The sequence below is a fragment of the Acinetobacter sp. 1125_18A genome (assembly GCF_052824985.1).
Genome location: NZ_VTDG01000002.1, coordinates 115,344 through 173,014, shown reverse-complemented (window position 1 = coordinate 173,014; position 57,671 = coordinate 115,344). Strand labels below are relative to the sequence as shown.

Below are 57,671 nucleotides of genomic sequence, written 5' to 3'. Positions count from 1 at the left end.
AATAGAATGATGGATCAATTGGGTTAACATGCTTGAAAAGGCTGGATTATTGACAACACGTTTGATCAAAGCTTGGCGATGACCTGATTTGCTTGCGACATATTGTGCGATTTTATCAATCGTGCTGACTGGAATAATATCTTCAATTAACGTTTCATCGTTACTTGGATGAATTAAAGCAAAACGAATATGTTCAGCGATTTGCTCAATGAGAAAGTTGTTTGCAGGTGTAGCTAAAATTTGCTTTGACAATAAATCATGAATTTGTGCAAAAGACCAAATTTGTTTTAAAGGCTGTTTTCTAAACCAATGATAAAATTCAGTAAACTCAATTTTAATCGTATCAGCCTGTGAAAATTCTTGATCTAAAAAGCCAAGTTGAGCTTCGATCAATTGTTCAATAAGTTGATTTTTCATTTTTTGAACTCAATTTGTCCATGTGTTTGATCAGACAATGGGTTTTGCAAAGGCTGTACTTTATTTAAAAAGCTTAAATAGTAATCCGCAACTCGTTCGGGTGCTTCAAGTAATGGCATGTGCCCAACACGTTGTAGGATAATTGGTGTTTCAGGGCGTTTTAATACCGATTTTAATTCATTTGCAACATCCGCATTTACAATCTGATCTTGTTCACCCCAAAGAATCATGGTGGGCGCTTCAATGTTTTTTAACATCGTAGTAAATGTTGAGGGGGTGTAGAGTCGATTGAGTGCGTCAATTTGATTGATGATTTTGGCTGTGTCTTGAGATTTAGCAATGAACAATTTTTCTTGTTCATCTTTAATCACACGCGCAGTAAAAGGGGGATTAAACATCACCTTTTTCATGACAAAATCCAAATCACCTTTTTGTGTGATTAATAATTGTTTGAGATAGATTGGATTTCTTAAATAATTGGTATTTGTTGATTTAAAAATACCCCCAGTACTCATTAAGAATAAGCTTTTCGTATCAAATGGATATTCTGATGCATAAAACATTGCAATGGTTCCCCCCAATGAATGTCCTGCAATATTTAAATTATCCTGGATATGTGCAGCTTCAATAAAGCGTCTAAGTTGCTCAGTTACATTCGGTACAGATAAATCAAAATTGGCTGGAACTTGGGTACTTCCTGCTGAAGGCAAGTCTGGAATAATCACATGGTAATATGGGGTCAATGACTGCGCAATATCATTCCATGTATCACGGCTGCTGGCTAAACCATGAATCAGTAAAACTGTTGGCTTATCTTTAGAACCACCTTCACTATAAGACCAAATAACATCACCCACACGCAATGTTTTAGACGTTAATCCTGCCCAAGCACGTTCTTCTTGTACAATTTTTAAATAATCCACATATTCTGGTGTGCCAGCAGCTGCATTGTTGTGACTACCTAAAAACAATACACCGATCGCAGTCAAACTTAACAATATGCTGTTTAAAAAATGAAGAATTTTTTTATGGGCCAGTTCAGACATGCAGAGGGTTCCGAGTAAAAGACTAGGCATTATATAAAGTAAAAATATTATTCATGATCATAATTTTTTCAACATTTGCCGAGAAAGTCTTATTTGTAAGTTTTTTGCCATAGTTTCAGTGTCCAACTCAACTAATATAGAGATTATTTTGTATTTTAGTTAAATAATTTTAATTAAACTGTGAATTATGTCTATGTATTTTTGAAATTCAGCCCCATATCCCCTACATAACAAAAATTGTAACAGAGTTTATTTTTAGTCAGTGACTTTCACATTTTGCGGCATTAAAATAATCACACTCTCCACACAATGGAACAAAGGACATGCTAACTGCTCAAGAAGCTTTAGAACGATTAAAACAGGGTAATGAACGTTTTGCACATGGTGAAACCAATCTGACTAAATTTTTGACGCATCAGCAACGATCTGAAATGATGGACAGCCAAGAACCATTTGCAATTATTTTAGGTTGTTCAGACTCTCGTGTTCCAGCAGAAATGGTTTTTGACCAAGGTTTCGGTGATTTATTTGTGATTCGTGTTGCAGGTAATATTGTCGCACCATCGCAGGTGGGTAGTGTGGAATTTGCCGCAGATAGTTTTGGCTGTCCATTGGTTGTTGTTTTAGGGCATAGCCATTGTGGTGCGATTCATTCAACAATTGAAGCGCTGAAGAATCCAAATACACCACCTTCTGCAAATCTTATGTCAATTGTAAATCGTGTTCGTCCCTCAGTTGAAATTCTAATGCAAACTGAATTGAAAGATGACTTAGAAAAACTATCAATGCATGCCGTGAAATCAAATGTTTTTGCTTCAGTCAATCAATTACGCCATGGTTCAGCCGTATTAGAAAACTTAATTGCCAAAGGTAAATTAAAAGTCGTTGGTGCTGAATATTCATTGGAAACGGGTGAAGTTTCCTTCTACGATTTTTAATGCTTTAAATTTCCATCATAAAAAAAATCCCACTTTGATGTGGGATTTTTTTATCGGTATAGACTCTTAGAATCTATAACCAATTTTTAAACCATAAGCGATTGCAGTATTGTCTTTAAACTCTGCAACATAACTATCGCCACCTGCTTGAGCACCAGTTTGAGCTTTAGCATCACCTAACCAGAAGTATTTAACACCACCAGCGATGAACGTTGCAGGGGTAGGGCTATATTGAACACCTAAGCCTACATTCCAATAACCTTCAGTTGGACCTAAAGTTGAAACAGGGTTGCCCGCACCAGAGTCCCAGCCTACTGAAACGTTACCTGCCCATAGGTCATTAATTTTACGCCCAACACCTGCAGTTACACTATATTGATCATCAGAATATTCAACAAGGTTAAATCCATTTGGACGGTTAACTAAACCACCAATAGTTTGAGAAACTTTACCAAATTTTAACGGTTGGATTGAAAAGTCTTTCCAATTTACCCAACGAAGGTTTGCAAAAGCAACCGTATTTGCCATGATTCCAGTTTGTAAATCGATGTTAACAGACTGTGGCGTTGTAATTGTCGTTTTACCATTGGCGGCAGCAATTGCTTTTGCTGCAGCTGCGCCAGGCTCACCAAGTAACGTTAATGCACCAAGTGTAGGAATCGATTCATTGATATTCACATCATGATCGATTTCAGAGCGATAAGTTATTGATGCTTTTAATGCGATATCTGGAATCTGATATGCAGCACCTGCTAACCAACCCACACCGCCAGTTTCTTTAATGCTTGCATCATAGCCGTTATATAAACTATATGCTTGACCACGCAGGCTAACATTTCCTTTAATGGTTTGGTAAACACCACCACCGTAGAAGTTTAAGTTTGCAATGGGTTGAAAACCAAAAATCATTGAAATGTTTTGGGTGTCTACTTCAACTTTGGTGTTACCTTTACCTAGTGTGTCGTTAGCGGCTTTAATGCCTTGATCAACTCTACCTGTAACAACATTTTTTACTGCAGCATCAACACCCGCTTTATATGTAGCGTCACTACCATATCTAGCTAATGATTTTCCAAATTGTTCTTGACCCGCTGGCGTGGTTAAGTCAACACCTTGACCTTGTAGGAATCCACCAACACGTTGTTGTGCAGTCAGTGCATTAAATGTGGAGTCGATTGTACTGTTACGAAGAGCAGTTAATCTTTCTGGAGGTAATACCGTATCGTGATCAGTTGAAACAAAAGCATTTTGACCTGAATATGCTGCATCTGCGCCAAATGGTTGGTCATATAAAAGACCAAATGAAACTTGATCTGTTAATTGTAATTTAATCGCAGCAGATGGAAAATAATAATCATCTCCCATATCATTGATTTCACGATATGGTTTAGGCGTATCTCCGGCTTCCCGACCTTCAACAGTTGGGTCTAAAACTGAAATACCCGCTTCAAAATAATTATTAGGTTGAAGGAATGCCGAAATAGATTGGCCTGAGCGATCCATTGCTGCGGCAAAAACACCAGTCATTGGTAAACTTGCAGCAATTATCGCGATTGATAAATGTTTTAATTTCATTTTAATTTTTCCCTAATATAATAAAATGAATACTTTGAAGTACTTAAGTTTTGAATGAGAAATAATTTTGATACTTAAATATACAACTCAAAGTTACTTCTATTTACAAAATAACATATAAAAAATAAGAGTAAATACTCTAGAGGGTGAATTAGTGAAAAAAAAATGAACTATGTAGTTTAGTTTGCAGAGAGAGAATTTAGAAAAAAATATAAAGATGAGATTATTTATAGAGATATTGAAAAAATTCAAACTGAAGATAATAAAATATAGATATTTTAGTGATTGATGGCTTGCATAAAATATAACCAGTTGGTTAAAACAAAGCTGAGTTTATTTGGCCATAATAAGTGGTTCAATATTACATCTTTGTAAAGACAGAAAGTCACTTTTTATTCTTCTTCAATTGTGCGTCCTTATAGGATTCAAGTTTTTGATTTATCTATTCAAAAACGATAAAAATATTTTAAGTAAATTGGCTTTATCACAAAAAACACCTTTAAAAAGGGTATTATTTTTATAATAGGGAATTGATTTGATAGCGAGTATTGCGTCCACCACCTTCCAATTTGATTATACATCCTTTTTCTAACAGGTCGGATAAATGCCGAGTAGCTGTTGCTTTACTGACTTTAGCAACCTTTTGATATTGAGAGGCACTAATACCATGTTCAAAGCCATTTTCTCCACCATCTAATAAGCGATTCAATACCCTGCGTTGTCCTTCATGGAGATCTAAATTTGAATATTTATACCAAAACTGACTTTTAAATACAGTTCGATTAATTTGATTTAACGTCGTTTCGAGGCTGTCATTTAAGGTGTCTAAAAACCAGACAAGCCAATTAGTGATATTGGAATCATTTTTTTGGCTTTGCTCTATGATTTCATAGTAACTTTTACGTTTGTTTAATATAACAGGGGACATCGCATACAAGCGAATACTCTGCTGATCCATTTGTGCTAAGGCCAGGTCTGTCAGTGTACGGGTAATACGCCCGTTACCATCATCAAAAGGATGCAGTGTGATAAACCATAAGTGAGTAATACCCGCACGAAGTAGGGGATCAAGCAACGCATCGGTTAGACTAAGATTAAACCAATTTATAAAGGCTTCTAAACGTTCTTCAAGTCCTTCTCTAGGAGGTGCTTCAAAGTGAACTGTCGGATAATCCAATCGACCAGAAACAACCTGCATCGGTTCTGAACCTCTGAGTTGACCAATGCGTAAGCGCTGCATTGTCCAATCGGGATCATTAAAAAGCCATTGATGCCATTGCATCAGACGTTCAACAGTAAGTGGTTGTTTCACATTGTTCAGCGCATCAAGCATGATATTGGCCAAACCTTCAGATCTGTCCGAACTTGGATAAGGTTGGTCAAGCGTAACGCCTAGACGACGTGCAAGTGAGGAACGTAATGAATACACATTTAAGGTTTCATTTTCAATCGCGGATGATGCAACAAGATTGGCAAGTAGAGTATTTAAGGTGAATTGCTCTTTGGCTAAATCATGCTGACTTTGCCCAAGTAGAATTCCAATTTTTTGATGAATCTGTCTGGTTTTGGGTAAGATGATTTCATCTTCCCATGTGAAGTTTGTCCAGTTGTTGGTTTGCCAAATCCACTCTTGCATCTTAAATCTCCACTTAGAACTTTTCCAAGATGAGCTAAATATAGCATATATTCGGCTCACTATATGAGTTGAATAAGATGCTTAATTAGCTCGCTTATATCGATTTAGTCCATAACTATAATTTTGTATATTTAGGTTTTTTAATATTTGGGCGCAAGTAATCTAATCTTTAGCTTTTATCATCAGCCTTAAACATGATTAAAATTACCGTTCGAAAACTTTTGTAAGGCTTAATTTTATTGTCTTAATTTTGGTAAAGAGAATTTTTTTTATTCTTCTTTAATTGTGTGCCCTGCGGGACTTGAACCCACGTCTGTCGCTTAGGAGGCAACTGCTCTATCCAGTTAAGCTAAGGGCACAATAAGTAAATAATTTACCGTATATGCATATGAAAAAAAAGCTATTATCGAAATAATAGCTTTGGGTTAGATTTATTTTTCTTCAGTCTTTATTTCATTTGGATTTAAAATATCAAACAGGACTAACATCAGGGTAATCCATACAGGAATCATCAACACGGATTCTTTAAATCCTTGATCCCACATGATATATAAAACGATACCAATAAAAATAATTACAACGAAATTACTAACAGGTGCCCAAAGTGCAGGGTACTTGCTGGTTTGATTGGTCAAACGTAGAGCACGCTTAAACTTTAAATGGGTGAGTGTAATCATTAACCAGTTTAAAACTAAAGCGCCAACCACCACATACATCAAATGACTTAAAGCATCTTCTGGTAAATAATAATTTAAAGGTACACAACCTAAAATTAAAAATGCAGAAAGTAATACAGATGGAATTGGTACACCATGCTTATTGGTTTTGGTAAAAATTTTAGGTGCATTGCCTTGTTTTGCTAAACCATAAAGCATACGGCTATTGGCATACATCCCACTGTTATAAACAGATAATGCCGCAGTTAAGATAATAAAGTTAACCAGATGAGCTGCCCATGCAATCCCAATCATACTAAAGACCATCACGAATGGACTTTTATCTAAACCACCAAAATTCAACTGGTTCCAAGGCACCAAAGACAACAGAATGATCATCGAACCTACGTAAAAAATAAGGATACGTGGCACAACTTGATTAATCGCTTTAGGAATGGTTTTTTCTGGGTCTTTGGCTTCAGCCGCAGCCATACCAACTAATTCAATACCGCCAAAACCAAACATAAGGAAAGCCAGCATATAAAATAAGCCGTCAAATCCATTTGGGAAAAAGCCACCATGAGACCATAAGTTTGAAAAAGCAATCCCTGAACTTACATCTGCGGTCAGAACCAAATAAATACCAAATACAATCATTGCAACAATAGCAGTGACTTTAATGATGGATAACCAAAATTCGGATTCACCGTAAAATTTCACATTTCCTAAGTTGACCAGTGTAATCACAACGAAGAAAAACAGTACAGACACCCAGTTTGGAATTTCAGGCCACCAATAATTGATGTATTTGCCGACCGCAGTTAATTCTGTCATTGCAACTAGGATGTACAACATCCAATAGTTCCAACCAGTTAAAAAACCAGGAAATTTACCCCAATATTTATTGGCAAAATGGCTAAAAGAACCAGCTACGGGTTCATGTACTATCATTTCCCCAAGCTGACGCATAATTAAAAAAACGATCAAACCACCAATGGCATAACCCAAAATAATGGATGGCCCAGCTTTTTCGATCACATGTGCTGAACCTAAGAATAATCCTGTACCAATTGCACCGCCCATGGCAATCAATTGGATATGACGATTCTTAAGCCCACGCTGTAATTGTGTAGACTCGTTGCTCAATGTGTACAACTCTATTTATGCGAATTTAATTATTGTAATAGATTGGTTACTTTTAGCCTAGTATGCGATAGATGTATGGAAAGGAACTGTGAAGTCAAAAAATAATATATTTAATTTTTTTATTCATTTTCAATGAAATAAGATTAATTTTAAATTTTCAAAGCAAACTGAATCTGTTTAATATTTAAGCTTTATGACAAGATTTATTTAATACTTAAGTCAATCCGTCAGTATTTTACTCAAAAAAAGGGTAGTATAAAACTGAATGAAGATTCATTATTTGAGACAACAAAGAGAATTGAAAGGAATACGATAAAATGAGCGCTGCACCACAAATCAAAATCCCAGCAACGTATATGCGTGGTGGTACCAGTAAAGGTGTCTTCTTTAAACTCGATGATTTGCCTGAACGTGCACAAATAGCGGGGCAAGCCCGTGATCAGTTATTACTCCGTGTGATTGGTAGTCCAGATCCGTATGGAAAACAGATTGATGGGATGGGCGGGGCGACTTCAAGTACCAGTAAAACAGTTATTTTAGCCAAGAGTTCACAACCAAATCATGATGTTGACTATCTGTTTGGGCAAGTGTCTATCGATAAAGCATTTGTAGATTGGAGCGGCAACTGCGGTAATTTAAGTGCTGCTGTCGGTTCATTTGCAATCAGTAATGGTTTGGTTGCAGCTGATCGGATTCCAGAAAATGGTATTTGTACAGTTCGTATTTGGCAAGCCAATATTCATAAAACAATTATTGCCCATGTGCCTATTACTCAGGGACAAGTTCAAGAAACGGGTGATTTTGAATTGGATGGTGTCACTTTTCCAGCAGCAGAAGTTCAAATTGAATTTTTAGATCCTGCCGATGACGGGGAAGATGGTGGAGCAATGTTCCCAACAGGAAATGTTGTAGACAGCTTAGAGGTTCCTGAAATTGGTACATTTCAAGCAACATTGATCAATGCCGGTATTCCTACAATTTTCTTAAATGCCGAAGAGATTGGATACAACGGAACTGAATTACAAGACGATATCAACAGTGATATAGCTGCATTAGCGCGTTTTGAAAAAATCCGTGCTTATGGTGCGGTAAAAATGGGTTTAATCCAAGACATTAGTGAAGCGGTTAATCGTCAACATACTCCGAAAGTGGCATTTGTATCGCAACCTAAAAGCTATACCGCGTCTAGTGGTAAACAGGTGGGTGAAACCGATACAGATTTATTGGTGCGCGCGTTATCGATGGGTAAATTACATCATGCCATGATGGGAACAGCTGCGGTCGCGATTGGTACAGCGGCAGCAATTCCAAATACTTTGGTGAATTTGGCTGCTGGAGGTGGTGAACGTGAGGCGGTACGCTTTGGTCATCCATCTGGAACACTTCGCGTGGGTGCACAAGCTTTAAATGAAAAAGGACAATGGGTTGTTAAGAAAGCCATCATGAGTCGTAGTGCGCGTGTATTGATGGAGGGCTGGGTTCGAGTGCCAGCAGATAGTTTTTAATCTTTTTGATGTGCTTTCAAATAGCATTTGAGAGATTTGATCGTTGAAATTTTAATAACCTTGCATTCGCAAGGTTTATTTTTTTTGTGATTTATATCAATAAAAGTACTAATTTTGTATTGTGTATGGCAAAATAGTTACAGTATTTTATCATACTTACTTTATGTGATAGCAATTCTGATGATTTGCTGTTGTAAAAAATTAATACATTAAATGCTAATTTCAATAGATTAAAAATTTATTGGCTTCGAGGTGGCGTATGGAACAAGAGTCTAAAAAACTACGAGATAGCCTTGAAGACATCAAAGTTTTTGAATATTTAAAAGATATTGACAAATTGCATCTGGTTTCTTTTATTTCACAAATTCCTTTACCCATCGCTTTATTTGATCAGGAAGCGCGGTTTTTAGGGGTAAATCAAAAATTTGCTGATATTTATGAAAGTGACGCGCTTTACTTGTTTGATAAGTTACTGAATACATTTTCGACTGTTGTTTATGCTCATTTCACTGAAGCAATGCGTTATTTCTCAAAAAATAAAAATTATTTTGAGCAAGAATTTTATGTCAAAGGAAAATTTTATCTTTCATATTTTAAAGCAATACGTAATCAATATGATGAGATTGAAACAGTTGTAGTTGTTTGCTCGGATATAACGCGTTTGAAGCGCCGTGAAAATGTACTTTTGCAAAATAATAAAAAATTGCATGACCATCTCTATTTAGATTTTGTCACAGGTTTACAGAACGCTTTTGCTTTTGAGCATTATTTAAATAAAATCTGGCAAAACAGTTGTGACTCGCATTTGTCATTTCTTAAAATTGATTTAGATAACTTTAAGCGATTTAATCAACTCAATAGCTATACTGCAGGTGATGAGGTCTTAATACAACTCGGTTCTGTATTAAATGAAGCGATTGCGCAAACTGAAGAAGCTGAAATTTTTCGTTTAAATTCAGCAAGTTTTGTTATTGTGATTGAACATCTTACTGAGTGGGCAGTGGTCACACTTGCAGAACGACTTAAATTTGCAGTCACCAATGAAAAGATATTGTTTGGTAGTAATAATGAATATCTTACTGCATCTATAGGAATCTATCATTTAGATCCACACCATAAGCCGACTGAGGTGGATGTCTTACAAAAATTAGAGTTTGCAGTACGTTCTGCCAAAGAAAAGGGGCGAAACTCACTGTTTCTATTAAAAAATGAATTATAAATGCTTTGCACTTATTCAAATGATTGCATTGGAATTAAAGGATGAGAATTATAGTGACTCATAGTAGAATGTTCTGACTCACCAAATTTACCAATTTATCTAAAACTGCTGATTTTAGTTTTAGCGATTCGTACAAACCGAGGCAGATGTGACTTCTATTCCCAATGTAAATGCAGAAATTTTAAAACGAGCGCAAGTGCAAATTCAGCAAGATTTACAAGCTGCTTTAGATGCTTTTTCATTGCCAGAACCATTAAAATCTGCAGTGCATCATACAGTGATGTTAGGTGGAAAACGAGTTAGACCGGCTTTAAGTTATGCAACTGCACATTTAAAACAAAATAATCCGAATTTTGCAGCTGTGCGTAGAGCTGCGGTTGCGATTGAGTTTATTCATTGCTATTCATTGGCACATGATGACTTGCCATGTATGGACAATGACTTGTTACGTCGCGGACAGCCAACTTGTCATGTGGTTTTTGGTGAAGATACAGCGCTATTAGCTGGTGATATTTTGCAATCGATGGCATTTGAGGTATTAGGAAGCCGTCTATTTGATCAAGGTCAAGCTGTTGAACAGGGCATTATTCTTAAACAAATGCAAATCTTAGCCACAGCAAGTTCAAAAATGGTATGTGGTCAGGTTTTGGATTTACAGGCTGAAGGCAAACATGTTGATCAAGCACAGTTAGAAAATATCCATCGCAATAAAACAGGGGCTTTAATCCAAGCTGCAATTATGCTGTCTGCTGTGACAATTTTTTCAGGTACAGATCAAGCCATTCCACAATTGCGTCAATATGGTCAAGCGATTGGTTTAGCATTTCAAGTACAAGATGATATTTTAGATGTGGTGTCTGACACTGAATCTTTGGGCAAAACTGCAGGCAAAGATCAACAAGTAGATAAGTCGACCTATCCTGCCTTAATGGGCTTAGAAAATGCCAAAATTTATGCGCTACAATTACATGACCAGGCATTTAAAGCTTTAGCGTATTTTGGCGAGGATGCACAGGAATTGAATCAAATTTCGCAATTTTTGTTGGCAAGAAAAAGCTAATTTAATTGAGATCAAATATTTTTTCCATGATGGATGTCACTGAGTCAATTTCTGCTTCAGGGATATAAATTTCAACATCACTGGAATTATTCCATCTGAACGAATTAACCAACAGCTTTAGGGTTAATCGTCCGTTCTCAAATGAATATTCGATGTCTCTGGTTTCAAATCCATATATTTGATCAGTATACTCAATGTAAATACTGCTTGGACACGCTAGTTCATCCCGACATAGGGTTATATATCTCGGGGCATCCTCGAACCAAAACGTAATAGAGCAAAGCCCATCATCTTCAAAGTCTTCATCTATCTGTATTTTATGTAATTTCATTTTAATATCGATCTTTAAATCTCGAATGCAGATGCAAAGAGAGGATTTTAAGTAACGCGAAATTTAACTATAGATAACGAAAAAATATGGATCAATTGTTCAACCTTAAAACTTAAGCGACATTTTTCACGATAAAAAATAGGCAACCGATGGGTTGCCTATTTTTTGAATGAATTTTAAGTTGCTAAATTAATTTCTACCCATCACACCACGGATGGTGTTCATAATATCTGCTGGGAGTACAACAGTTTTGGCATTATTCGATTTGGCCATGTCTTGCATTGCTTTGACATATTGCTCACCGAGTAAGTAAGCAACAGGAATTTCTTTATCACCTACAGCAGAAGTCACCATTTCAATAGCACGCTGTGAAGATTCAGCCAATACAACCTGAGCTTCAGCATCACGACGAGAGGCCTCTAAACGTCCATCTGCTTCTAAAATCGCCGCTTGTTTTTCACCATCTGCTTTGGTCACTGTTGCACGACGTTGACGTTCTGCAGCAGCTTGGGCTTCCATCGCTGATTGCATCGTGTGCGATGGTTGAATATCTTGAATTTCCACAGTTTTTAGTGTGATACCCCAGTCTGAGATATCATCAGAGATCGCTGCTTTTAATTTTGCTTTGATATGATCACGTGATGACAATGCATCATCTAGATCCATTTCACCAACGATTGAACGGAGTGAAGTTTGCACCAAGTTTTGAATTGCCCAAGTGTAGTTTTCAATACCATACACGGCTTTTTCTGGTGTGGTTAAATTGATATAAGCCACAGCATTCATTACTAATACCGCGTTATCACGGGTGATGACTTCTTGTGATGGGATATCTAGAACAATATCTTTGGTGGTGACTTTGTAAGCCACTTCATCCACATACGGAATGACGAAGTTTAAACCCGGACTAAGTGTGGTGTGATATTTACCTAAGCGTTGTACGATCCATTTATAACCCTGAGGAACAATACGCACGCCTTTGAAAATGGTCACAGCGACAAATAGAAATAAGACTAAAACAACAATAGAACCAAAACCCATTTAATTTTCCTCTTTATTCTTCATTATTAAGATGATGAATGTAGTTTTACCACTAAATCATTACCTAAAATATCAGTTACTCGTACACGGTCACCTACTTGTACAGGCGATAAAGTACGGCAATTCCATTCATCAGAACCCAAAACAGGCATTGGAAAACGAACACGAATTTGATCATGGCTAAGCCCAGTTTGAATGACCATACCCGTTTGACCAATGGTTGCTTCACGAGAAAGCCCAGCTTTGGTTTTATCTACAGATAGAGGTTTAATGAATTTAAACCAAGCCACAGTGCAAATGATGGATAAGATAATCCAGCATACGACTTGCAGGGTGAAACTCATACTTGGGAATAACCACAACAAAATACTGACCACAACTGCAGCAATACCAAACCATAAAGCAGCAAACGCTGGTAATACAAGTTCGGATAGGATCAGCAATATGCCAAGTACAAACCAATGCCACGGTTCAAAAATAAAGTTCATACATCTACTCTAGTGATTATCATTGATATAGATGACGGATCATCTATATCAATGTAGCAGATCATTTTAGTGCTGCATATAAAAACGTGATTATTCTTGTTTTTAATGATGATTGATTATCTGAACGCTATTGCGGTATTAGAATTTTGCCCGAGGCGCAGGTTTTAAAGCAGCAGGTGATTTTTTAAAGTTAGTGATTGCAGTTTGAATGGCGATGATTTTGCCTTGAGCTGCTTTTTCACCTTCTAAAATTGCTTGGTTACTGGACTTAAGATCAAGGGTACCTAAGTGTCCAACTTTAGGTTGAATCACGATATTAGCCTGAGCTAACTCATTGTTAATACTTTGTTGCCCCATGATGTTAATGGTTTGGTCCAATAAGCCCCACATATTCATAGGTTGGCTACCACTTGGACGTGCAGAAATATCGACCGCAATCACGATATCTGCACCCATATCACGTGCAGTCTGAACCGGAATTGGGCTAACTAAACCGCCATCAACATATTTTGTATTACCAATGGTTGCCGGCACAAAAACATTGGGGATACTACAAGAAGCGCGAACTGCTTGCCCTGCATTACCTTTAATAAATTCTGCTTTTTTACCATTGTCTAAACGTGTGGCAACTGCTGCAAAACGGATTGGAAATTGCTCAATCGGTTTATTCGCAACATTGCGATTGACATAATCTTGTAGTTTTTGACCAAGAACAATACCTTGGCTATTTAAAGTCAAATCACGCAAATCAGATTCTTTCAATTGCTGTGCGATCTGCTGCATTTGATAAGGTGTTTTACCACTGGCATAGATACTGCCGACAAAACTTCCTGCACTGGTTCCAGTCACAATTTTAGGTTTGATCCCATGAGATTCTAAAACCTTGAGCACACCAATATGGGCGAAACCTTTTGCACCACCGCCACCTAAAGCAATGGCAATAACAGGCTCACGTGCTTTAATCGCAGTGGTCTGAGTTGGAGTTTTGGTTGTTTTGTCACAGCCAACAAGGGCTAGACCCAATAAGCCTATAAAACCAAGTTGTTTAAAACGCATGGGGTATTACTTTTGATCAAAATATATGTTGCACATCTGAACAGATTGTCTCTATTTTTTCTAGCCATTTTTCAATAGTTTTTGTAAAGGAATCGATAATAATTTAGGTCGTTTAGGTGAAAAGTTACCTTTAAAACGCGATAAAATTTCTGCTAAATCTTGCTCATAATCTCCTGTGGGTTGTAATGTACCTAAACAGTGAATTCGCTTTTTCTCGTAATCGAGTGAAAAAATTGCAATCGGGATATTGGCACCCATTGCAATGTGATAAAAACCACTTTTAATTTTTTCAGCTTTTTTTCGTGTACCTTCAGGTGCAATGGCAATCCAAATTTTATCTTGTTGTTGTATAACTTTAACAATCTGTTGGGTGAGTCCATGCGGTGAATCACGCTGTACGGGAATGACACCAATCCACTCAAAAAGTGCTTTGAGTGGTGGCTTAAACAGGCTATCTTTTCCAAAAATTGTGACTTTAACACCAATACCTAACATGGCGAGGAAAGCATATAGACCATCATAATTCGAGGTGTGTGGTGCAATAAATACCACGGCTTTAGGTAAGTTGGGAAATTCACCCTCAAATCCCCAGCCTTGAACTAAGTAAAGGTTATTAAAGATATTACGGCTGATGCTGGTACCACGTTGGGGTACTTGATCTGGTATGATCGGAAAGTTTTGTGACATTGTATTTTTATATGACTGCTCTTGTATTGATTTTAGTTTTTTGCTTAATAGTGACTATCTGCAAAATGTAAATATTACAAAATTTGTAGATTAAAGCAATACACACAAGATCAAGTTAGGCCCATTTATATTGACATCGTTCGAGTTTAGATTGCATGCGACATACTTATTTGTTGTTATTTTCACTGTATTGGGCGCAGGGTTTACCTGTAGGTTTTATGACCCATGCCTTACCAGTGATTTTACGCTCACAAGGCGTGTCTTTGGCGCATATCGGCGGCTTTGGATTACTCATGGCGCCTTGGGCAATTAAAATTTTATGGGCGCCTTTTGTGGACAGTTTTGGACATGGTTCCAAAGGGCATTATCGAAGTTGGATTATTCCAACCCAAGTTTTAACCATTGCTATCCTGACCATTTTATCTTTTTTACCAATTCAATCCCTGAATGAACCGATCTATTTATTATTGTTTTTTATGGCTTTGCTCTGTATGAACTGTATTGGTGCAACCCAAGATATTGCAACGGATGGCTTAGCCGTTAGTATTTTAAAAGGGGATCAGCAACATATTGGGAATATGATTCAAGTCATTGGCTCTCGTTTAGGATTTATTATTGGGGGCGGGGCAATCCTATGGGCAATGGACTGGTTAAGCTGGCAAAGTACGTTTTTGATTTTGGCAGGAATTGTGGCTTTAAATACAATTCCTATTTGGTTTTATCAAGAACCTAAGCACTTGAAAAAGACTGCTTTAGCACATTTACAGGATGATGTTGCACAGCACTTTATTAAGAAATTTAAAACCTATTTAACTTATTTCTTTGTCAATAAAAAACTAAGAGCATGGTTCTTTGTGCTTTGTACCATCAAAATAACGGATGGCTTTACAGGTCCAATTACCAAACCTTTGTTGGTTGATCTACAGTTGAGTCTTTCTCAAATCGGCATTTATATCACTATGGTGGGGGCATTTTCTGCACTATTGGGTGCAGGCTTGGCCAGTTTAATGCTAAAAAAACTAAAGCGTCACCAAGCTTTAATCCTGTTTTCTATTTTGAAATTGATCAGTTTAGCAGGGTTCGTGTGGTTAGCAGCTCAATATGAACAATCGCACTTTGTAGCACCGTGGTTAATTTATTTGATTAATGCTTTAGAAGATCTTTTTGCTGCAATGCTTTTAGTCATAATCTTAACTTTAGTGATGCAATATAGTCGTCAAGAACATGCAGGTACAGATTTCACTTTTCAGGTCTCTATTATGGCAACAGTCAGTGGGTTGTTATATACATTAAGCGGCATGATTGGCGATCAATTGGGATATTTAAATTACTTAAGTTTGATTTTGGTGATTGGTATTTTTTGTCTCATCCCGATTATATATTGGATTAAAAAGATACGTTATTCATAATATTATGAACTTAAATTTTTATAATAAGTATTTAGTATTCAATGCGATGATTAGTCGTTTTTTGATTGAATTAAATAGATTGAATAATTTTTCTTAGGCATCATTAAGTCAATAATATATTATAAAAACGTAAAATAAATTGTGTGGTTGGTGGAATTTAATTTATATATAAATATCTTTGATTTAATGTGATTTTACCTTTATTTTTTAATTAAATATTGATGTGTTTTACATTGAGTGGAAAATAAAAAATTACTTTTTCGTCATTTTTAAATGTGTAGAAATCAATTCGTGTATTATCCCATTTATTGGATTTAAAGTAATTTCAGTTCCCAATAATTAACTCAAAAAATTGCTGTGGATCGATTAAGCAGGATTAAAATCTACAAGCTATAAAATAATACTAACTTTTTTTATAGTTTTTTTATTTGATTTTAAATTTCTCAGATTATGAGAAATATTAAGGTAATTACAAATAGGATCAGTGGCGCAATATGCTTGGGAAAGTGCTTTTTAAGTTCAGTTTAAGCTTCATTTTTTAACTTAACACTATTGAAAAGAGTATTGCCAAAGTAATGTCTAACTTAATACAGCGTATAAAACGACGTGAAGTCTCAATTTCCCTAACTGCTTTTAATTTTATTGTCGCAGTGTGGTTAGGCTTGTGTCTGAATTTTAGTTTTTTAAATAAAGTCCAGTCTCTAACGCCTTATCAGGGGGTTAAAGCACAGCTGTTTCTGATCGCGACAGGTTTTGTGCTGGTTGCTTTATATAATCTGTTATTACAAATTTTAGACTGGAAATGGACAGCAAAATTTTTTGCAATTGTCTTGGTCTTCATTGGTGGATTTAGTGCTTATTTTGTCAATTCATTGGGCGTAGTGATTTCGCCTGATCAAATTCAAAATATGGTACAAACAGATCCTAGTGAAGTGTCAGACTTACTTTCTTTGCAATTTTTTATTTGGACACTGGGATTTGTTGTTTTACCCATCATCATTATTCTTTGGGTAAGAATTAAACCAGAAAAAATTGGCAAAATACTGTTATTTAAAAGCCTAAATATTGCAGGCTCTTTCGCTGTAATTGCTGCATTATTATTTGTTTTCTATGTGGATTATGCCGCTATATTTCGTGAGCATCGTGATTTAAAAGGCATGATTTCTCCGCAAAATGCTGTGGCTTCAACACTTTCTTATTTTCATAAAAAAGCACCGAAAAAAAATCTACCTTTGATTCGTTATGGTGAAGATGCACATTTAGTCGAGGATGTTGCTTTACAGCATAAACCTAAATTGATGGTTTTGGTGGTCGGTGAAACCGCACGTGCGGAAAGTTTTTCTTTAAATGGTTATGCAAAGAATACCAATCCTGAATTGTCTAAGCAGGCGGGCTTAATTAATTTTTCTCAAGTCAGTTCTTGCGGTACAGCAACTGCAGTTTCAGTGCCTTGTATGTTCTCAGGTATGCCGCGTAAAGATTATGATGAGCAACTTGCCAGTCATCGAGAAGGTTTACTGGATATTGCACAACGTGCAGGTTATAAGGTGACGTGGATTGATAATAATTCAGGATGCAAGGGCACTTGTGATCGTGTTGAGAAATTTGTTATCCCTCAAGATTTAGAGAAAAAATGGTGTCAAGGTGGCGAATGTCAAGATGGTATTTTGGTAGACAGCTTAAACCTGTATTTAAGCCAATTGCCAAAAGATGACAAGCAAGCACATTTGATTGTATTACATCAAATGGGAAGTCATGGACCTGCTTATTATAAACGTGCACCAAATGATTTTAAAAAATTCAAACCGACTTGTGAAACCAATGCGATACAAGGTTGTTCATCGACTGAATTGATTAATACTTATGATAATTCGATTGTCTATACAGATCATATTCTAAATCAATTGATTGAAACTTTAAAACAGCAAGAAAACTATCGCACAGGTTTTTGGTATTTATCTGACCATGGTGAGTCTACAGGTGAACGTGGTATGTATTTACATGGTGCACCTTATGCGATTGCGCCTACTCAACAAACCCATGTACCTATGGTGATGTGGTTTTCAGATGCATGGAAATCTGTAGCAGCAAAACAAATCAATTGTTTAAATCAACAAAAACAGGCAACATTGAGTCAAGATAATTTATTTCCAAGTCTTTTGAGTTTGTTAAATGTCCAGACTCAAGTCATAGATCAAAAAAATAATATGTTGCACCAGTGTGCTGTACAAAGCTGATTGAAAGGATATAAACCATGACCAAAATTTTGATGATAGAAGATGATTTTATGATTGCAGAATCATCTAAAACATTATTGAAATATCAAGGCTTTGATGTGGAATGGGTGAATAATGGCTTAGATGGTCTCAAGCTTATTTCTGAGAAACAATTTGATTTGGTCTTACTTGATTTAGGCTTGCCCATGATGGATGGGATGCAGGTCTTAAAGCAAATCCGTCAACGTTCTAGTTTACCTGTACTGATTATTTCAGCACGTGATCAATTACAAAATCGTGTTGAAGGTTTAAATCAAGGCGCAGATGATTATTTGATTAAACCTTATGAGTTCGATGAACTGGTGGCTCGTATCCATGCGTTATTACGTCGTACAGGTGATACAGCGAAAGAAGTAACTGGAAGTGCTTCAAATCTGCTAAAAAATGGTGAAATTGTTTTAGATGTTGAACAGCATATTGCAACACTAAAAGGTGAAACGGTGGAGCTTTCAAATCGTGAATGGGCAATTCTCATTCCGTTAATGACCCATCCCAATAAAATATTTTCTAAATCTAATTTAGAAGATAAATTGTATGCTTTTGATAGTGAAATCAACAGTAATACAATTGAAGTCTATGTGCATCATATCCGATCGAAATTGGGTAAAGATATTATTCGTACAATTCGTGGGTTAGGTTATCGTTTGGGGCAACCACAAAAAGCGGAATGATATGGAAACTGCATTTTCCTTAAGAAAGCGTTTAATTCGTTATACCTCTATTTTTAGTATTTTACTTGGTTGCGTGTTGGTTTTTTCCGCTTATAAAATTTCTTTAGAAGAGATCAACGAAATTTTAGATGCTCAGATGGTCTATCTTGCAGAGCGTGTGGAGTTAAATCCAAGGCCCATTCAAAGTCATTTTGATATACACAAACGCTATCATGAAGAAGATTTATTTATAGATGTTTGGGCATATGCTGATCCAAGTCAAACACAAAATACGCAACATCATGTCATTGTTGAACCTAAACAAAAGGCTGGTTTTTATAGCCAAGATACAACGCATGGTACTTGGATTACTTATATCTTACCCACAGCTAATTATCAGATTCAAATCAGCCAGCAAGAAAAAGTCAGAGAGCATTTGGCTTTAGAGCTTGCAGGCAGTATGTTTCTTCCATATTTACTGATCATTCCATTTGCTTTGTTGGGCTTGGTTTATATTATTCGTCGCAGTTTGAAACCGCTTGAAGACTTTAAATCCGAACTGGCAAAACGTGATTCAAATTCATTGGTGGCAATTCAAAATGCTCACTATCCAGAAGAATTACTGCCGACGATCCATGAAATGAATCATTTGTTTGAGCGAATTTCTGTTGCTCAACAAGAACAGCGCCAATTTGTGGCAGACGCTGCACATGAGTTACGTACACCCATCACCGCATTGAATCTACAAACGAAAATTTTGATGAGCCAGTTTCCTGAAGAGGAAAATCTAAAAAATTTAAGCAAAGGTTTGGCTCGGATGCAACATTTGGTCACGCAATTGCTTGCTTTGGCAAAGCAAGATTCCTCATTGAGTCATGAAGTTCAAGTGACTCAATTTAAGCTAAATGATGTGGCACTCAATTGTGTAGAACAGTTGATGAATCTCGCAATGGAAAAAGATATCGATCTTGGCTTTGTACGTAATGAAACAGTGATTTTAAAAAGTGTAGAACATAGTCTGCATTCAATCATTTTTAATTTAATTGATAACGCAATAAAATATACACCTGTTTCAGGCATGATTAATATTTCTGTGTTTGAAGATATTCATGATTCTGCATATGTTTTGATTGAGGACAGTGGTTTAGGAATTGAACCAGAGATGTACGATAAAGTATTAAAACGTTTTTATCGCGTACATCATCACTTGGAAGTGGGCAGTGGTTTGGGATTGTCAATCGTGGATAAAGCCATTCAACATTTAGGTGGTGAATTGTCTTTATCCCGTAGTGAGGAGTTGGGCGGACTCAGTGTCTTGGTCAAAATCCCGATTCAGTATGAGATCAAAACTGAGAAGTAAAATGATTGGAAAATAAATGATCCCATTTCTACATTAATGGAAGTGGTTCATTTTTCTTCATATATTGGAAAAATTCTAAACATTTTTGCATCCTACGACCATCACTGCCAAGTTTACCCAAATTAAAGTTTGCGACCCAGTTGAGTTTATTTCCTATACGGCAAATTTCGTTGTATTTTGATTTACTTGGATAAATTTCTCCAATAAAAATATCGCAAGCTTGAGCAAGCTCATCATCATTAAAACGGAATGACGTTGAGAAAATAAAACATAACCAATCTCTAATTTGACAGGTTTCTAAGTCCAGTACTTCCCCAGGATCAGTTTCAAAGTCAATAAAAGTAAATGCTTTGTCCTTATTGACTAAAATATTTCGTGCAAAGGCTTCACTCAAATAACTGTCTTTGTGATGGACAGCTTGAATTGCAAAGATTGCTTCACGATAAAACTCTAGTTTTTTTGCCGTATTTCCTTCCATTTGTGCCAATGCTTGATCGAGTTGCATCACATCTTCACCATGATCAGCAGCATCTTCAATCAATAGACCTTGTGAACAATTGGCTAAAATTTGTGGCGTTGGAATACCTAATGAGTTTAATTCTGTCAGACGATGAACTTCACAATAAATCGATTTGCTTCCACCATAATTTGGAATAGGTGTTAGCGCTTCAATATTCAGTATACGTGCAACCCATTTTAATGGGACATAAATCCAAGCCGAGTGGCGTTCAGAGGCTTTTTTAAGCCACACTTTGCCATCATCCAATTGATAAGACTGAATATTTTGGTCTTGAATTTTAAGTGAGTTGCGGAGAAATTTAGAAAAATTACTCATATTTTGCACGTATAAGATTACTAAATTGGCTCAAGTATAAACAAAATATAATAATTTGTAAAAATTAAGATTGATTTAATAATTTAATATTTAAATTATGACAAAAATGTAATTCTTTGAGTGATAAATATAGCTTCGCCTCACTTCATTTAGCATTTTAGATTAGAATGAAAAGAGATGAATTGTTAAATAAACGAGAGTGATGACTAATGAGCTTTTAAATATATGATGTATTTTTAGAGTCGCATTTATAATAAAATAATGTTGTGCGATATATCGTTTAGAAATTTAGGATCGTTATCTGCTAAATTTTTTATAAAAGATACGATACATAATTAAATTAAAAGTAAAAATAATCCAGCCTGTCCAAAGGTTATGGCTAAGGAAATGTGCACCACGCATCATTTGCCCCCAACCTGTAATCAAACCAAGTGCTAGACCTAAGACTAAGAAAAGATAAGCAACTTTAGAATTTGATCGTCTAAATACAAAAAAACCTGTAAGCAGTGAAAAACCTGTACTGGCGTGGCCACCAGGAAAGCAACGTCCGTTGCTTGCTGAAAAATCCCAAACATAGCCTAAAGCAGTTTGTTCAGTCATAGACCAAGGGCAGGCATGGGCTGAGTGGGATTTTAAAATGCCAATCAGTGCAGTGGATAAAACACTGACAATAAATAAATAGCCCAATTGCCATTGATACGCTTTTAATTTCGCAACTTTAAAAGATGCAATCCATGAAATGAATACCGCAATATAAAAGGCAATGACAATATGTTTAAGCAGTTTGTGATTAATTTCAATGAGAAACCAATTGTTTTTGAGTGGGAAATGACCAGTACTATCTATCCAAGGTTGGATAAAATACATATCGATTGCACCACCAACAGGAAATACAAAGAACAGTATTAAAAATAGTATTCCAAGCAATAAACTATTTTTTAGGAAAAATTTATTTGAGTCGGAATACGGCATGAGATGAGTCACTCAATTTAATCATTTTAATCTGCGCTTATTAGAAAAAAATAACCTTAAATTAGACTTAATTATTAAATAATGAGTAGTATTATGATTAAGTGGCAATATAAAAATTAAAATATCTATGATTATTTCAAGATCAATGTTTTGAATATTTATTTTAAGGACTAACTATTATATTTTAAAATTGTATTGCGAAAATTATTTTATTGTCATTTCGATACAATAAAAAAGCGGCTGAAAAGCCGCTTTTTTATAGCGTAAAAATGTATAAAATTAAAACATGGTATTAGAAATGATTAAAACATTGCATCTTCAGAATTTGCAGAAATTTTATGAATGGATAAATCCGCACCACGAAACTCTTCTTCTTGTGTTAAACGAATACCCATAGTGGCTTTAAGTATGCCGTATACGGCAAACCCACCTGCTAAGGCCAGTAAAATGGCAAGTGAGGTACCAATAAGCTGAGACATCAAGGATACTCCGCCGATTCCCCCCAACCACTGCTGACCAAATATGCCCACAGCAATACCACCAAATGCACCACAAACACCATGTAATGGCCAAACCCCAAGTACATCATCAATCTTGAGTTTATTTTGTGTGTATGTGAACAGTTTAACAAACAGAAAACCTGCACAGATACCAATAAATAAAGCGCCAATTGGGTGAACAACATCAGAACCTGCACAGATTGCCACTAAGCCTGCTAAGGGGCCATTATGTAAAAAGCCAGGATCTTCTTTTCCAAAGAAATTTGCAGAAAGCGTGCCGCCTACCATTGCCATGAGTGAGTTCATTGCAACTAAACCTGAGATTGCATCTAAGCGTTGAGCACTCATGACATTAAAGCCAAACCAGCCAACAATTAAGATCCAAGAACCGAGCGCTAAGAAAGGAATAGAAGAGGGTGGATGCGCACTAACGCGACCATCTTTTTTATAGCGCCCATGACGTGCACCGAGTAGTAAAACTGCTGCAAGCGCAATCCAGCCACCCATCGCATGGACAACAACAGAGCCAGCAAAATCATGGAAGCTTGCACCAAATGTATCCGCTAACCACTTTTGCAGGCCGAGATTACCATTCCACGCGATCCCTTCAAAAAAAGGATAAACCAGTGCCACTATAAATAAAGTTGCAATAGCTTGAGAACGCATTTTGGCACGTTCTGCAATGCCGCCAGAAACAATGGCGGGAATTGCTGCAGCAAAGGTCAAAAGGAAAAAACAACGCATCAAATTGTAGCCATGCTCAGTTGAAAGCGTAGCGCCTGTATGGAAAAAGTGTTGTCCATAGGCAATATAATAACCAACAAAGAAGTAGGCGATTGCTGAGATTGAAAAATCAGTAATGATTTTACTGAGTGCATTGACTTGATTTTTATGGCGAACTGTTCCCAGCTCTAAAAAAGCAAAGCCAGCATGCATAGCGAGTACAAGCACTGCGCCAAGCAAGAGAAAGAGTAGATCAACGTTTTGCATATACGATTCTTTTTGGTGCTATTTGTCACAAATTGGTTCAAGTATAACCAACGATTTGAATCCGTGAAGCGTTTGGCTGTATGAAAAAATAGATCAACAATTTCAAAATATTATTAAGACTCGATATAAAGCAAAAGTATGCACTATATTGGAATTTATGCACTAACTTGATGCAATAAGATATTCTGGTTTATTTTTAAGGTACTGATAATTATTGATTTTTATTTGTTGTGTTTCACCTTAAACCCAGACAGTCAAATTTTAATCTAAAAATAAACCGATAAAATGTTTTAACTAAAATTAAAAAATAACTTAATGATCAATTTTTGGAAACACCCAGATTGCAAACTTGATTTTTGTATTCGAAACGGTTTCTTTGAAATTTTTGACCGTTCCATCTATACACAGCAAAGCATTTAGTTGAGTCATTGATGGCAATATCTGGCCAACCATGTTTTCCTAAAGTAGATAGAAATTCAGGCGTCCCATGACTGTTAAATATTCTCACCCATTGTTTATTGGTCTGTTGGGTAACAATATAAAATCCAATTCCTGTGTTTGCGTAGCAACCGACACCACCATCGACTATAACGGCATCAGGACGACCATCTTTATTGAGGTCACCATAATAGGAGATATTGCCAAGGCTACAGCGGCTTTCCCAGCCAAGATTGGTTTTTTGAAACTTTGCGCTTTTAAAAATTTGTATTGCCGTTTCCTCAGGCACTTGCGGAGCCGCAGCATAATTAAGCGAGGCCAAAAATAGTAATAGAACACCACTGCTGAATATTATTATATTTTTCATCATCATATCGATTATTTTGTGATTGAATTAACATTATTTTAAAAATATGTATTTTTATCAAGCTTTTGTTGTCATGCTATTGTATTCATCTTCTGGTTTAAGCCGTATCTTAGGGCTATTTCACTTATATCATTATAAATTTCAAATGGTTGGTGTATTATTGTGTGATTTAATGAGTTGTAAATAAATGTTTAATATAAAATCAATTTGCGATTAAACGATCAATGAAGTGTATAAAAATGATGATGTCTAAAACATATTCCAATTTTTTAGTGTATTTAATAGTGCTCTTTGGTTTCTGTCTATTTGCTGAATCAGTGAGTGCGCAATCCAACCAATATAAAATCTATAAATCTAAACTGTTACAGTGTGGAGAAGCAACTTTTCAAGTTATTTCACAATGTTATAATTCTAACGAAGGTGCAGAGTCAGGTAGTGCGGGTCCTTTTCGAGCATTATGTTTATCCAGTCAATTAGCGGTAAACTGGAAAGGTCAGCAAAAGATACTGAATTTTCCAATGGCAACAGCACAGCAGAAGAAAATATTAGCAAGTAAAGGTTATGCTTTAAAACCTCAGATCAAAGTAGGGGATTGGTCACCACAAAGTTTAGCTTGTGGTCAAGCGGCTGGTATTGCGGGGCATTTTGTGGTGGTCAATCAGGCAACCACCAACGATATTAATCAAGAATATCACGGCAAAGGTTCATTGAGTGATGAACCCATTTTGCTGAATTTAAATGGGACTTTTACCAGTGAAACACTTAAAGCAAAAATCTATGCTTTATTAAAGCAAGACCAAGTGAAGATTTCTAAAGTCATTGGTGCAAATGCAATTTTTGCGGATGAAAAATAGATTTAACAAAGATAAATCCGTTTAATTTTGTCATCTGTTAAGAAAAAGGCAGATGCAGCACAGGTTTCTTCGAGGACATTGACTGAAACACCATCACCTTTAAACTTTAAATAATATTTAGGGTCAATCTGTTCGTTAGCAATAATATCGCCATTTTCTCCAAAGCGATATTCTTCATCGACATAGATATTTGTTTTAGGTGCGACTTCGAACTTAGCAAAAATATTTAAATCATCATCTTCTTCATTATTTTGATAGTAATAAACTTTATCACTGTCCGAAATACGGAATTCAAATAGATATTTCATGCCTTTTTTATTGGGATTCTTTAAGACTTGGAACGCATCTAGTTTTCCATCTCCATCAAAATCGATGAGTAATGGCTTTTTGAGATATGTCGTATCGACTAAATAACCTTGAGGGAGCTGTGTTGGATTATTGACGAGGTGGTCTGGCTCTGGCTGAGCAGGAATCACAATAGGTTCTGCTTTGGTTTGAACATGTTGTGGCGTTTCTTGTTTGGTTGGCTTGCTTTCTGATGAGGTGCTGGGTTTCTCATGACATCCCACGAGAAAAATAAGGGTGATGCATAATAAAATTTTGTTTTTCATAGAATATGAATCATTCAATAATTTTGAATCTTGAAGATTCTATCTTAAAAATTGATTTTTTGATGCTCAATGTCCTAAATTGGATATATAGTCATGTGTTTTATCACGTGCCAGTTTGCTGTCCATACTAATTCATCACCACAATGGGGAATATTTTGAACACATCAAATTCTGATCAAGCTTTATCTGTCGTGATTACAGGAGGTACACGTGGAATTGGTTTTGCTTTGGCAGAAGCTTTTTTAAAGTTAGGTTGGTCTGTGATGATTTCGGCACGAAATGTAGCGCAGTTAAATCAAGTTGTTGCAGATTTTGCGCAACGCTATGCACCGAATAAAATTTATGGGGTGACTTGTGATGTGGCTCAATATGAAGATTTACAAAATTTATGGAAAGAAGCAGTTTTAAAGTTTGGTCAGGTCAATGTTTGGATTAACAATGCTGGTACCTGTAATGCAGCAAGGGCATTTACCGAGATTGCTAGCTCAGACTTAGAAAGTGTAATCAAAACCAATGTGCTTGGAACAATGTTGGGTTCGCAAGTGGCTTTAAAAGGAATGATGCAGCAAGGTTTTGGGCAAATTTTTAATATGGAAGGTTGGGGCAGTCGTGGCGAGTGGAGTGCGGGGATGACTCCTTATGCAACCAGTAAACGAGCAGTTGCTTATCTGAATCATGCTTTAAATAAAGAAACCAAGAATAGTGATATTTTGATTGGAACGCTCAGCCCTGGAATGGTGGCAACAGATTTATTGATTTCTTCTTGGCAACAAGGTGAAGTTAAAAACTGGCATAAAATGAAATGGTTATTTATGTTTGTGATTGACCCACCTGAGCAAGTGTGTGGTTATTTGGCGCAACGAATTAGCAAGAATAAGAAGAGCAATGCGCGTATTGTCTGGATGACACCATGGCGTTTGTTACTTCGATTTTTCCAACCTTATTATTGGAAAAGAAATCCTGTACAGGGGACAGCTTTGGATCAGCTTAAGGAATAGTGATTCTACTGTTATGCATTATTGCAATGATATTTAAAGAGCAGACCTCTCCCTAACCCTCTCCTGAAAGGAGAGGGAACTTCATTGTGTATCAAATAACTATTAAATTCTCAAAGAGTGTTTCTTCCACATTTTGGGAAAGATTGAGGTGGTGGAGTTTATGCAAATATTTTAGTTGCCTCTCTATTTAATCCTATGTTGAAAGGAGAGAGAAACCTATTGTGTATCAAATAACGATAAAATTAGTAATGGAAGTCCCCTCTCCCCGTGGGAGAGGGTTAGGGAGAGGGAGAATAAAATGAAGCTAAACCCCAAATTATTAGAATACGCTAAATCTATGCGACACGATGCCACAGATGCCGAACATCTTATGTGGCAATTTTTACGAGCTCAACGGTTTATGAGTTTAAAGTTCCGTCGTCAACATGTGATTGAGCCTTATATTGTTGATTTTTACTGTCATGAATTGGACTTAGTGGTTGAGTTGGATGGTGGTCAACATAATACAGATGTGGGCGTAGCTTATGATAATGGAAGAACTCAGTTTTTAGAGGTTTTGGGGCTTAAAGTTATTCGTTATTGGAATGATGATGTGTTGAATCGGAGTGAGGTAGTATTGGAAGATTTGTGGAATATCTGTATTGAATTGAAAGACACCTCTCCCTAACCCTCTTCTGGAAGGAGAGGAAACTCCATTGCGTATCAAATAACTATTAAATTCTCAAAGAGTGTTCTTTTCACATTTTGGGGAAGATTGAGGTTGTGGAATGTTAGGCACACATTTTTAGTTGCCTCTCCCTAACCCTCTCCTGAAAGGAGAGGGAACTCCATTGCGTATCAAATAACTATTAAATTCTCAAAGAGTGTTCCTTCCACATTTTGGGGAGGATTGAGGTTTTGGAATTTATGCAAATATTTTTAGTCATTTCTCTTTAGTCCTCTCTCAGGAGGTGAGAGAAACCTATTGTGTATCAAATAACTATTCAATTAGTAACGAAAGTCACCTCTCCCCGTGGGAGAGGGCTAGGGTGAGGGTAATTCTTGAAAAATTAGAGTGTATCAATTTGCTTCATTTTGCGAACTAATCTTTAAGTTAAATGGATATGCAATTGTTTAATGCTGTACGGAAAAACATCATCAATCGAGTATTTCTAAATCACCTTTCATTATGAGCAAAATAAACTCTTCAAAATTATTACAAACCTTATTATGCGTATTACAAATTTCATAAATGCCGAATTCATTGCCATATTCATCTAGTTTTACTGCATATGCAGTCATCCAGAGTAAGAATTCAGAGAATACAAAACAATTTGCATGAGGAAAGTTTTCAATCCCTTTTAAATCTTTTACAGGTCTAAATTCAGCTAAAGAAAAGAAAGAATAGCCCTCATCACCAAAATTGGCTTCACCTGTACCATTGAAAAAAATAAAATATTCTTTAAAAATTTGTGGAAGTCTAACTCCGTATTTTTGTTCAAATTTTAACGTTTCTAACAATGTAGTCGGTTGATTGATACGTATATTTTGATTGATGAAATGTTGTTTTAATTTTTGAATAACCATAATTATTTTACTCAAAAAAAGAAGGAAGCTTAATTAAGCTTCCTTCTTTAGAGGCAAAATTGCAAGCTTAGCTTAAAGCGCTGCAATCTGTTCCATATTGGCTTTAATCTTGGCTAACTGATCTACAAATTCAGCAAGTTTAACTTTTTCACCTTCAACAACAGCAGCAGGTGCTTTAGCCACAAAGCCCTCATTTGCAAGTTTAGAAGCAATTTGGTCATGCTGTTTTTGAACTTTGTCTAAGTCTTTTTGCAAACGAGCAAGTTCTGCTTTCGGATCAATCAAACCTTTCATTGGAACAAATACAGACACATGACCAACGACAGAAGATGAAGACAACGGCGGTTGCTCAGCATCTGCTAAGAAGGTAATGCTTTCAACTTTAGCCAAAGCCTTAAAAAGTGGTTCAATACGTGCAATTTGTGCTTTTTCAGCATCAGTGGCGTTTTGAAGCAATACAGGTAATAAACGTGCATTACCTAAGCCCATTTCGCCACGAATATTACGTACAGCGCCAATCAAGCCTTGTAGCCCAAGCATATCTGCTTCAGCCTGATCATTGATACGTTCAGGATTTGGAACAGGATATGGCGCAAGCATGATGGTTTCACCACCAATACCAATCATTGGTGCAAGGGTCTGCCAAATTTCTTCAGTTAAGAATGGCATGATTGGATGCGCAAGACGTAAAGATGCTTCCATTACAGAAAGAAGGACACGACGAACTTCCGCTTTACGCTCAGTTGATACGTTTTCATCATTCAGTACTGGTTTGGTCAGTTCTACATACCAGTCACAGTATTCATTCCAGATGAACTCATAAATCGCTTGAGCAGCCAAATCTAAACGGTAGGTTGCAAACGCTTGTTGAACGGCAGCTTCCGCTTTTTGTAAACGGCTGACAATCCACTGTTCAGGAAGTTCCCAAAGATCTTGACGGATTTCTTGACCAATTGGCTGTTGTTCACAGTTCATCATCACGAAACGGGTTGCGTTCCAGATTTTGTTGGCAAAGTTACGATAGCCTTCAACACGTTTCATATCGAACTTAATGTCACGGCCTGTATTGGCAAGTGCACAGAAAGTAAAACGAACCGCATCTGTACCGTAAGCTTGAATACCTTCAGGAAATTCTTTACGCGTAGATTTCTCAATTTTTGGTGCATCTTTAGGGTTCATTAAACCAGTGGTACGTTTTTGTACTAAGGTTTCAAGATCTACACCATCAATCAAATCTAATGGGTCGAGTACGTTGCCTTTAGATTTAGACATTTTTTGACCTTCACCGTCACGAACCAAACCATGTACATACACAGTTTTAAATGGAACTTGCGGTGTGCCATCTTCATTTTTCATGAAGTGCATGGTCATCATGATCATTCGGGCAACCCAGAAGAAAATAATGTCAAAACCTGTAACCAATACATCCGTTGGGTGGAATGTATTTAAGAAATAGTTTTCTTTATCTTTTGCTTCATCACCGGTCCAACCCAGTGTAGAGAATGTCCAAAGACCTGAAGAGAACCATGTATCCAGTACATCTTCATCTTGGTTTAATTCAATATCAGCAGCGATATTGTTTTTTTCACGAACTTCTTCTTCAGAACGACCAACATAAATGTTGCCTTCTGCATCGTACCAAGCTGGGATACGGTGACCCCACCACAATTGACGAGAAATACACCAGTCTTGAATGTTGTTCATCCAAGCCATATACATATTGCTGTATTGTTCAGGCACAAACTTAATATCGCCGTCTTTTACTGCTTTGATTGCAGGCTCTGCAAGAGGCGCAATTTTAACATACCATTGGTCGGTCAATAATGGTTCAATGATCACACCTGAACGGTCACCACGTGGTGGTTTCAGTGTATACGGTTGAATTTGGTCTAACCAACCTTCAGCTTCAGCTTGTGCAACCAATTTTTTACGTGCAGCAAAGCGCTCTAAACCAATATAATCAGCTGGTGCTGGGATGGTTTTAGAAATCGCTTCACCAGCTTTTGCGATAAACTCAAAATCAGCTAAAACTTCGGCATTTTTGTTGAAAATGTTGATGATTGCGAGTTCACAACGTTTGCCCACTTCATAGTCATTGAAGTCATGTGCAGGGGTGATTTTTACACAACCTGTACCGAATTCTTTATCGACATATTCATCTTTAACAATCGCAACCGCACGACCTGTAATCGGCAGGATAATATTTTTACCAACAAGGTGTGCATAACGTTCGTCATCTGGAGCAACTGCAACAGCAGTATCACCCAGTAATGTTTCTGGACGGGTTGTTGCAACCACTAAATAATCGTGACCGTCTTGAGTACGTAGAGACTTATCTTCAAAGAAGTATTTGAAGTGCCACAATGAACCTTGTTCTTCTTTATCTGATTCAACTTCTAGGTCTGAAAGTGCAGTTTGTAGTTTAGGGTCCCAGTTTACCAAGCGTTTGCCACGGTAAATCAAACCTTGTTCATGCAGTTTTACAAATACTTCTTTAACAGCATTTGAAAGGCCATCATCCATGGTGAAACGTTCACGTGACCAATCTACAGATGAGCCAAGGCGACGAATTTGACGGGTAATTGTACCGCCAGATTGTTCTTTCCATTCCCAAATTTTGTCGATGAACTTTTCACGTCCTAAGTCATGACGACTAATGTCTTGAGCTGCCAATTGACGCTCAACCACCATTTGCGTTGCAATACCCGCATGGTCAGTACCTGGTTGCCATAAAGTATTTTTACCAGACATACGATTGTAACGTGTCAAGGCATCCATGATGGCATTGTTAAAACCATGACCCATGTGCAAGCTACCCGTGACGTTCGGTGGCGGAATCATGATACAGAATGAATCGCCTTTACGAGACGGTTGGAAATAACCTTTCTCTTCCCAAGTCTTGTACCATTTTTTCTCGATCTCGGTAGGATCGTAGGTTGTAGCAATATTTTGCGCTGAATCAGTCATAGTAAAAACAGATCAAAAGTAAGTAAAAAATTGCATTCATTGTAGCAAATATTCATTAGGAATGTTGATTCCTGTTATGGCATATTTATCTTGAATTAAATGCAGCAATCAAAACATGAGAATACAAGATGCATTTGTTGTTTTTATCGATCTTAAATATGACAAATGTTGGATATTGTGGGGTTTTAACTGGGTCATATTTACAAATACGTGTTTTAGGTATTTGATTTATTGAAAGTATTTGTGATTGATATTCAACAAATAGCAGTAGTTAAAGACAATGCAAGATATTTCAAGTTTTGCTAAGATCAAAATTGAATAGGACAAAACAACAAAAGGACACATAACAATGCAGTATAAAATCGATTTATTGATTAAACAGCAGACGTACCAAGAGTTAAAAAGCATTACCCAAAGTTTGAATCATGGCGAAAAAAGAGATCTGGCAAAACAATTAGGTAATGTCTTTACGGAAATGTCATGCCAAGTGCTGGATCAGGTTTTTGGAACCTTACTTGATGAACAACGTAAAAATGATGCACTAGATGCGACAGGGAAGAAAAAGCTCAAAGAAGCTGAACAGATTTTTGATCAGATTGAAGGGGCATTAAAAAAATATATGCCGTGGTCAATTTCCTTTTTTAGTAATGATCGTCTAAAGCCTGTGGCAAACCATATTCTTAAAAAGTTTGAAGATTCAGATGCAACTGAAGTGGTGATGTATTACCAATTAGACCGTAGCTTAGGGCAAGAAGCGACTAGCAATATTCAAAAGGTCATTCAAGGGGATACCAGTGCTTTGCCTGTGACACTAAAAAATTTGGTTAAAATTATTGACCTCGGTGTATCAGAATTTATCCGTGACCCTAAGACTTTGTTAAAATTTAACTTTGTGGTCGATAAAACCTTAAATGGTGTGATTAATATGATCACCAGTACTGGCTATAAACGCTTAGAAAAAGTTGGCGATGAATACAATCCTCGCAATGTAGAAAAGGCGCAACATTATGCAGAACATTTTAAAAAGTTTTTAGTTGAAGGTTAGTTTTTAAAAGCAAATCACTTGATTGATTTGGTGGGTCACGTGGTCTAATATTTATTCACCATATTCAAGAGCATAATAAAATGGAAAGCTTAGAAGGAAAGGTGGTTTGGATTACAGGCGCATCTTCAGGGATTGGTAAAGCCTTGGCTGCTGAATGTGCTTTACAAGGTGCACAAGTGGTTTTAAGTGCAAGACGTTTAGAAGAACTTGAAAAAGTTCGTATAAGTCTTCTTAACCCAGATCATCATATTTCTGTGGCAATGGATATTACCGATGAAGCACAAGTACGCCATGCATATGAACAAGTCTTAGATGAGAAAGGGCGTATTGATTGGTTGATCAACAATGCGGGTTTAAGCCAAAGGGCACTGATTGCTGATACCACAATGCAAACTGAACGTGCGATTATGGAAATTGATTACTTCTCTCAAGTGTTTTTGACCAAATTGGTTTTACCAACCTTTTTAGCTCAAAAATCTGGGCGAATTGCGTATATTTCTAGCGTTGCGGGCTTATTGGGGACGCAATATCGGGCATCTTACTCTGCAGCAAAAGCAGCGATTCATATGTGGGCAAACAGTTTACGCGCAGAAGTGGCACAAGATGGTGTTAATGTTTCTGTTATTTTCCCTGGTTTTGTAAAAACCAATGTATCTTTCAATGCCTTAAATGGTGCAGGAAAAGCACAGGCACATCAGGATGAAGCCATTGAAAATGGATTAGAAGCTGATGATTTTGCGCAGAAAACAGTTTCCGCTTTATTAAAGGGTCAAGAATATATTGTCGTGGGTGGGCGTAAAGAAAAATTGGGTGTGTTGGTTTCTCGTCTATCACCATCGACACTTTATAAAATGATTCGCAAGATGAAAGTAAAGTGATTGAAAATTCATAAATTTTGCTTGTATTGATAAGGCGTTTATACATTGTCTAAGCGCTTTTTCTTAATATGTTCCGTCTTTATAAGCACAAAAAAAGATGTTAAATCTAATGAAAATAATTTTTAAAGCCATCAGTCTACAATTCATATTGATCAGTGCCGTTTATGCAAATATTTGTGATGATACTCAAGTTGTTGCGCAAATATTGAAGCAGGCTAAAATTGTAAAGCTTGAACAGTCTTTAATCGACTGTAAACTCGATCCTGTTGATAATTCAAATATGATCATGGCCTATGCCCAATGGATTCCTGTAAAAGGACACCCAGAAGAAGGGAATTATGCTTTAGACTTATTTAAGTTTAATCCAAAAAATTTAAAGGTGATTTATCACTATGCTGTTGCAGAACGCATGGTTTCGGATGCAATTAGCTTAAATTCAATTGAGCTGGATACAGCAAATTATAAAGTCACTGATTCAAATCGAGCTTTGGGTCTAAGATTAAATTACTCAGGTCACTCACAGCCCTTTCCTTTTTCTATGCAACTTTTAAATTTATATGACCTTAAAAATAAACAACAAATTCTGGACAGCTTGATTGTGACACGTAATCGGGCAGAAATAGATATGAATTGTAATGCAGATATTGAAGAACGCGCTTCTACCTTAGTCATGCGGTCAACCCAAACCAAGAAATATACGGATATTTTGGTCAATAGCAAAATTAAACGCTACCAGACGCAAGTGATAAACGAGGATTGCCAAGAAGTTAATCATCACTCATCGCAACAACGGTTTGTTTTAAAATTTGATGGGAAAAAATATCAATTTCCTAAAAGTTTTAAAGATGAATATCAGTACCGATAGGCAATATAAGCAGTTGGATAGTAATGCTGAATATTAAACATTCATCTTCTCGTTCGCGAGTAAAAATAGCAGTGAGCTAAAAGATGAATGCTTTTAAAATAACAGGATATTTGAAAGGGTAAAAATCGAATGCTTAATGTATTCTATTGAAGTAGTTTAATAATAATTCAGCATTTTTGCCTCTTAATTGCCATGACATACAGCGCACTCCACCACCCATATGGCACACCTGTGCAGAGTGAATTGGAATGACTGTTCGTTTGGTTAGAAGACGAATTTGCTGTAATGCCAGTGCATCTTGTTTAATACCAAATTGCGGAAAATAAATACGCTCAGGCGTAACCAGCATATTGGTATATAAACCACAAGCAGAACCAAATTTTTCATCATAGATCTCACTACCATCATAAGGTGTGGTGATTTCATGAATTTTGATATTTGGAATACCGCGTTTTAAATCAATTTTTAACTGTTTTGCATAGTCGGGATCTTCAGGATAGGAGTTAATCACTAAAGTGTTCTGATCTATAAAGCTCACCACGCCATCCGCATGTTCTAAACCACCTTGTTCATCCGCTTCAATAAATGCAATATGTTTAGCACCTGTCAAACGGATCAGTTGTGCTCTTGCTTGGGTTTCGGTTAAATGATTGTCAGCTAAGAACTTGGTGCTTAACACCACATTGCCATAGCCATCTTCAACCCAATTACCACCATCATTGAGCAGTTGGGTCTGGGTAAATTTTAAGCCAGCCTTTTGGCTATAGGCTTTAAAGTCTGCTTGAACATCATCAGAAATAGCTTGAGCTTTTTTGGTTCCACCTTGTCCTGCAGCGGTATATCGAAAAAGAACAGGTTGATTGGGATTGGCACTACTAAAATCACGCATCCAAATATCTTGCATAAGTGCGATGGTGACATGCTGTTTACCCAATGCTTTGACATAATCAGGGTAAAGTTGTTGATCGGTTAAGATCATCACATTGTCACCATTTTGGATAATTTTCTTTGCATAATCGACGTGGAAATCAAAGATATCATCGATTTTTTCTGCATAGTACTTATCCTGACTTTGTGGCGAAGCCAATACAATCAATTCTGCATTTATTGTGAATGGAAGCATAGACAGTAATCCGATACTTATTTTAAGTGCTAAAGCTTTCATGATGTCTAACCTGTTCATGAAGTTAAGATTCTTTCATTTTTGTTATGGTCAAGGTATTCCCAGATCTTTACATCACCAGAATACAAAACCAGACAGTCCAACAGCGATTATGTATTCTGATGAAAAAATCATGATGATTATTTAAAAAAGAGGAGTGAGATTAAGTTGCTGTTCCATAGGCAAAGACTTCAACCATTCCACCTTGCATACCGAGTTCAGTGGTACTTAAACGTAAGCCCATAATATGCGTTGCTCCAATATTTTCAGCTTCCTGTTTTAATCTAACAATTGCTTCTCGACGTGCGCGATCGACGACACTCTCATAGGTGGTTAAACGACCACCAAAGAAGTTCTGAATTTGCGCGATAATATATTTAAAGTAATCATGTGAAATCACCACATTACTACTGATGAGTTGCCCATGCTTTTCAGAGACTTTGAACTTATTGGTATCAATCCGAATATGAGCAAGCCGCTGTTCATTGTCGGCCAATTCTTTTAAATGCTTTTGTTCGATAAAACGTCCAAACCCCCAGCCAATAAAAAACAGAACCAGTGTGAGCCCAATTTTAAAAATTAAACCATCCATCTGTTTCGCCTATTTTGAAAATGGGTCAGGAAGTTGTGTTGTGGTCGGTTCAACAATGACCGCAGTACCATAGACAAAAAGTTCTGAAGCACCTTGCGCAATATTAGACGTAGAAAAACGGATACCGACAATTGCATTGGCACCTAAAACACGTGCTTTTTCAATCATACGATTCATGGCTTCTTGACGTGATTCTTCTAATAATTCGGTATAGCCTTTGAGTTCACCACCGACAATATTTTTTAGACCAGCCATAAAGTCACGTCCGACATGTTTACTGCGGACCGTGCTTCCATAAACGACATCAAGCTGTTGCTTTATGACATGTGCTGGAACAGTTTCTAAATTACTGAGTTTCATTTTAAATATTCATTGATGATGTCTTGCTTTAAACATAGGAAATTATCCATCAAAAAGCAATAAAAAAAGCCCACCGAAGTGAGCTTTGATCATCAAACTGAGATTAACTGACTTTTTTATCTTTTGAATGATATTTCAATTCAGATGAAGAGGCCGGTTGTGCAATTTGATCCGCAGTGTTGGCTTTTAGACCACCACCAAGGGTTTTATAAACTTCTACCTGATTGTTTAAGTTTGCTTGCTCTAATAGCAATAAACCTTGTTCAGCAGAGTAAGAAGTACGTTGAGCATCTAAAACAGTTAAGTAACTATCAATACCTGCACGGAAGCGGGCATTTGAAAGTTTATACGTAGTATTGGTTGCATCAACTAAACGTTTTTGAGCAGAAAGACGATCACCAATATTTTGGCGAGTCGCTAATGCATCATTGACTTCACGGAAAGCAGATTGAATTGATTTTTCATAGTCAGATAATGCAATTTGTTGATCTGTTTCTGAAATCTTAATGTTCGCTTTACGTGTGCCCCAATCCCATAACGGAATATCAAGACTAGGACCTAAAGACCAAACGAAAGCACCTGATTTAAATAAATCACTTAAATCAGTAGATGCATAACCTGCAGTACCCGTCAAACTGATGGTTGGGAATAAGCGTGCTTTCGCAGCACCGATATTCGCACCAGCAGCAGAAAGTTGGTATTCAGCCGCTTTGACGTCTGGACGGTTGTTCAGCAAGTCACTTGGTAAACCAGAAGCGAACGCAGCATTTGAGGTAATACGCGTTACACGTTGTGTTGGCAATAAGTTGTCTGGAACTGATTGTCCAACAAGCAGATTTAGCAAGTTCTGAGCTTGTGCAATTTGAGTCTTATAATTGGCAACATCATTACGTGCGGTTTCAACAGAAATCTGAGCCTGACGAACAGGCACTTCACTGTCGATACCGACATCAAAACGTTTTTTGTTGAGGTTATAAGAGTCAAGCTGCGCTTTTAATGTTTGGTCAGCGAGCTTAAGTTGTGCGCTGGCAAAAGAGTAATTTAACCAAGCTTGTGCAACTTGACTAATTAAGCTGATTTGCGTTGCATCACGCGCACTTGCAGTCGATAAATAAGTATCAAGCGCATTGTCTTTTAAACTTTTTACCCGACCCCAGAAGTCTAACTCATAAGCAGTTACACCAAGACCCACATTATAACGTGTTTGAGCACCTACACCTTGATCCTGACGTAACAGACCACCACTTGCACCAATCGTTGGTAACTGATTGTTTTCAGTGATTTGATAGGCTTGTTGAGCACGTTGAATGTTCAATGTTGCTGTACGTAAATCACGGTTATTGGCTAAAGCAAGATCAAGCACTTGAAGTAAGCGTTGATCTGCAAAAAACTCTTTATAACCTTGTTCAGCAATAGATGTACCACCGTTATTTTGAATATAACCTGTTGGTATGTTCGCTTGAGCTACGGGTTCTGGGCCACGCATGCTTTGACAAGCTGTCAAAGCAAGCGCAAGTGCAGATACCGCAATGCTACGACCTGAAATAGACCATACTTTTTGCATCACGATTTATGCTCCTGAATATTTTGATTTTTAGGTTTGTACTTAAAGATACTACGAATCCATACGAAGAACACAGGAATAAAGAAGATACCTAAAAGTGTTGAGCTAATTACACCACCTAATACACCATAACCGACTGAGTGTTGGCTACCGGCACCAGCACCGCTTGATAAAGCAAGTGGTAATACACCGAAACCGAACGCTAAGGTTGTCATGATAATTGGACGTAAACGCATTTTTGCAGCATGCAATGTCGCTTCAAACAATTCTTCACCTTGTTCTTGCAACTCTTTTGCAAACTCTACAATCAAAATCGCATTTTTTGCAGACAAACCGATGACTGCAACGATCGCGACTTGGAAGTAGATGTTAAATGATAAGTTAGGATCACCTTTGATGACCATGCCCAACCAGGTTAAAGTAAATGCACCAATAACACCTAAAGGTACGACTAGCAATACTGAAACAGGGATAGACCAACTTTCATATAAAGCTGAAAGGCAAAGGAATACAATAAGCAAAGAAAGAATCAAAAGCGGAACAGTTTGACTACCAGATTCACGTTCTTCTAAAGACAGACCCGTCCATTCATAGTCGAAACCTGTTAAGCCCATAGACGGTAACTTACCAATAATTTCTTCCATGGCAAGCATTGCATCTCCCGAACTTACGCCCGGCGCTGGTGTACCTTGAATGTTCGCAGAAGCTACACCGTTATAACGTTCGAGACGAGGTGAACCATAGGTCCATTGACCTGTTGCAAACGCAGAGAATGGAACCATGGTGCCACTATTGTTACGTACATACCATTTGTTTAAGTCTTCAGGCATCATACGAGCGTTTGATTCGCCTTGAACATAAACTTTTTTCACACGACCACGATCAACGAAGTCATTGATATAAGAACCACCCCACGCCATGCTCATGGTCGAATTAATATCCGCAATACTGACTCCCATTGCACCAGCTTGCGCTTGATCAATGTTGATTTGATATTGAGGGGTATCTTCTTGACCATTTGGACGAACACCTGCAAGACGTTTGTCTTGAGAAGCCATACCTAAAATAGCATTACGTGCAGCAATGAGTTTATCGTGACCTTGACCACTGGCATCTTTCAATTGGATGTCAAAACCTGATGAAACACCTAATTCAGGCATTGCAGGTAATTGCAATGGCATGATGTATGATGCATCTTTTACAATCATATTCAGTGCCATACCGCGTTGAATAATGGCGCCAATTTGTGATTCAGGTGTGGTACGTTCACTCCAGTCTTTCAATTTAATAAAAGCTAAACCAGCATTTTGCCCGACACCTGTAAATGAGAAACCAGAAACTGTAAAAATAGTATCTACATTTGCTTTTTCCTTATTTAAGAAGTAATCGGTCATGGTTGTGATGACTTTATCTGTTCGTTCAAGGCTGGCACTTGGTGGTAGCTGAACCAACGTCATAACTACGCCTTGGTCTTCTTCTGGTAAGAAAGAAGAGGGGAGCATTTTGTACAGTCCAACTAAGGCAACAATCACAGCAATATAGATCGCACCAGAGAATATCTTATGATGGGTCATACGATTGACACCACCTTGGTATTTCTCTGCTACTTTTTCAAAACTGCGGTTAAACCAACGGAAGAAACGCGCAAAAATGTTATTGCTTGGTTCTTGGTTTGGATCATGCTGTTTTAACAATGTTGCACAAAGAGCTGGGGTAAAAGTTAAAGCAACGATTAAAGACAAAACCATTGCTGTAACGAGTGTGATCGAGAACTGACGGTAAATTACCCCCGTAGTGCCACCAAAGAATGCCATTGGCACAAATACAGCAGTCAATACGCTGGTAATACCGACCAAAGCACCTGAAATTTGTTTCATCGATTTTTCAGTGGCTTCAACTGGACCGGCATGTTCTTCTTGCATTACCCGTTCGACGTTCTCAACCACAACGATGGCATCATCGACCAATAGACCAATCGCCAGTACCATGGCGAACATGGTTAAGGTATTGATCGAGAAGCCAAAAATATTAATAACTGCAAATGTCCCAAGTACAACTACAGGAACTGCCATTGTTGGGATAATCGTTGCACGCCAGTTCTGTAAGAACAAGAACATCACGAAGAATACAAGAACGATTGCTTCAATTAACGTATGTACCACACTTTCAATTGAAAGCTTAATAAACGGTGTGGTGTCATAAGCAATTTTATCTTTTAAGCCTTCAGGGTAGTTTTTACGCAATTCAGTGAGGCGTTTTTCTACAGCAGCGGCTGTATCAAGTGCATTGGCACCTGTTGCCAATTTAATTGCTACACCGCCCGCAGGGTTACCATTAAATTTAGAATCGAATTGATAACTGTCTGAACCTAATTCTACGCGTGCAACATCACCCAAACGAACTTGAGCACCAGAAGACGTATTTTTTAGGAAGATGTTTTTAAATTGTTCAGGTGTTTGCAACATGCTTTGCGCATTGACAGTCGCATTCAGGATTTGACCTTGTACAGCTGGAGCACCACCCAATTGACCTACAGCCACTTGTGAGTTTTGTGCACGAATGGCAGCAGCAATATCACTTGGTGTAACTTGCAAACTGGTCATTTTAGCTGGGTCTAGCCAGATACGCATTGCATATTGACCACCAAAGACTTGAATTTCACCTACGCCTGCAACACGACTCAGTGGTTCAGAAATATTTGAGTTTACATAGTCTTTAATGTCAGCGCCAGAAAGGCTGCCATCTGGCGAATAAAATGCAAGTACTTGCATAAAGCTCGCGCCAGATTTGGTCACTTTTACGCCTTGACGTTGTACATCTTCAGGTAAAAGTGCTGTCGCTGACTGTAATTTGTTCTGTACTTGAACCTGTGCAATGTCTGGATCAATACCTTGTTCAAAATTCAGGTTGATTGATGCCTGACCATTACCCGCACTGTTCGATGAGATATAGCGTAAACCATCTAGACCATTCATTTGTTGTTCAATGATCTGAGTTACGGTGTTCTCAACAGTTTGTGCAGAAGCACCAGGATAAGTCGCAGCAATTGTCACTACAGGAGGAGCAATTGTTGGATACTGAGCAACAGGCATTTTTGTTAGCGTCAGAATACCCGCCAACATAATTACCAGTGCAATCACCCACGCAAAAATGGGGCGATGAATAAAAAATTGAGCCATATTCGTCTACCCCTTATGCATTTGAAGTAGCTTTTTGTTCACTGGATTTATTTTGTTGAACAGGTTGTGCTGCTGTACCTGGTTTAGCACCTGCTTGTGGTGCAGCCGCTTGAGGCTGATAAGGTTTAGCAACCACAGCTTGTTCTGGTTTTACTTTGGCAATACCATCAACAATCACTTTATCGCCAGTATTTAGGCCTTGAGTGACGATCCAATCTTTACCTTGAACACCTACAGTTGTTACAGGACGGCTTTCAACTACACCTTTTGCATTTACAAGCATTGCGATTGCTTGGCCAGTTGGTGTGCGTGTAATTGCTGCTTGTGGAACTAAGTAAGCATTTGGAATTACGCCTTGTACGATCTGCGCATTGGCAAACATACCCGGCAATAATAAATGATTAGGATTTGAGAAGACTGCACGTAAAGTCACAGAACCTGTGCTTGGATCTACACTAGCATCAGAAAATGCAAGGTTTCCTTCCACACCGTAGTAGCTACCATCTTCAAGTTTTAAACGAACTTTGGTGTTGTTGCTACGATCAATACTACCTTGGCTTAACTGTTGACGTAGACGTAATAACTCAGCACTTGATTGGCTGATGTCTACATAAATTGGGTCAAGTTGCTGAATCGTAACCAAAGCATTGGCTTGGTTTGCAGTCACCAAAGCACCAGCAGTGACTGAAGAACGACCAGATTGACCTGAAATAGGTGAACGAACAGTCGAATAACCTAGGTCAATTTGCGCATTTTTAACAGCAGCATTTGACGCTGCAATATCTGCTTCAGCAAGTTTGATTTGTGCAAGCAAATCATCAAACTCTTGCTTAGAAACAGCATTGATGCCGACAAGTTGACGATAACGATTTGCTTTAACTTGCAAGGCATTTAAGTTTGCTTGCTGACGTACTAAAGCTGCTTTTGCACTGTCTAAGTTTGCACGATTGATACTCGAGTCAATCTCATAAAGAGGTTGACCTTCACGAACAAAACTACCTTCAGTAAACAAACGTTTTAAAATCACGCCATTTGTTTGTGGGCGAACATCAGAGATTTGATACGCTGAAGTACGACCAGAAAGTTCAACACTTTGTTCTACGCTTTGTGGCTGAGCAACAATGACACCAACTTCAGTCGGCGGCATTTTTTGGGCAGCACCACCAGCTTGTTGTGCTGATTTAGGATCTTTGCTGCAGCCTACAAGTGCAATACTTGTTGCGAGAGCACAAGCAGTAAGGGCAGGAGCCCAAAGCTTTGCCGACATCATTATTCCACCTCGTTTAGATTCTTATCTAAAAATAATTTGTTCTGTCTTAACGTTTCTCGTGACAGTATGAGCCATAAAATTGCAGCCCATATGACACCTATACCCCATCCAGTGAGTACATCAGTTGGGAAATGTGCCCCTAGATAAATTCTAGAGCCCCCCATGCTTAGAAACCATAAAAAGCCCCCCAAGCTAATCCATTTAACTTGGCGATGCTTTTGAAATATAAACATAATCGAACAGCATACAATCGCTGCATAAATACTGTGAGCACTAGGAAATGAAGCACCATAGGTTTGCACCATTTGGTAAATTTCATCGGGTCTAGGACGATTGACCAGATATTTGAGTATCCAACCAATTGCCGCAGCACCGAGCAGTCCAATACTAATCATCAGCACATTTGCATATTGTTTTAGACGTATGAAATATAAATTACATAGCCCTGCAATCACGATCATTGACGGTAAGCCGCCCAGATAGGATAGGGTGAGTGCTAGACCATTTAAGACCTCTAAACGGTGTGAACTCATCCATACAACGCTTGAAAAATCAAACTGTTGTATCTGGTTAATGTTTAAACCAACACTCCCAATAAGTAAACCTATACAGCCAATAAGGAGCAATACGTAAGGCATAAGTTAACCTAGAGTATATAAATTGCGTACGTTAAGTTTATTTAATCAACCGAAGTGTACTAGCCAGTACACTTTTTTTCAAGTGAGTAAATTTAGGTAATTTATACTAATTTCTTTTTGTGAAATATTTAACAATTTGCACAAAAAATAACAAAAATCCTAGTGATTTAGTTTGCTTTGTGAGTTTGCCTCATCTTCAAGTTGTAAGGGTTGTTTTGGCGGCCAGAAGAAATCTAGCGGACGGGTAGAAAAATGGGTAAATATAAGTTTTGCCAATGGTTTCCATTGTGAAAAACGAACTTGTCTTGCTCTGAGTGCCACAATAATGGTGAGCGTGAAGCTGACAAATAAATTGGTCAAACCAATACACAACACCCCAAGGAAAGACACTATGATGAGGCCAATATCAGGTGAACCATTGATGGTCATTAAGCCTTGAATAAAGTTGGCAGCAGCAAACGCAATATGGCGGATATCTAAAGGTAAACCTAAGATAAAACCAATGGTTCCCATACTTCCAAGCATGATCCCAAAGATAAAATTACCCGCTAAAGCGCCTAAGTTTCGCTCTATATAATCTGCAAATTTGTCCAGTCTGGCTTGTCCCATCATTTTTTTCAATTTTATGTGGGCTTTTAAGCGGGGACCGACTTTTCGATAGACTGACATATTGTCAAAATATCCAGCGATTAATCCTGATAAAAATAAACAAACACCGGCAATTGCTGCATGAGGAATTGCCAATGAAGTAAATGGATTTAGACTGGCGAGTAAGGTTGTGGCTTTAGCATGCGTCAAAAGTGGTTCATGCATTGACAGCTGCCATAGATAGGTAATTAATGCGGCAGTAGGAATCGCAATCGAAATATTTCCTAGAATTGCAATAAACTGGGTCCGAATAATATTAATAATCAGTCCGGCAAGTTCAGCAATTTGCGCTGTTTTTGAACCTTTTTGGTGCTGAACTGTTGATGCAAGTGCGGCCGCTGTCATAGCCGGTTGTTTGGTTGCTACAGTAAAGTGCAAAACATGGATCAGGATAAAACCCAATGAATAATTCATACTGTAGAGAAAAGCATGCAAAAAGGGTGCAAGGACTAAACGTGCAGTCAGTATTTTCAGGGTTGCCATGGTTGCAATAATCGCACCTGCACCTGCAGCTGCTTTATACATGCCAAAGAAACCTTTCTTATCGGTACTTACATAATGTTCGCCTGTCTTACTGGCATTTTCAGTGACTTGTAGTGCGATTAACTCACTGTTGGTTTTAAGTAAATCACGCACACTGGTTTCACTATAGTGTGCATTGACTAAGTCCGTGAGCAATTCACCGCAGAGCTGATAACGAATCTGATCATCTTCGACCAGAAGATTGAGTAAGAGTTCAATTCGATCAATACATTGTTCTAGTAGCGAGAGTAAATAAGTCAGGCTTAAGCTCACACCAATCCGTTTAATTGCTCGACGGATTTTCTGTACCACATCACGACATTGTTCAATCATGACCAATGCTTGGTCTGCATCGGGAGGAATGCCCACAGCAAACTCATCTTCATCGCGATGTTGCTTTTTATATGCTTCTATAAACTCAACAATTTCACGGTTTTGAACTAAAAATGGCGATTCATATTCTTGAAGCTCAGGGTAGGCATTGATAAATTCAGGATATAAGCCAATACCACTGATTCGATAGGAAAGCACCGTAATGGCTTTGACAATATCGCGTTTAATTCCCAATTTATCGTTTTTATAACGATGACCTTGATTGAGTAATCGGAACAATTGTTCCCATTTCTTTTCACTGATATTTTCCAGCCAATATTTATCACTACGCTGGTGAAACACTTTGCCAACCAAATCTTTGAGATCTGATTCGTCTGTTAATAAAGGTAGAAAATGTGCACCAATCCGTTGCCCAAGCTGATTCCAAAAGCCGTCTAAAGATAAAATCCCACTATCTGCATACAATCCTGCTTGTTTATAGTGATTGACCAGCTTGAGTAAATAACCTTGAAATGCAGAAGATGCATTGGGCGTAGTGAGCAGTGCTTGAATTAAAGCATCAAATTTATTTTGACTTTCTTCTAAATTGTGGCTGTCACTGGGTCTGATACGATTGATTAACTCAATTAATATATCAGGATTGGGAACAACTTTTATGCCATCGAGTTGTTCCTGCATAAGGAGGAAAAGATCATTAAATTGTATATGCATAAGCCTTGTTAAATTTTATTGAATTCGATGTAAGGCAAGTTGCGCTAAATTATACAATGCCTGGCGATACTCAGATTCAGGTAAATGATTCAAAGCTTGAATCGCAGCTTGAGTTTCTTCTGTGGCACGGCGACTACAATAATCTAAAGCACCTGAGCTCTGAACAATTTCAATCACACGATCTAAATCGCTTGTTCCACCAGTTGCGATACTTTTACGGATAATTTCGTGCTCTTCACCCTGAGTATTTGCTAAGGCAGAGATTAAAGGTAAAGTGGGTTTACCTTCCATTAAATCATCACCAATATTTTTACCTAATGTTTCAGCATCAGAGGTATAGTCTAAAATATCATCAATGATTTGAAAGGCATTGCCAAAATGACCTGCAAATAAACGTAATGGTTCACGATACTCAGGTTTCCCTGCAATGATGGCAGCACCTTCAGTTGCAAGTTCAAATAAACGAGAAGTTTTACCGTGAATAATATCTAAATAAGTTTGTTCAGTCGTTTCGGGTTGATGCTGTGCTTGAAGCTGTAACACTTCACCTTCGGCAATTTCACAAGTGCCAGTCGAAAAGTCTTTGAGCAAGATCATATTGTCGAGATCAACCAGAAGATCAAAAGCTCGAGAAATCAGAAAATCACCCACCAACACAGCAGTTTGGTTGTTCCAAGTTGCGTTTGCAGTTGGACGGCCACGACGTAAACCAGATTCATCTACAACATCATCATGTACCAATGTTGCGGTATGCAGCATTTCAATGATTGCTGCCAGTTTGCGATAAGGGTCCATCTGTAGATCTGTTGCACCACATGCTTTTGCTGCAAGTAGGCACATGATTGGACGCATGCGTTTACCGCCAGCTTCAACAACATGTTTACTGACGGCCATTACTAAAGCAACTTTTGAGGTAATCCCTTCATTAATAAACTTGTCCATTGCAGCAAAGTCGGTTGCAACTGGAGCGAGAATATCTTGCTTAAAGTCGATGGTCATCGGGTGGGAGCCTCATGCAAATGCGTTATAAGTTGCTAGTGTAACAATTAACATGTCTGAATGTTGCTTTTGCAAGCAGACATCGTGCCTGAATCTTAATGATTTGTTCTTTCTTTGTCCAAAGATGAATAATGCATTGAACATTCAATCGATCATTCTTTTGAGCTACATAGTAGCGGATTTGTTTTAAAAATCTATTTCAATTTTAGCTGTATCTTAAAAAAAAATTCATATTATCAAAGGGGAAATCTTAAAAAAACCGTTTTATGTAGATTATTTTCTATACAATGATAATATTTGCTGGAAATGACTTGTTGTTTAATTCATTATCACTTAAAATCTTTGCTCTTGAATAACCCCCAGTGGCGTTCGTCTTAAGATCGATATATTCCTTTATCGGCACGACGACACGGGTAAGTTGGAGTACATTATGTACGCAGTAATCCAAAGCGGTGGTAAACAGCACCGTGTTGTTGAGGGTGAAACCCTTAAAGTAGAATTGTTGAAAGCTGAAACTGGCGCGACTATTACATTTGATGATGTATTAATGGTTGTGAATGGCGAAAGCATTCAAATCGGTGCTCCAGTTGTAGCTGGCGCAAAAGTAACTGCAGAAGTGGTTGGTCACGGTCGTCATGACAAAATTCGTATTGTTAAAATGCGTCGTCGTAAGCACTACCGTAAACAACAAGGTCACCGTCAATGGTTTACCGAGTTGAAAATTACTACGATCGCAGGTTAATCACTAGGAGTATATAGACATGGCAACTAAAAAAGCCGGTGGTTCGACCAAAAACGGTCGTGATTCGAATCCTAAAATGTTAGGTGTTAAAATGTACGGTGGTCAAGCTGTGACTGCTGGTAACATTATCGTTCGTCAACGTGGTACAGAATTCCACGCTGGTACAAATGTTGGTATGGGTCGTGACCATACTTTATTTGCTACTGCTGACGGCGTAATCAAATTTGAAGTGAAAGGTCAATTTGGCCGTCGCTATGTATCTGTTGAAGCGTAAGCTTTAATAGTGCAAAAAAGCCCGCTTTATTGCGGGTTTTTTTATCACTTTTTTTATTATTAAACAAAAACCCATCTTCATCATGATGAATAATTTTCAACATATTGCACCAATAACAATACAAAACTTCTTATTTTCTCAATTATTACTGACTCAATTTGGTTTAAGATAAGCAATCTAATAAATTACATTCTGTGCCAAATATTATTTGAATATTTTAATTGAGGTACAGACATAGAAAAGGTGAACATATGAATATGCTTCGTAAAACGATGGGTGCAGTGGCTATAAGTGCAGCGCTGTTTGCACCTGTAATGAGCACAACAGTTTTTGCAGCAACTGCTGCTTCGGAGCAACAAGCAACTGCCAATCTGGTTAAACAACTCAGTGGTGTAAAAAGCTTTACTGCAAATTTTGAGCAAACCACAAAAGCGACTCAAACAGGTAAAGTTGCACAGAAAAAGGGTTTAACCGCTCAGCATATGAATCAAACCTTTAAAGGTACAATGAAGGTTGAACGTCCTGGTAAATTCTATTGGGAAACCACCACGCCCGCAAAACAGACTATTGTGACTGCAGGTCGTACAGTGTGGATTTATGATCCTGACTTACAGCAAGCTGTACGCCAAAGTTTAGATGAGCAGGTTGCCAATACACCAGCATTACTCCTCAGTGGTAATACAGAACAAATTCAAAAGGCTTATCGTATTACTCAGCCAAATGCAGGTAAAACTTACTATACCTTGTATCCAAAACAAAAAGATGGTGCTTTCCAAAGTTTGACGATCAGTTTTGGGGCGAAAAATGCACCGACTTTAATGATCTTGCAAGATTCTTTAGGTCAAACAACCACTGTGCGTTTTAACAATGTACAGGTCAATGCCGCTATCCCTGCGTCTACCTTTAATTTTGTGCCGCCTAAAGGCACAGACATTATTGATCAATAAACGACTTTGATTGAATAGAAGAGCAACCGTAAGGTTGCTTTTTTATGCCGATTAAACAGAACACAGCAATAGACTCAGTCATGTTGATCAGGCGAAGGATGGATGTCTTTCAAGGAATACGGTAGCTTTCAATACAAGAGTATTCTATGCTCAAACAAGGGTTTGAATATAAAAACTGAGATGCTGTATGTATCGCAAAACACAATTGAAACTCAAACATTACCCAAAGATGACTGCGCAAAAGTCATTTTTGAATGTTTTGAGACAAAAGTTAATCTGCATGATTGGGCGATTTTTAAGACGGTATCGTCGTGATAAAGAAGTCAATCTTTATCACAAAAAGCTTTACCAGCCAGTTGAAGAAATTATCACAACCACCTTAAAAATATCAGGAATTATCCCACCACATTTAAATGGTTTATTGCTAAGAATTGGCTCAAATCCGATTAAGGCAGAAAAGCCTACATTATTTGAGTGGTATCTTGGTCATGGAATGATTCATGCGCTTAAATTACAAGCGGGTAAAGCAATCTGCTTTAAAAGCAGTATGCTGGCCACAGATACGGTGCAGCAATATAAACAACAACCAGCAATAGGCGGCTTTCGCCGTGGTGCACATGATGTTGTAAATACCAATATTTTTAAGCATGCGGGAAAGCTTTGGGCGGTGATTGAAGCTGGCGCGTTTCCGATCTGCCTAGATGATGAGTTAAATGCAGAACGTTATCAGTTGTTTAATAGTGATGCTGATTTACCGTTTACTGCACATCCTCGTAAAGATATTAAAACAGGGCATTTACATGCGATTAGTTATGATGCCTTAGATCGTAAAAATGCCTATTACCAAGTGATTGATCAACATGGCGATTTAATTCATGTAACGCAAATTTTATTACAGCATGGTCCCATGATTCATGATTGTCTCATTACACAACAAGAAGTTTTGGTTTTTGATTTTCCACTTACTTTTTCAATGACTCGATTATTGCGTGGCGCAAGTGTTCCCTATCAATGGAATAAACAACATCCAGCACGCATTGGGATATTGCCTAAATATGCAAATGCTGAACAGATTCAGTGGATTGAGCTTGAACCATGTTTTGTTTTTCATGCAGCAAATGCTTTTCGTGATCATGAAAATAGAATTATTTTAGATGTTTTGGTACATCAGGACGATTTTGAACATTCCCAACACGCAGCTTATGAATTGCAACATGCGCAGCTAGAACGTTGGCGCATTGATTTAAGCTCACAAACGCTACATAGAGCTGTACTCGACTCTCGGATTCAAGAGTTTCCGAAAATTGATGCGCGTTTTACTGGGGTCCCATATCGCTATTTATATACTTTGGGTTTTGCTGAAACTGCATTGTTCAATTGTTTATATATTCATGATTTAGAAATGCAAACATCTGTGAGTTATGATTTTGGTATACGGTGGGCAATTGGTGAAGTCACTTTTGTGGCTGAGCATGAACACAGTGCAGAAGGGCATGGTTATTTGATGGCCTATTTACATCATGTGGAGGGAGCAGCAGCCAAAGCTGTTATTTTAAAAGTAAATGGATTGGAAATTCAGCCACAAGCTGAAATTGATTTAGGCATACATATACCAATGGGGTTTCATTGTAATTGGGTTGAGACCCATACAAATGTAGATTCCAATCAAAATGACAATGTTGGCGCTAATTTGAATAAAAGAGTTAGCACATCGGCATAAACAACAAAATTTCAATAATTAACAATTATGAATATTAATTTAAAGGTTCTGGTTTTATGATAGGGCTATTACTAAATATGCTTTAAAGATATAGAAATGAAAGTAAATTTTAAAAGTGGTCTGATTTTTTTATCTCTTTTATCCAGTATGCTCATGGTTAGCGCATGCCAAGAAAAGCCAGCACCTCAAGCAGATCAAGCTGCAAGTACGACTCAACACGCGCAAATACCGCTGATTCAAGCCAAGGTTGAACGCGTCAATGTGGTAAAAAAACAGTTTTGTGATGAAGATGGTTGTACGCAATATGATTTGCAAACTGTTAAAAGTAATGTGCCTTGGCTAGATGAGTATTTTCTAAATCGTATTAAAAAAGATGTACCTGGCGCATTTGAGAAAGATCAAAATCATGCCCAAGCTGAAAGTGAAGCGCAATCTTCACCTAAAGGTTTAAATCAAAATTCAATTTATGTTCGTTTTATTTCACAACAAAATAATTTAGCCACTTTTGTGATCCAGACTTATACCTATGCAGCAGGTGCTGCTCATGGGATGTATCACAATGAATATGTGACATTCGATCTAAGCACGCAAAAGCGCCTCGCCCTAACTGATATTCTTAAACCAAACGTCGAAGCAAAAGTTGCTGAACAGCTTTATGATGCTAATGCGAATTGGTTAATTCAAAAAGATATTACGCGTGATAAATTGCAGTTAAGTGATAATTATTATTATGGTGTAAATGGTCTGGTTTTTGTTTATCCATTGTATGAACTTACCTCTTATGCAGAAGGTATGCCTGAGTTAAAACTGCCGTATCAAGTGGCAAAAGATTTGATTAAAGCTGAGTATTTACCAAGTCTACCTCAAGTCGAAGCGACTGTAGAAAAACCTGTTACACCTTAATTGTCTTCAAATCATACAATTCATGTATGTCAAATGCTCTGTCACTGTATTTTTTACAGTGAAGAGCTTACACTATAGTCAGTTTTTTTCTTACCCTTTAGATTGACTATGATCGACCCGAAATTAATCAGAAATAATATTGAGGCTGTAAACTTAGCCTTAGCCAAACGTGGTGTACAACTCAACGTTGAAGAATGGGCATCACTAGAAGCTCGCCGTAAAGAAATTCAGTCGAGAACTGAAAACTTACAGGCAGAGCGTAATTCGGGTGCGAAACAAGTTGGTCAAATCAAAAAATCTGGTGGCGATGCTTCAGAAATCATGGCACGTATGGGTGCGATTGGTGATGAAATTAAAGCTGCTGAAGTTGAATTGAATGAACTTCAAGCTGAATTAGAAGCAAAACTACTCTCGATCCCAAACATGCCACATGAGTCTGTGCCAGAAGGGAAAGATGAAAGTGATAATGTTGAAGTATTAAAATGGGGCACACCGCGCCAATTTGATTTCGAAATCAAAGACCATACTGACCTTGGCGAAATGATGGGTGGGTTGGAGTTTGAAACGGCAACCAAGTTAACGGGCACACGTTTCAGTGTATTGAAAGGTCCATTGGCACGTTTACAACGTGCATTGACCCAATTTATGCTGGATACCCATACCTTGAAAAATGGTTATACCGAAGCTTATGTACCTTATCTTGTCAATGCAGACTCATTGCGTGGTACAGGTCAACTGCCTAAATTTGAAGAAGATTTGTTTAAATTACAAGGCGAAAAAGAATACTATTTGATTCCAACTGCAGAAGTTCCAGTGACGAACTTTGTCCGTAATGAAATCATCGATGCTGACCGTTTACCGTTGAAATATGCTGCGCATACGCCATGTTTCCGTAGTGAGGCAGGTTCTTATGGTCGCGACACTCGTGGTTTAATCCGTCAACACCAATTCGACAAAGTTGAAATGGTTCAAATCGTAAAGCCTGAAGACTCAATGGACGCTTTGGAAGCATTGACAGGTCATGCAGAAGGGATCTTACAAGCTTTGGGTTTACCATATCGTAAAATCGTTTTATGTGGTGGCGATATGGGCTTTGGTGCGTGTAAAACTTATGATTTAGAGGTTTGGGTACCAAGCCAAGATACATATCGTGAGATTTCTTCTTGTTCAAATATGGGCGATTTCCAAGCACGCCGTATGATGGCGCGTTATCGTGCAGACCAAAAGAAAACTGAGCTGGTACATACCTTGAATGGTTCTGGCTTGGCTGTAGGTCGTACTTTATTGGCTGTGATGGAAAACTACCAACGTGCCGATGGCTCTATTGAAGTGCCAGAAGTGTTACGCCCGTACATGGCTGGTGCAACATTTATCGACTAAATGTCGAAAACTCGATATTTGGTTCAGTTTTGTGCATAAATATTGCTTAGTACAATCAGATTTGAACTTTTGAGGAACACTGTGGAAATTTTCCCAATTTCATTAAAACTACAAGGGCAACCTTGTCTGATTGTGGGTGGTGGGCATATTGCTTACCGCAAAGCAGTATTACTTGCAAAAGCAGGTGCAGTGATTCATGTGGTTGCACCTGATATAGAGCAAAACCTCTTAGATATTGTCCATTCAACTCATGGGCAATATCATGCAGATAAATTTGATCCTCAAATTAGCCTAAGTAGCTATCGTTTGGTGATTGCTGCAACCAATGATAAAGCTGTCAATCAAGCTGTTTTTGAAGCTTGTGAAGATTTAAATGTGTTGGTCAACAGTGTTGATGATCCTCCACATTGTCGCTTTATGGTGCCTGCGATCATTGATCGTTCACCACTGGTGGTTTCAATTGCCACCAATGGTGCTTCTCCTGTTTTATCTCGCCAGATTCGTACTCAGCTTGAAGCGTCTATTCCACATGGAATGGGTAAACTTGCTGATTTTTCTGGGAAATGGCGTAAAGCAGTTAAAGAACAGATTACTAATCCTGATGAACGTCGAATCTTTTGGGAAGATTTATATGCCAGCCCTTTAAAAGAGCAGGTGTTTAATGACAATCTCATAGAGGCAGATCGTCTAATTGAACAAGCTTTAACAAAATGGCAAAAACCAAAAGGTGAAGTTTATTTGGTTGGTGCAGGGCCAGGTGATCCAGAGCTATTAACCTTAAAAGCACTTAGACTGATGCAGCAAGCGGATGTGGTAATTTATGATCGCTTAGTTTCCCCTGCGATTTTAGAATTGTGTCGCCGTGATGCTGAAAAAATCTATGTGGGTAAAGCACGTTCGAATCATTCTGTGCCACAAGATGGGATTAATGCACTACTGGTCAAATATGCCGCTGAAGGCAAACGTGTCTGCCGTCTAAAAGGTGGTGATCCGTTTATTTTTGGTCGCGGTGGTGAAGAAATTCAAGAGCTTTTTGCAGCCAATGTTGCATTTCAAGTCGTTCCAGGTATTACCGCCGCATCAGGGTGCTCAGCTTATGCCGGGATTCCGCTTACACATCGTGATTATGCACAAAGCGTTCGTTTTTTGACAGGACATTTAAAAGAAGGTTCACCTGAGTTACCTTGGAATGAGTTGGTTTATGAAAATCAAACATTGGTTTTATATATGGGCTTGGTGGGACTAGAAAAAATTTGTGAAAATCTAATATCACATGGTCAACGTCCAAATATGCCAGTGGCTTTGATCTCCAAAGGGACAACCCCAGATCAAAAGGTGGTGGTTGGAACTTTGACAGATATTGCATCAAAAGTTGAAGAAAACCATATTCAAGCGCCTACTTTGACCATTATTGGTGAAGTGGTGAGTTTACGCGAACAGTTACAGTGGCAATAATATCTGCCTAAATTTTTCTTTAAAAACAGACATGGTCTTTTTTAAAGTACTTAGGTTGTATTCTGATAAGTAGAGATCTCCCGTGATTCATGTTGTTTTATACGAGCCTGAAATTCCTGCAAATACAGGGAATATCATTCGTTTATGTGCCAATACAGGTGCACAATTACATTTAGTCAAGCCTTTAGGTTTTGAACTGGATGATAAGAAGTTGCGTCGTGCAGGATTGGATTATCATGAATGGGCACATATGAAAGTTTGGGAAAACTTTGCTGAGTGTTTGGCTCATTTAAAAGGTCAGGGAGTTGATCTTGATGCGATTTATCCTTTAACCACCAAAGGTACTGAAACACCACATACCTCAGATTTAAATAGACCTGTGGCTTTATTGATGGGGCCAGAAACACGTGGTTTACCAGAAGATGTCCGTATGATGTTCTCTCAGGCGCATTGGATTCGTTTACCTATGGCACCGAATTCACGTAGTCTGAATTTATCGAATGCCACCGCAGTGATTCTATATGAAGCATGGCGTCAGCAAGGGTTTAAAGAATTAAAATAAAAATCACAACCCATCGTATAGATGGGTTTTTATTCATATTCATTTATGATTGCCTTTTTGGGCGGATCAATGAAATTTGACTTGAATAAACGATTTCATCCGATTGGGATTTGCCTTTGAAATCCCTAATCCGAATATTTATTTTAATTTTTTGTCCTTTCTTCGCTGTGTAGTGAATGTCTGAGATGATCTTATCCTCTAACACCGTTCCTAAATAGTGTTGACAGCCTGTATCAGCTCGATGAGAAACCTGTGCTTTTTTACAAGGCCTTTAAAAGAGATAAGATGGATATGACCCCTGTGTGAGAGTCCATCACTTCTAGCAACAGCTAAGGTCTCTATCGTCGTATTCTCTAAAAGCTTCACCACCAAATCACAAGAGTTTTCATAAGAAGCAAACGCACGATGGCTGCATAGTGTTAGGATAAAGAGGAATAGTATTTTCATTATTTTTTCCATTTAACATGTTTTATTTATAAGATGTTAAGTGTATTGCACTAGGTAAAATTTTTAGTTGAGTGCACATTGTACTTATAGCATTGGAATTGATGATTCATGCAAAAGTAATGACTCTTTGCTGCTTAAATTGTATCAGAGTGTCTTTGTGCAAAGGATCACAGCATGTATTGGATTGATTTCATAGCAGAGCTGACTAATTATTTATCTGGTCCTAAATAGGTCGCCGTTTCAGATTTCGGTATACCTTTATAATCTGTGATTAAGATATTCAGTTTAATTTTTTGTCCTTTTTTAAATTCAGAGCGATTCGGGAAATCTCTTAAATTTTCTTCTAAGACTTTGCCGATATAGTGTTGACAACCACTATCTGCTCGGCCAGCAGCTTGCGCTTTTTTTACAATACCTTTTATGTTGAGTGTTGTTTCCTCAACTTCACCTAAGCCATCTTTATTGATATATAGCGTACGTGTAGAGGTGTTTTCTAAAAGTTTAACCTCTAAATCACAAGAATTTTCATAGGACGCAAACGCACTATGGCTGGATATTGTCAGCAGAAAGAGCAGTGTAATTTTCATTATTTTTTCCCCTTTGCTATGTTTTATTCAAATGATGCTGAGTTTATATCATGCTTACAACATCGCAAGCTGAGTATAAGTCATATTTAGAGTGTTGAGGTTTAGGCTTCCTGCAACAGTGCTGGCTCATTTTTTGCTTGAATGGCATCAAATTGTTTTTGAGCACGAATGATATGTTGCACATTGCCTTCAGCCCAGAGCTTAAATGATAAAGCAGTTTGAGCAAACTCAAAGCCTAGAGAGGTTAATGCATATTCAACACGAATCACATTGTTTTCATGAATTGTACGGGTGATAAATCCATCTCTTTCCAGAATTTTTAATTTCTGAGAAAGCACTTTAGGTGAGATGCCAGTTAAGTTTTTTTTCAGTTCATTGAAGTGTTGAGAGTGCTGATGAAGTCGATAAATAATCATCAAAACCCACTTATCTGCAAATTTTTCAAAAAAAGATCTTGCCGGGCAATTTGGATGAAAAATATTAAAATTGAATGTATTAGTCATCAATATATACCTCAATTTGGAAAGTTATAACCAAGAAATGACCAGTTACCACGTAGTAACTAATTGATACTAGATTTCAAAAGTATATCATAAATTAATCAGGTCAATACAACTTCTGCTGATTGATAGCGTTGATCGACCCTTTTATATTTATGAGCGTGATTTTAATGAAAATAACAGATGCGGTCGTTTTTATTACGGGTGCAAATCGTGGTTTAGGTTTGGCACTTGCCCAGCAAGCGATACAACGTGGCGCCAAGAAAGTTTATGCAGGAATGCGTAATCTTCAAGAATTTAATCAACAGGGTATTATTCCGATTGTTGTAGATGTTACAGATCCCGTATCTATTCAAAAAGCTGTTGCGGAATGCGGTGATGTCAATCTATTAATCAACAATGCAGGTATTGCACGCTTAAATGAGAGTCCTGTAGACGCAAATATTGCAGCAGTGACACGGACGGTTTTAGACACCAATCTTTATGGTGTGATCAATACGACTCAGCAATTCTCTCCAATTTTAGCAAGCCAAGCTGAAAGTTATATCGTCAATATTTTATCGGATGTGTCTTGGGAACCTAGTACGATGTTAGCCAGTTATGCGATTTCTAAAGCAGCAGCATGGTCATTTACCAATTCAACTCGGCAATGGTTAGCAAAAGCCAATGTTCATGTGATGGGGGTACATGTTGGTTTTATCGACACGGATTTAACTCAATCACTCGATATTGCCAAAATTTCTCCACATACAGTGGCGCAACACGTATTTGATGGAATTCAAAAAAATGCCTTTGAAGTGTTGGTTGGGGAATCTACCCAACAACTCAAACAAGATCTAACTGCAACCCCTCCAAGTTATATCAAACATTAATATACCTATCATCTAGATCAGAGGACTTATCATGTCAAAAATCGCTGTTGTTTATCATTCAGGTTATGGCCATACCAAAGTCATTGCAGAAACTTTTGCCAATGAAATTCAGGCAACGCTCATCGAAGTGGATCAAGAGGGCAATATTCAAGATCAGGATTGGGACACTTTAGATACCGCAGATGCAATCGTATTTGGTGCGCCAACTTACATGGGCGGTGTACCTTGGCAATTTAAAAAATTTGCAGATGCCTCTTCTAAGCGTTGGTTTACTCGTGCATGGGCAGACAAGGTTTTCGGTGGTTTTACCAACAGTGCAAGTTTAAATGGCGATAAGCAAGTGACATTAATTTCTTTACACACCTTGGCTTCACAACATGGTGGTATTTGGGTCAGTCTTGGTTTGGCGCCATCAAACACTAAAAGCGCTACACGTCAGGATGTGAACAGCTTAGGCGGTTCTGTCGGCTTATTGGTTCAATCACCTGCTGATGCCAGTACAGATGAGATTCCAAGCGGTGATTTAGAGACTGCAAAACAATATGCAAATCGAATCAAAGCGATTACGGAAAAATTTATTGCAGCATAATTGCAGTTGATATGACTAAAATAAGAAAGGCGCATAAAGCGCCTTTCTTATTTGATTACATATGCAATAATCAATTATTCATGTTCATTATGTTGTGGTGCAGGGTAGCGGAAACCACGAGTTTTATAGGCTAAATAGGCAACACCTAATACAGCCCATGCAAGCCCGAGTTTTAATGCCATTTCATCAATTTCTAACCACATCAAGAATACACTGGCAAAACCAAGAGATGGAATCACCACATAATTGATGATTTCTTTCAGTGATTTTGTTCTGCCATCGCGTAAGGCGTAACGTGAAATCACGGAGAAATTCACAAAACTAAATGCAGTT

Annotated in this window: 52 protein-coding genes and 1 tRNA gene (2 of these 53 cut by a window edge); 24 read left to right on the top strand and 29 right to left on the bottom strand. The window is 37.7% G+C overall.

Features of this window, described 5'->3' with window-relative positions; translation table 11 throughout:
- Together FY049_RS03755 and FY049_RS03750 are read right to left on the bottom strand one after the other, a co-directional pair.
- Positions 1 to 417 carry the start of a hypothetical protein gene (locus FY049_RS03755; RefSeq protein ID WP_446083209.1) on the bottom strand. It extends 594 nt beyond the left edge of the window, so only the first 417 of its 1,011 coding nucleotides appear in the window; its start codon is at positions 415 to 417; the stop codon falls past the left edge of the window.
- Positions 414 to 1,463: an alpha/beta fold hydrolase gene (locus FY049_RS03750; RefSeq protein WP_446083208.1), complete on the bottom strand. Its 1,050-nt coding sequence runs from the start codon at positions 1,461 to 1,463 to the stop codon at positions 414 to 416. Before FY049_RS03750 ends, FY049_RS03755 begins: the two co-directional genes overlap by 4 nt.
- A gap of 323 nt (positions 1,464 to 1,786) precedes the next feature.
- On the opposite strand from FY049_RS03750, the gene FY049_RS03745 reads away from it, so the two are divergent.
- The gene (locus FY049_RS03745) at positions 1,787 to 2,401 is read left to right on the top strand and encodes a carbonic anhydrase (protein WP_004722639.1); all 615 of its coding nucleotides are present in this window, start codon (positions 1,787 to 1,789) and stop codon (positions 2,399 to 2,401) included.
- A gap of 66 nt (positions 2,402 to 2,467) precedes the next feature.
- On the opposite strand, the gene FY049_RS03740 is transcribed toward FY049_RS03745, so the two are convergent.
- From FY049_RS03740 to FY049_RS03725, 4 genes are all read right to left on the bottom strand, one after another.
- Positions 2,468 to 3,976 (bottom strand): long-chain fatty acid transporter, encoded by a 1,509-nt coding sequence (locus FY049_RS03740; protein ID WP_056514523.1) that lies wholly within the window; start codon positions 3,974 to 3,976, stop codon positions 2,468 to 2,470.
- Positions 3,977 to 4,493: 517 nt separating this feature from the next.
- The gene (locus FY049_RS03735; RefSeq protein WP_446083207.1) at positions 4,494 to 5,612 is read right to left on the bottom strand and encodes a Fic family protein; all 1,119 of its coding nucleotides are present in this window, start codon (positions 5,610 to 5,612) and stop codon (positions 4,494 to 4,496) included.
- 286 nt (positions 5,613 to 5,898) lie between these two features.
- Positions 5,899 to 5,971: transfer RNA gene (locus tag FY049_RS03730), tRNA-Arg, on the bottom strand.
- Positions 5,972 to 6,043: 72 nt separating this feature from the next.
- Entirely contained in the window at positions 6,044 to 7,414 is a 1,371-nt protein-coding gene (locus tag FY049_RS03725) for an amino acid permease (protein ID WP_034616126.1), read from the bottom strand.
- A gap of 317 nt (positions 7,415 to 7,731) precedes the next feature.
- Between FY049_RS03725 and prpF the strand changes: the two genes are divergently transcribed.
- The 3 genes from prpF (at position 7,732) to FY049_RS03710 (ending at position 11,198) form a co-directional block, all read left to right on the top strand.
- Positions 7,732 to 8,919, top strand: a complete 1,188-nt coding sequence (gene prpF / locus FY049_RS03720) for a 2-methylaconitate cis-trans isomerase PrpF (protein WP_446083206.1) — start codon at positions 7,732 to 7,734, stop codon at positions 8,917 to 8,919.
- Positions 8,920 to 9,178: 259 nt separating this feature from the next.
- The gene (locus FY049_RS03715) at positions 9,179 to 10,138 is read left to right on the top strand and encodes a sensor domain-containing diguanylate cyclase (protein WP_004722628.1); all 960 of its coding nucleotides are present in this window, start codon (positions 9,179 to 9,181) and stop codon (positions 10,136 to 10,138) included.
- Positions 10,139 to 10,286: 148 nt separating this feature from the next.
- Positions 10,287 to 11,198 carry a polyprenyl synthetase family protein gene (locus FY049_RS03710; RefSeq protein ID WP_446083205.1) on the top strand — a complete coding sequence of 304 codons (912 nt, stop codon included), beginning with the start codon at positions 10,287 to 10,289 and terminating at the stop codon, positions 11,196 to 11,198.
- A gap of 520 nt (positions 11,199 to 11,718) precedes the next feature.
- On the opposite strand, the gene FY049_RS03705 is transcribed toward FY049_RS03710, so the two are convergent.
- From FY049_RS03705 to FY049_RS03690, 4 genes are all read right to left on the bottom strand, one after another.
- Entirely contained in the window at positions 11,719 to 12,570 is an 852-nt protein-coding gene (locus FY049_RS03705) for an SPFH domain-containing protein (RefSeq protein WP_004722624.1), read from the bottom strand.
- A 26-nt stretch (positions 12,571 to 12,596) separates the two neighbouring features.
- Positions 12,597 to 13,058 (bottom strand): NfeD family protein, encoded by a 462-nt coding sequence (locus FY049_RS03700; RefSeq protein ID WP_004722621.1) that lies wholly within the window; start codon positions 13,056 to 13,058, stop codon positions 12,597 to 12,599.
- A 138-nt stretch (positions 13,059 to 13,196) separates the two neighbouring features.
- Positions 13,197 to 14,114 carry a patatin-like phospholipase family protein gene (locus FY049_RS03695; protein WP_056514468.1) on the bottom strand — a complete coding sequence of 306 codons (918 nt, stop codon included), beginning with the start codon at positions 14,112 to 14,114 and terminating at the stop codon, positions 13,197 to 13,199.
- A gap of 60 nt (positions 14,115 to 14,174) precedes the next feature.
- Complete coding sequence (locus FY049_RS03690) at positions 14,175 to 14,801, bottom strand: 1-acyl-sn-glycerol-3-phosphate acyltransferase (RefSeq protein ID WP_446083204.1); 627 nt, start codon at positions 14,799 to 14,801, stop codon at positions 14,175 to 14,177.
- A 155-nt stretch (positions 14,802 to 14,956) separates the two neighbouring features.
- On the opposite strand from FY049_RS03690, the gene FY049_RS03685 reads away from it, so the two are divergent.
- The 4 genes from FY049_RS03685 (at position 14,957) to FY049_RS03670 (ending at position 20,496) form a co-directional block, all read left to right on the top strand.
- Positions 14,957 to 16,210 (top strand): MFS transporter, encoded by a 1,254-nt coding sequence (locus FY049_RS03685; RefSeq protein WP_224964901.1) that lies wholly within the window; start codon positions 14,957 to 14,959, stop codon positions 16,208 to 16,210.
- Positions 16,211 to 16,785: 575 nt separating this feature from the next.
- A complete protein-coding gene (locus FY049_RS03680; protein WP_327858231.1) occupies positions 16,786 to 18,447 on the top strand; it encodes a phosphoethanolamine transferase in 1,662 nt (553 codons plus the stop codon).
- Between the two features lie 17 nt (positions 18,448 to 18,464).
- Positions 18,465 to 19,157, top strand: coding sequence for a DNA-binding response regulator PmrA (locus tag FY049_RS03675; RefSeq protein WP_056514455.1), 693 nt, complete (start codon positions 18,465 to 18,467; stop codon positions 19,155 to 19,157).
- Position 19,158: 1 nt separating this feature from the next.
- The gene (locus FY049_RS03670; protein WP_446083203.1) at positions 19,159 to 20,496 is read left to right on the top strand and encodes an ATP-binding protein; all 1,338 of its coding nucleotides are present in this window, start codon (positions 19,159 to 19,161) and stop codon (positions 20,494 to 20,496) included.
- A 28-nt stretch (positions 20,497 to 20,524) separates the two neighbouring features.
- On the opposite strand, the gene FY049_RS03665 is transcribed toward FY049_RS03670, so the two are convergent.
- The 4 genes from FY049_RS03665 to FY049_RS03650 form a co-directional block, all read right to left on the bottom strand.
- On the bottom strand, positions 20,525 to 21,331 hold the full coding sequence (locus FY049_RS03665) for a hypothetical protein (protein WP_004722609.1): 807 nt from the start codon (positions 21,329 to 21,331) through the stop codon (positions 20,525 to 20,527).
- Between the two features lie 297 nt (positions 21,332 to 21,628).
- Positions 21,629 to 22,303, bottom strand: coding sequence for a phosphatase PAP2 family protein (locus FY049_RS03660; protein ID WP_333664964.1), 675 nt, complete (start codon positions 22,301 to 22,303; stop codon positions 21,629 to 21,631).
- Between the two features lie 302 nt (positions 22,304 to 22,605).
- Entirely contained in the window at positions 22,606 to 23,793 is a 1,188-nt protein-coding gene (locus FY049_RS03655; RefSeq protein ID WP_004722606.1) for an ammonium transporter, read from the bottom strand.
- 319 nt (positions 23,794 to 24,112) lie between these two features.
- The gene (locus FY049_RS03650) at positions 24,113 to 24,598 is read right to left on the bottom strand and encodes a hypothetical protein (protein WP_056515285.1); all 486 of its coding nucleotides are present in this window, start codon (positions 24,596 to 24,598) and stop codon (positions 24,113 to 24,115) included.
- A 239-nt stretch (positions 24,599 to 24,837) separates the two neighbouring features.
- Between FY049_RS03650 and FY049_RS03645 the strand changes: the two genes are divergently transcribed.
- Positions 24,838 to 25,452 carry a hypothetical protein gene (locus FY049_RS03645; RefSeq protein ID WP_227515132.1) on the top strand — a complete coding sequence of 205 codons (615 nt, stop codon included), beginning with the start codon at positions 24,838 to 24,840 and terminating at the stop codon, positions 25,450 to 25,452.
- Positions 25,453 to 25,454: 2 nt separating this feature from the next.
- Here FY049_RS03645 and FY049_RS03640 read toward each other — a convergent pair whose 3' ends face one another.
- The gene (locus FY049_RS03640) at positions 25,455 to 26,063 is read right to left on the bottom strand and encodes a hypothetical protein (protein ID WP_056514447.1); all 609 of its coding nucleotides are present in this window, start codon (positions 26,061 to 26,063) and stop codon (positions 25,455 to 25,457) included.
- A gap of 155 nt (positions 26,064 to 26,218) precedes the next feature.
- Between FY049_RS03640 and FY049_RS03635 the strand changes: the two genes are divergently transcribed.
- Together FY049_RS03635 and FY049_RS03630 are read left to right on the top strand one after the other, a co-directional pair.
- Complete coding sequence (locus tag FY049_RS03635; RefSeq protein WP_446083202.1) at positions 26,219 to 27,061, top strand: SDR family NAD(P)-dependent oxidoreductase; 843 nt, start codon at positions 26,219 to 26,221, stop codon at positions 27,059 to 27,061.
- Positions 27,062 to 27,359: 298 nt separating this feature from the next.
- Entirely contained in the window at positions 27,360 to 27,728 is a 369-nt protein-coding gene (locus FY049_RS03630) for an endonuclease domain-containing protein (RefSeq protein ID WP_056514442.1), read from the top strand.
- A 470-nt stretch (positions 27,729 to 28,198) separates the two neighbouring features.
- Here FY049_RS03630 and FY049_RS03625 read toward each other — a convergent pair whose 3' ends face one another.
- Both FY049_RS03625 and FY049_RS03620 read right to left on the bottom strand, forming a co-directional pair.
- A complete protein-coding gene (locus FY049_RS03625; RefSeq protein WP_446083201.1) occupies positions 28,199 to 28,627 on the bottom strand; it encodes an SMI1/KNR4 family protein in 429 nt (142 codons plus the stop codon).
- A gap of 72 nt (positions 28,628 to 28,699) precedes the next feature.
- Positions 28,700 to 31,594, bottom strand: coding sequence for a valine--tRNA ligase (locus FY049_RS03620; protein ID WP_446083200.1), 2,895 nt, complete (start codon positions 31,592 to 31,594; stop codon positions 28,700 to 28,702).
- Positions 31,595 to 31,943: 349 nt separating this feature from the next.
- On the opposite strand from FY049_RS03620, the gene FY049_RS03615 reads away from it, so the two are divergent.
- The 3 genes from FY049_RS03615 (at position 31,944) to FY049_RS03605 (ending at position 34,382) form a co-directional block, all read left to right on the top strand.
- Positions 31,944 to 32,639 carry a hypothetical protein gene (locus tag FY049_RS03615; RefSeq protein ID WP_004722586.1) on the top strand — a complete coding sequence of 232 codons (696 nt, stop codon included), beginning with the start codon at positions 31,944 to 31,946 and terminating at the stop codon, positions 32,637 to 32,639.
- An 80-nt stretch (positions 32,640 to 32,719) separates the two neighbouring features.
- Entirely contained in the window at positions 32,720 to 33,517 is a 798-nt protein-coding gene (locus tag FY049_RS03610) for an SDR family NAD(P)-dependent oxidoreductase (protein WP_004722584.1), read from the top strand.
- Between the two features lie 97 nt (positions 33,518 to 33,614).
- On the top strand, positions 33,615 to 34,382 hold the full coding sequence (locus FY049_RS03605) for a hypothetical protein (RefSeq protein WP_446083199.1): 768 nt from the start codon (positions 33,615 to 33,617) through the stop codon (positions 34,380 to 34,382).
- A 133-nt stretch (positions 34,383 to 34,515) separates the two neighbouring features.
- On the opposite strand, the gene FY049_RS03600 is transcribed toward FY049_RS03605, so the two are convergent.
- From FY049_RS03600 to sdsA, 9 genes are all read right to left on the bottom strand, one after another.
- A complete protein-coding gene (locus FY049_RS03600) occupies positions 34,516 to 35,547 on the bottom strand; it encodes an agmatine deiminase family protein (protein WP_446083198.1) in 1,032 nt (343 codons plus the stop codon).
- A gap of 160 nt (positions 35,548 to 35,707) precedes the next feature.
- On the bottom strand, positions 35,708 to 36,136 hold the full coding sequence (locus FY049_RS03595; protein ID WP_004722578.1) for a YbjQ family protein: 429 nt from the start codon (positions 36,134 to 36,136) through the stop codon (positions 35,708 to 35,710).
- A 9-nt stretch (positions 36,137 to 36,145) separates the two neighbouring features.
- Entirely contained in the window at positions 36,146 to 36,496 is a 351-nt protein-coding gene (locus FY049_RS03590) for a YbjQ family protein (protein ID WP_004722575.1), read from the bottom strand.
- Positions 36,497 to 36,599: 103 nt separating this feature from the next.
- Positions 36,600 to 38,060 carry a multidrug efflux RND transporter AdeIJK outer membrane channel subunit AdeK gene (gene adeK / locus FY049_RS03585; RefSeq protein ID WP_004722574.1) on the bottom strand — a complete coding sequence of 487 codons (1,461 nt, stop codon included), beginning with the start codon at positions 38,058 to 38,060 and terminating at the stop codon, positions 36,600 to 36,602.
- Positions 38,060 to 41,239 (bottom strand): efflux RND transporter permease subunit, encoded by a 3,180-nt coding sequence (locus FY049_RS03580; protein WP_335955805.1) that lies wholly within the window; start codon positions 41,237 to 41,239, stop codon positions 38,060 to 38,062. The genes adeK and FY049_RS03580 overlap by 1 nt, the downstream gene beginning before the upstream one ends.
- A 13-nt stretch (positions 41,240 to 41,252) precedes the next feature.
- On the bottom strand, positions 41,253 to 42,509 hold the full coding sequence (locus FY049_RS03575; RefSeq protein ID WP_035371662.1) for an efflux RND transporter periplasmic adaptor subunit: 1,257 nt from the start codon (positions 42,507 to 42,509) through the stop codon (positions 41,253 to 41,255).
- Positions 42,509 to 43,147 carry a phosphatase PAP2 family protein gene (locus FY049_RS03570; RefSeq protein ID WP_004722566.1) on the bottom strand — a complete coding sequence of 213 codons (639 nt, stop codon included), beginning with the start codon at positions 43,145 to 43,147 and terminating at the stop codon, positions 42,509 to 42,511. Before FY049_RS03570 ends, FY049_RS03575 begins: the two co-directional genes overlap by 1 nt.
- Positions 43,148 to 43,306: 159 nt before the next feature.
- Positions 43,307 to 45,361, bottom strand: a complete 2,055-nt coding sequence (locus FY049_RS03565) for a site-specific recombinase (protein WP_171501831.1) — start codon at positions 45,359 to 45,361, stop codon at positions 43,307 to 43,309.
- Between the two features lie 15 nt (positions 45,362 to 45,376).
- The gene (sdsA, locus tag FY049_RS03560) at positions 45,377 to 46,360 is read right to left on the bottom strand and encodes an All-trans-nonaprenyl-diphosphate synthase (RefSeq protein ID WP_056514413.1); all 984 of its coding nucleotides are present in this window, start codon (positions 46,358 to 46,360) and stop codon (positions 45,377 to 45,379) included.
- 430 nt (positions 46,361 to 46,790) lie between these two features.
- Here sdsA and rplU point away from each other — a divergent pair, with 430 nt between their 5' ends.
- From rplU to FY049_RS03520, 8 genes are all read left to right on the top strand, one after another.
- The gene (rplU, locus tag FY049_RS03555) at positions 46,791 to 47,102 is read left to right on the top strand and encodes a 50S ribosomal protein L21 (protein WP_004722561.1); all 312 of its coding nucleotides are present in this window, start codon (positions 46,791 to 46,793) and stop codon (positions 47,100 to 47,102) included.
- Positions 47,103 to 47,121: 19 nt separating this feature from the next.
- Entirely contained in the window at positions 47,122 to 47,376 is a 255-nt protein-coding gene (gene rpmA, locus FY049_RS03550) for a 50S ribosomal protein L27 (protein ID WP_004722560.1), read from the top strand.
- 251 nt (positions 47,377 to 47,627) lie between these two features.
- The gene (gene lolA / locus FY049_RS03545) at positions 47,628 to 48,323 is read left to right on the top strand and encodes an outer membrane lipoprotein chaperone LolA (RefSeq protein ID WP_004722558.1); all 696 of its coding nucleotides are present in this window, start codon (positions 47,628 to 47,630) and stop codon (positions 48,321 to 48,323) included.
- 187 nt (positions 48,324 to 48,510) lie between these two features.
- Positions 48,511 to 50,043 carry a carotenoid oxygenase family protein gene (locus FY049_RS03540; protein ID WP_446083197.1) on the top strand — a complete coding sequence of 511 codons (1,533 nt, stop codon included), beginning with the start codon at positions 48,511 to 48,513 and terminating at the stop codon, positions 50,041 to 50,043.
- A gap of 96 nt (positions 50,044 to 50,139) precedes the next feature.
- A complete protein-coding gene (locus FY049_RS03535) occupies positions 50,140 to 50,946 on the top strand; it encodes an RsiV family protein (protein ID WP_224964912.1) in 807 nt (268 codons plus the stop codon).
- 108 nt (positions 50,947 to 51,054) lie between these two features.
- Complete coding sequence (gene serS, locus FY049_RS03530; RefSeq protein WP_004722550.1) at positions 51,055 to 52,326, top strand: serine--tRNA ligase; 1,272 nt, start codon at positions 51,055 to 51,057, stop codon at positions 52,324 to 52,326.
- Between the two features lie 81 nt (positions 52,327 to 52,407).
- Positions 52,408 to 53,781 carry a siroheme synthase CysG gene (gene cysG / locus FY049_RS03525; RefSeq protein ID WP_224964913.1) on the top strand — a complete coding sequence of 458 codons (1,374 nt, stop codon included), beginning with the start codon at positions 52,408 to 52,410 and terminating at the stop codon, positions 53,779 to 53,781.
- Positions 53,782 to 53,863: 82 nt separating this feature from the next.
- Positions 53,864 to 54,343, top strand: a complete 480-nt coding sequence (locus tag FY049_RS03520; protein WP_224964914.1) for a tRNA (cytidine(34)-2'-O)-methyltransferase — start codon at positions 53,864 to 53,866, stop codon at positions 54,341 to 54,343.
- 656 nt (positions 54,344 to 54,999) lie between these two features.
- Here FY049_RS03520 and FY049_RS03515 read toward each other — a convergent pair.
- Complete coding sequence (locus FY049_RS03515) at positions 55,000 to 55,377, bottom strand: hypothetical protein (RefSeq protein ID WP_224964916.1); 378 nt, start codon at positions 55,375 to 55,377, stop codon at positions 55,000 to 55,002.
- 101 nt (positions 55,378 to 55,478) lie between these two features.
- A complete protein-coding gene (locus tag FY049_RS03510; protein ID WP_224964917.1) occupies positions 55,479 to 55,880 on the bottom strand; it encodes a winged helix-turn-helix transcriptional regulator in 402 nt (133 codons plus the stop codon).
- Positions 55,881 to 56,047: 167 nt separating this feature from the next.
- Between FY049_RS03510 and FY049_RS03505 the strand changes: the two genes are divergently transcribed.
- Positions 56,048 to 56,749, top strand: a complete 702-nt coding sequence (locus FY049_RS03505; RefSeq protein ID WP_224964918.1) for an SDR family NAD(P)-dependent oxidoreductase — start codon at positions 56,048 to 56,050, stop codon at positions 56,747 to 56,749.
- Between the two features lie 31 nt (positions 56,750 to 56,780).
- A complete protein-coding gene (locus tag FY049_RS03500; RefSeq protein ID WP_224964919.1) occupies positions 56,781 to 57,338 on the top strand; it encodes a flavodoxin family protein in 558 nt (185 codons plus the stop codon).
- 74 nt (positions 57,339 to 57,412) lie between these two features.
- Here FY049_RS03500 and FY049_RS03495 read toward each other — a convergent pair whose 3' ends face one another.
- Positions 57,413 to 57,671: the final stretch of an APC family permease gene (locus FY049_RS03495; protein WP_004722537.1), read on the bottom strand. It continues 1,154 nt past the right edge of the window; only the last 259 of its 1,413 coding nucleotides appear in the window; the start codon falls outside the window, past its right edge; it ends in the stop codon at positions 57,413 to 57,415.

Bases quoted from the DNA above. Each gene is read 5' to 3' on its own strand.
- FY049_RS03750 (WP_446083208.1), bottom strand. From the start codon at position 1,463: ATGTCTGAACTGGCCCATAAAAAAATTCTTCATTTTTTAAACAGCATA.
- FY049_RS03745 (WP_004722639.1), top strand. From the start codon at position 1,787: ATGCTAACTGCTCAAGAAGCTTTAGAACGATTAAAACAGGGTAATGAA.
- FY049_RS03740 (WP_056514523.1), bottom strand. From the start codon at position 3,976: ATGAAATTAAAACATTTATCAATCGCGATAATTGCTGCAAGTTTACCA.
- FY049_RS03735 (WP_446083207.1), bottom strand. From the start codon at position 5,612: ATGCAAGAGTGGATTTGGCAAACCAACAACTGGACAAACTTCACATGG.
- prpF (WP_446083206.1), top strand. From the start codon at position 7,732: ATGAGCGCTGCACCACAAATCAAAATCCCAGCAACGTATATGCGTGGT.
- FY049_RS03715 (WP_004722628.1), top strand. From the start codon at position 9,179: ATGGAACAAGAGTCTAAAAAACTACGAGATAGCCTTGAAGACATCAAA.
- FY049_RS03705 (WP_004722624.1), bottom strand. From the start codon at position 12,570: ATGGGTTTTGGTTCTATTGTTGTTTTAGTCTTATTTCTATTTGTCGCT.
- FY049_RS03700 (WP_004722621.1), bottom strand. From the start codon at position 13,058: ATGAACTTTATTTTTGAACCGTGGCATTGGTTTGTACTTGGCATATTG.
- FY049_RS03695 (WP_056514468.1), bottom strand. From the start codon at position 14,114: ATGCGTTTTAAACAACTTGGTTTTATAGGCTTATTGGGTCTAGCCCTT.
- FY049_RS03690 (WP_446083204.1), bottom strand. From the start codon at position 14,801: ATGTCACAAAACTTTCCGATCATACCAGATCAAGTACCCCAACGTGGT.
- FY049_RS03685 (WP_224964901.1), top strand. From the start codon at position 14,957: ATGCGACATACTTATTTGTTGTTATTTTCACTGTATTGGGCGCAGGGT.
- FY049_RS03680 (WP_327858231.1), top strand. From the start codon at position 16,786: ATGTCTAACTTAATACAGCGTATAAAACGACGTGAAGTCTCAATTTCC.
- FY049_RS03675 (WP_056514455.1), top strand. From the start codon at position 18,465: ATGACCAAAATTTTGATGATAGAAGATGATTTTATGATTGCAGAATCA.
- FY049_RS03670 (WP_446083203.1), top strand. From the start codon at position 19,159: ATGGAAACTGCATTTTCCTTAAGAAAGCGTTTAATTCGTTATACCTCT.
- FY049_RS03665 (WP_004722609.1), bottom strand. From the start codon at position 21,331: ATGAGTAATTTTTCTAAATTTCTCCGCAACTCACTTAAAATTCAAGAC.
- FY049_RS03660 (WP_333664964.1), bottom strand. From the start codon at position 22,303: ATGCCGTATTCCGACTCAAATAAATTTTTCCTAAAAAATAGTTTATTG.
- FY049_RS03655 (WP_004722606.1), bottom strand. From the start codon at position 23,793: ATGCAAAACGTTGATCTACTCTTTCTCTTGCTTGGCGCAGTGCTTGTA.
- FY049_RS03650 (WP_056515285.1), bottom strand. From the start codon at position 24,598: ATGAAAAATATAATAATATTCAGCAGTGGTGTTCTATTACTATTTTTG.
- FY049_RS03645 (WP_227515132.1), top strand. From the start codon at position 24,838: ATGATGATGTCTAAAACATATTCCAATTTTTTAGTGTATTTAATAGTG.
- FY049_RS03640 (WP_056514447.1), bottom strand. From the start codon at position 26,063: ATGAAAAACAAAATTTTATTATGCATCACCCTTATTTTTCTCGTGGGA.
- FY049_RS03630 (WP_056514442.1), top strand. From the start codon at position 27,360: ATGAAGCTAAACCCCAAATTATTAGAATACGCTAAATCTATGCGACAC.
- FY049_RS03625 (WP_446083201.1), bottom strand. From the start codon at position 28,627: ATGGTTATTCAAAAATTAAAACAACATTTCATCAATCAAAATATACGT.
- FY049_RS03620 (WP_446083200.1), bottom strand. From the start codon at position 31,594: ATGACTGATTCAGCGCAAAATATTGCTACAACCTACGATCCTACCGAG.
- FY049_RS03615 (WP_004722586.1), top strand. From the start codon at position 31,944: ATGCAGTATAAAATCGATTTATTGATTAAACAGCAGACGTACCAAGAG.
- FY049_RS03610 (WP_004722584.1), top strand. From the start codon at position 32,720: ATGGAAAGCTTAGAAGGAAAGGTGGTTTGGATTACAGGCGCATCTTCA.
- FY049_RS03605 (WP_446083199.1), top strand. From the start codon at position 33,615: ATGTTAAATCTAATGAAAATAATTTTTAAAGCCATCAGTCTACAATTC.
- FY049_RS03600 (WP_446083198.1), bottom strand. From the start codon at position 35,547: ATGAAAGCTTTAGCACTTAAAATAAGTATCGGATTACTGTCTATGCTT.
- FY049_RS03595 (WP_004722578.1), bottom strand. From the start codon at position 36,136: ATGGATGGTTTAATTTTTAAAATTGGGCTCACACTGGTTCTGTTTTTT.
- FY049_RS03590 (WP_004722575.1), bottom strand. From the start codon at position 36,496: ATGAAACTCAGTAATTTAGAAACTGTTCCAGCACATGTCATAAAGCAA.
- adeK (WP_004722574.1), bottom strand. From the start codon at position 38,060: ATGCAAAAAGTATGGTCTATTTCAGGTCGTAGCATTGCGGTATCTGCA.
- FY049_RS03580 (WP_335955805.1), bottom strand. From the start codon at position 41,239: ATGGCTCAATTTTTTATTCATCGCCCCATTTTTGCGTGGGTGATTGCA.
- FY049_RS03575 (WP_035371662.1), bottom strand. From the start codon at position 42,509: ATGATGTCGGCAAAGCTTTGGGCTCCTGCCCTTACTGCTTGTGCTCTC.
- FY049_RS03570 (WP_004722566.1), bottom strand. From the start codon at position 43,147: ATGCCTTACGTATTGCTCCTTATTGGCTGTATAGGTTTACTTATTGGG.
- FY049_RS03565 (WP_171501831.1), bottom strand. From the start codon at position 45,361: ATGCATATACAATTTAATGATCTTTTCCTCCTTATGCAGGAACAACTC.
- sdsA (WP_056514413.1), bottom strand. From the start codon at position 46,360: ATGACCATCGACTTTAAGCAAGATATTCTCGCTCCAGTTGCAACCGAC.
- rplU (WP_004722561.1), top strand. From the start codon at position 46,791: ATGTACGCAGTAATCCAAAGCGGTGGTAAACAGCACCGTGTTGTTGAG.
- rpmA (WP_004722560.1), top strand. From the start codon at position 47,122: ATGGCAACTAAAAAAGCCGGTGGTTCGACCAAAAACGGTCGTGATTCG.
- lolA (WP_004722558.1), top strand. From the start codon at position 47,628: ATGAATATGCTTCGTAAAACGATGGGTGCAGTGGCTATAAGTGCAGCG.
- FY049_RS03540 (WP_446083197.1), top strand. From the start codon at position 48,511: ATGTATCGCAAAACACAATTGAAACTCAAACATTACCCAAAGATGACT.
- FY049_RS03535 (WP_224964912.1), top strand. From the start codon at position 50,140: ATGAAAGTAAATTTTAAAAGTGGTCTGATTTTTTTATCTCTTTTATCC.
- serS (WP_004722550.1), top strand. From the start codon at position 51,055: ATGATCGACCCGAAATTAATCAGAAATAATATTGAGGCTGTAAACTTA.
- FY049_RS03515 (WP_224964916.1), bottom strand. From the start codon at position 55,377: ATGAAAATTACACTGCTCTTTCTGCTGACAATATCCAGCCATAGTGCG.
- FY049_RS03510 (WP_224964917.1), bottom strand. From the start codon at position 55,880: ATGACTAATACATTCAATTTTAATATTTTTCATCCAAATTGCCCGGCA.
- FY049_RS03505 (WP_224964918.1), top strand. From the start codon at position 56,048: ATGAAAATAACAGATGCGGTCGTTTTTATTACGGGTGCAAATCGTGGT.
- FY049_RS03500 (WP_224964919.1), top strand. From the start codon at position 56,781: ATGTCAAAAATCGCTGTTGTTTATCATTCAGGTTATGGCCATACCAAA.